We start from the raw sequence: 54,612 nt of genomic DNA, 5'->3' as shown, positions 1-54,612 counted from the left end.
CGCTGCGGGCCCGCAAGCTGGTGCTGGGGGTCGGCTCCAAGCCGCATTTCCCGCGCTGCTGCGCCGGCGACGGCCACCGCTACCTGCACAGCGCCGACTATGTGGCGCACAAGGCGCAGCTGCAGGAGCGGCGCTCGATCACCATCGTCGGCAGCGGCCAGAGCGCCGCCGAGGTCTACCACGACCTGCTCGAGGGGGCCGAGCGCCATGGCTACCGGCTCTCCTGGATCACACGCTCGCCGCGCTTCTTCCAGATGGAGACCACCAAGCTGACCCTGGAGATGTTCTCGCCCGACTACATCGACTACTTCTACCACCTCGACGAGGCGCGCAAGGAGCACATCGTGCGCCAGCAGGACAGCCTCTACAAGGGCGTCAACGCCGGTCTGATCAACCGCATCTACGACCTGCTGGACGAGCGTCGCAAGCGCGGCCCGCTGAACACCCACCTGATCACCAACTGCGAGATCGAGGCCTGCCGCCACGACCCGCGCGCCGACCGCTACGAGATCGAGTTCCGCCAGCTCGACAGCGGCAGCCGCTACGCCCACCAGACCGAGGCGCTGGTGTTCGCCACCGGCTACCGAGAGAACATCCCGGCCTTCCTGGACGGCATCCGCGCGCGCCTGCGCTGGGACGAGCAGGGCCGCTACCGGCTGGCGCGCAACTACGCGGCCGACCTGAACGGCAACGAGGTCTTCATCCAGAACGCCGGCCAGCACACCCATGGCATGACCAACCAGGACCTCGGCATGAGCTGCTACCGCAACTCCTACATCCTGCGCGAGCTGTCCGGCGTCGAGCATTACAAGATCGAGCACCGCATCGCGATCCAGGATTTCGCGATCCCCAGCAGCGCCGACTTCGTCCGCATCGGCGACGGCGCGCCCGCCTGAACCGGCGTCCCCGCCCCGCCACCCCTGCGCCGCGCGCGAAGGAAGGAGCCCCTTTGAGCCTGAAATCCCTGGTCATCCTGATGACGACCCTGGCCGTCATCAGCGACGCCATCCTGATTCCCTTCTATCCGCAGTTCTTCGCCGCACGCTACGGCCTGGACAGCGCGGTGCATGTGGGCCTGTACGTGGCGGCGATCTCGCTGGCGGTGATGTGCACCCTGCCGCTGTGGGCGCGGGTGGCGCGCCGCGTCGAGCCGCTGCGCCTGCTGGTCTACACCCAGTTCGCGGCCGGCTGCTTCAGCCTGGCCTGCGACTGGGCGCCACGCGTCGAGCTGTTCTGGCTGCTGTCGATGCTGATGTTCATGTGCAAGAGCAGCTACCTGCTGATGTACCCCTACCTGATGCGGCTGACGCCCAAGGAGCAGCATGCGGCCACCATCGGCACCCTGTCGGTCGTCGTGCACTTCGGCGCGATCTTCGGCGCGGTGGCCGGCGGCTGGGTGCTGCAGCTCTGGGGCCCGCGCGCCAGCATCTATGCGATGGCGGCCGGCGACTTCTTCCAGATGGCCGTCTGCATCTACCTGATCCGCAGCGGCCGCATCGTGCCGGTCAACAGCGGCCCGCTGGCCGTCGTCGACCAGGCCGCGCCGCGGCGCGACTGGCGCCACAGCCTGGCGATCCTGCGGCTGGCGATGGTGATGCTGGTGTTCGACTTCAGCGCCTACCTGATCCGGCCCTTCTTCGCGCTGCACTGGCAGCGCGCCAGCGGCAGCGACAGCGAGCTGCTGTCCGGCCTGGCCTATGCGATCCCGGGCGGCGTCGCGCTGCTGGCGCTGTGGCTGCAGGCCCGCATCCGCGCCCGCGGCGGCCGCCAGCCGGACCACACCTTGGGCAATCTGCTGCTGGGCGGCGTCGGGCTGCTGCTGCAGGCCGCGGGCGAGCCCTGGGCGATCGCGCTGGGCCGGGTGCTGTACGGCTGGGCGCTGTTCCAGATCATCGTCAAGCTGGAGGTCAACCTGTTCCGCCTGTCGACGCCGCAGCGCTACGCGCAGGACTACAGCATCACCAACTTCTTCCAGAACCTGGGCGTGCTGCTGTCCTCCTTCGCGGCCGGCGCGCTGGTGCAGCGCTACGGGCTGCAGCTGCCCTTCCTGCTGGCGGCCGGCGGCTTCCTGCTGACCGCGCTGCTGGACCGTCTGATCCTGAAGGTGCCGAGCGCGGAGCAGGCCGCGCCGGCGCAGACGATGGAGCCCGCCGCCCATGCCGGCTGATCTGCCGCACCGCCGCGCCGACGCCACAGCGCGGCCCTACCGCGACGCCGAGACCGGCTTCGCCTTCCTGCCGCTGCGCCTGCCGCAGGAGGGGGCGCTGCTGCACCGCTGGTTCATCGAGCCGCGCGCACGCTTCTGGCTGATGCAGGACAAGAGCGAGGCCGAGGTGCGCGCGGCCTACCAGGCCATGCTGGACAGCGGCCAGGCCACGCCCTATCTGGGCTGGCGCGACGGCCGCGCGCAGTTCCTGGCCGAATGCTACGACCCGGCGTTCGACCGCATCCGCGAGTTCTACCCGGTGCAGCCCGGCGACCTGGGCATGCACATCTTCATCGGCCCCGCCGCGCGGCCACAGCCCGGCTTCTCGCGCGGCGTGTTCTTCGCGCTGATGCGCTTCATGTTCCGCCATCTGGCGGCGCGGCGCATCGTCGTCGAGCCGGACGCCGACAACCACAAGATCCACGCGCTCAACCGCTCGGCCGGTTTCGTCTACGAGCGTCAGGTGCAGTTCCCCGAAAAGATCGCGGCCCTCGCCTTCTGCACGCGGCGCGATTTCGATCAGGCCACGGCCGCCACCCAGGAGCATTTCCACCCATGAACGTCCAACTCGCCCATCAATTCGCCGCCGATCCCGCCGCGGCCGCCAGCCATCTGACGCCCGAGGTCTGGGCCCAGGCGAACCGCCTGCTGCTGCGCAAGGCGATCGCCGAGTACGCCCATGAGCTGATCGTCGAACCGCAGGCGCTCGGCCCGGCCGCCGACGGCTTCGAGCGCTACCGGCTCGCCTCCGACGACGGCCGCAGCGTCTACGAGTTCGAGGCGCGCCGCCTGGCGCTGCGCCATTGGTTCATCCGCGCCGAGTCGCTGCAGCGCCGCGTCGACGGCGCCGAGCAGGCGCTCGACGCGCTGCAGTTCATCATCGAATGCCGCCAGCGCCTGGGCATCCGCGAGGAGCTGTTGCCGATCTACCTCGACGAGATCAGCAGCACCCTCTTCGGCAGCGCCTACAAGCGCAACCGCCCCGATGCCCCGAGCAGCGAGCAACTGGTCGACGAGCCGGACTTCCAGCGCATCGAGGCCGCGATGATCGAGGGCCATCCCGGCTTCGTCGCCAACAACGGCCGCCTGGGCTTCACCGCGATCGACTACCGCGCCTATGCGCCCGAGACCGGCAGCGAGCTGCGCGTGCTGTGGCTGGCGGTGCACAAGGAGCATGCCAGCTTCGCCAGCATCTCCTCGCTGAGCCAGCAGCAACTGCTGGAGGAAGAGCTGGGCCGCGAGACCCTGCAGCGCTTCACCGCGCTGGTGGCGGCCCAGGGCGTCGATCCGGCGGATTACCACTTCATGCCGGCCCATCCCTGGCAGTGGTTCAACAAGCTGTCGATCGCCTTCGCCGGCTATGTCGCGCAGCGCAAGATCATCTGCCTGGACTACAGCGAGGACCGCTACACCGCGCAGCAGTCGATCCGCACCTACTTCAACCAGAGCGACCGCCGCAAGCGCTATGTGAAGACCTCGCTGTCCATCCTCAACATGGGCTTCATGCGCGGCCTCTCGCCCTACTACATGTCGGGCACGCCCGCGATCAACGAGTACATCAAGGGCCTGGTCGACGCCGATCCGGTGCTGCGCGCCTACGGCTTCACGATGCTGCAGGAGGTCGCCTCGATCGGCTTTCGCAACTTCTACTACGAGGCCGCGATCCCGGTCGACACGCCCTACAAGAAGATGTTCTCGGCCCTGTGGCGCGAGAGCCCGCTGCCGCTGCTGAAGCCCGGCGAGCGGCTGATGACGATGGCCGCGCTGCTGCATGTGGACAAGGACGGCCGCGCGCTGCTGCCGGCCCTGATCCGCCGCTCGGGCCTCGCGCCCGAGGTCTGGCTGCGGCGCTATCTGGACGTCTACCTGACGCCGCTGCTGCACTGCTTCTACCGCTACGAGCTGACCTTCATGCCGCACGGCGAGAACCTGATCCTGGTGCTGGACGAGTGCCATGCGCCGGTACGCGCGATCATGAAGGACATCGCCGAGGAATGCGCGATCCTGAACCTCGAGGCGCGCCAGGGTCTGCCCGAGAAGGTCGAGCGCCTGGCGGTCGACGTGCCGGAGCATTTCAAGATCCTGGGCATCTTCATCGACGTGTTCGACGGCGTGCTGCGCCACATCAACCAGGTGCTGGTCGAGCATGGCGTCTGCGACGAGGACGCGTTCTGGTCCACCGTCGCCGACAGCGTGTCCGACTACCAGCAGACCCATCCCGAGCTGGCTGCGCAGTTCGCGCGCTACGACATCTTCGCGCCCGAGTTCCTGCATTCCTGCCTGAACCGGCTGCAGCTCGGCAACAACGTGCAGATGGTCAACCTGGCCGATCCGGCCTCCAGCCTGAAGATGGCCGGCAACTTGCCCAACCCCATCGCCCGCTTCCGGCGCGCTCCGGCCGATGCGCGCCGCCCCGCCCCGGACCGGGTGCCCGATCCGGCATGAGCGCGCTGGCGGCACCGCAGCGCCCTGCGCCCGACGCGGACCTGGCACGGCTGTTCGGCCTGACCGAACGGCTGCTGCCCGCGCTGCGCGGCGAGCAGGGTGTCGGCGCGAACGGCGCGGCCCTGCCCGAGCCGGCCGCGCTGGATGCGCTGTGCCGCCATTGGCGCGAGTCCTATCCCGAGGCCGGCGCGCATTACTGGGCGCTGCGCTGCTGGGGCCTGCTGATCTGGCAGCCGATCTACCTGTGCGTGATCGCGGCCCAGCTGGATGAACGGGTGCCGCGGCTGGCCGGCCTGCGCCAGCCGCTGCAAGGCGGCTTCCCGCGCGGCCTGAGCCTGCCGGCGCACCGGCCGCCGCGCGGCCGCACGCTGGACGAACGCATCGCGCTGGCCGGCGACGAGCTGCGCCCGCTGTGCGCCGAGGGCCGCACGCTGCTGGCGCCGCGGGTCGCGCTGCATCGCGCGGCGGCCGAGCGGCTGCAGGCCGAATGCGTGCTGGGCGCGCTGCTGCTGGTGCATGAGCAGCGGCCGCAAGACCTGACCCTCGAGGCGCTGCCGGTGCTCGCGCAGCGCTGGCTGGCGCGGCTGGACATCGCCGGCGGCTGCGGCCTGCTGGCCTACCGGGCGCGCGACGGCACGCCGCGCGTCGCGCTGGACCGCAAGGTCTGCTGCCACCACTACCGCCGCCATGACGGCGAGAAATGCAGCACCTGCCCGCTGCTGCCGCGGCCGGCGCGCCTGGAGCGCCTGCTGGCCGAGACGGACTAGCGCGCCCCGCCCTTCTTCACGCCAGCGACCGGCCAGGCCGGGCCAGCCTCGTCCATTCCGCAGAGGACTCTTCCATGAACGACGTCGTCCGCCTGGCCCATTTGCGACCCGCGCTGACCCAGCTGCCGGTCCGGGCCTATTTCGATGCCGAGCTGTTCGAACGCGAGCAGGAGCTGATCTTCGGCCAGTCGGCCCGCTACATCGGCCATGAGAAGGCCGTGCCCCAGCAGGGCGACTGGCGCCGCCTGGCCCAGGAGGACGGCGGCCGCGTGCTGCTGCGCAATGCGCAGGGCGTGGAGCTGCTGTCCAATGTCTGCCGGCACCGGCAGGCGCTGATCCTGGGCGGCGAGGCCGGCAATGTGGCCGGCGGCGCGCCCGCCAGCGGTTCGCTGGGCGGCAGCGGCGGCCAGATCGTCTGCCCGCTGCACCGCTGGACCTACAACGATCGCGGCGAGCTGATCGGCGCGCCGCAGTTCGAGACCAAGCCCTGCCTGAACCTGCAGCGCTTCCCGCTGCGCCAATGCCATGGCTGGCTGTTCGAGGGCATGCGCGACCCGGCCGCCGACCTCGGCCCGCTGTTCGCACGCCCCGAGTTCGATTTCTCCGGCCATGTGCTGGACCATGTCGAGGTCCACCATTGCCGCTACAACTGGAAGACCTTCATCGAGGTCTATCTGGAGGACTACCATGTGGCGCCATTCCACCCGGGCCTCGGGCGCTTCGTCAGCTGCGACGACCTGAGCTGGGAGTTCGGTGCCTGGCACAACCTGCAGCGGGTCGGCGTGCGCCAGGGCCTGGCCGCGGCCGGCTCCGAGATCTACCGCGATTGGCACGAACGCCTGCTGGACTACCGCGGCGGCCAGGCGCCGGACTACGGCGCGATCTGGGTGACCTATTTCCCCACCCACATGATCGAGCTCTACCCGCATGTGCTGGTGCTCTCCACGCTCTATCCGCGCGGGCCGCAGGACACGCTCAATGTGGTGGAGTTCTACTACCCCGAGGAGATCGCCGCCTTCGAGCCGGAGTTCACCCGCGCCCAGCGCGCGGCCTACATGGAGACCGCGCGCGAGGACGACGAGATCGGCGAGCGCATGGACGCCGGCCGGCTGGCGCTGCTGCGGCGCGGCGTCAGCGAGACCGGCCCCTACCAGTCACCGCTGGAGGACGGCATGGCGCATTTCCATGCCTGGTACCGCGGGCTGATGGACCTGTCGCCGGATTGAGCCGACCGCGGCCCGCTCAGCCCAGCAGCAGCGCGTCGTCCGACAGCTTCTCGCCGCGCACGCGCTCGAACATCGCCAGCAGGTCGGGCACGTCCATGCGGCTGCGCTCCTCGCCGGAAACGTCGAGCACGACCTGCCCCTGGTGCAGCATCACGGTGCGCTCGCCGACGTCCAGCGCCTGGCGCATGCTGTGCGTCACCATCATCGTGGTCAGCTTGGCCTCGGCGACGATGCGCGCGGTCAGCTGCAGCACGAAATCGGCGGTACGCGGGTCCAGCGCCGCGGTGTGCTCGTCCAGCAGCAGGATGCGCGAGGGGCGCAGCGCCGCCATCAGGAGGCTGACCGCCTGGCGCTGGCCGCCGGAGAGCAGGCCGATGCGGTCGCCCAGACGGTTCTCCAGCCCCAGGCCCAGGGTGGCCAGGCGCTCGCGGAACTGCTCTCGCATCGAGCTCTTGACCGCGCGGCCGAGAAAGCGCGTGGCGCCGCGGCGTTCCGCCAGGGCCATGTTCTCCTCGATCGTCAGGTCCTCGCAGGTGCCGGCCATCGGGTCCTGGAACACGCGGGCGACGCGCACGGCGCGGTCCCAGACCGGCAGCCGCGTGACCTCGTCGCCGTCGATCAGGATGCGGCCGCGGTCGACCGACTGGTCGCCCGAGATCGCGTTCAGGAAGGTCGACTTGCCGGCCCCGTTGGAGCCGATCACGGTGACGAACTGGCCGCTCGGGATCTCCAGCGACAGGCCGCGCAGCGCGCGGGTCTCGATCGGCGTGCCGGGGTTGAAGGTGATTTCGAGTTGTTGTGCGCTCAGCATGGGATGAACCTCGTCGTCCTAGGCATCAGTTCGGGCGGCGCGCGATGCGGCGGCGCAGCTGCGGGATGACCAGCGCGACCGTGACCAGCAGCGCGGTGACCAGGTTCAGGTCCTGGGCCTTCAGGCCGATGAACTCGCTGTTCAGCGCCAGCGCGATGAAGAAGCGGTAGACGATCGCGCCGATCACGACGGCCAGGGTCGCCAGCACCAGGCGGCGCGAAGGCAGGATGCTCTCGCCGACGATCACCGCGGCCAGGCCGATCACGATGGTGCCGATGCCCATCGAGATATCGGCGCCGCCCTGGGTCTGCGCGAACAGCGCGCCGGCCAGCGCGACCAGCGCGTTCGAGACCGCCATGCCCAGCAGCACCATCGCGCCGGTGTTGACGCCCTGGGCGCGCGCCATGCGCGCGTTCGAGCCGGTGGCGCGGATCGCCAGGCCGCGTTCGGTGGCGAAGAACCAGTCCATCGCCAGCTTCAGCGCCACCACGATCACCAGCAGCAGCAGCGGGCGCGCCACATAGTCTTCCATGTTGGCGGGCTGCAGCAGGGTGAACAGGGTCGGCTCGGTGATCAGCGGCACATTGGGGCCGCCCATGATGCGCAGGTTGATCGAGTACAGCGCGATCATCATCAGGATGCTGGCCAGCAGGTCCATGATGCGCAGCCGCACGTTCAGCCAGCCGGTCAAGAGGCCCGCGGCCGCGCCGGCCGCGGTGGCGGCCAGGGTCGCGGTGTAGGGGCTGGCGCCGGAGGCGATCAGGGTCGCGCAGACGGCGCCGCCAAGCGGGAAGCTGCCGTCCACCGTGAGATCGGGAAAGCGCAGCAGGCGAAACGAGATGTACACGCCGAGCGCCACCAGGCTGAAGATCAGGCCGATCTCCAGCGCACCGAGCAGGGAGAATAAAGACATGGGAGTGAGGAGGCTGCGGCGGTGAGACGCCGTGGCTGCTAATTTTGGGTCTGCAGAAACGACAAGGGCCCCGAAGGGCCCTGTCGCCGCGAAAGCGGCTGCGCGACGGCTGATATAGCCGCCGCCGGCCGGCTGCGATTATCGGACGACTTCGGTCGCCGACTTGACCAGGGCCTCCGGCAGGGTGATGCCCTGCTTCTGCGCCGCGCCCGGGTTCACATAGAGCTCCAGCTTGGTGCTCAGCTCGGGCTTGATGTCGCCGGGCTTCTCGCCCTTCAGGATGCGCACCGCCATGCGGCCGGTCTGCTCGCCCAGGTCGCGGTAGTTGATGCCCAGCGCCGCGACGGCGCCGCGCTTGACGCTGTCGGTGTCGGAGGCGACCAGCGGGATCTTCGCGTCGGTGCCGACCTTGACCAGGGACTCGTAGGCCGAGACCACGTTGTTGTCGGTGTTGGTGTAGATCACGTCGACCTTGCCGATCAGGCTGCGCGCGGCGCTGCTGACGTCCACCGAGCGCGGCGCGGCCGCCTCGACCAGGCTCAGGCCCAGCTTGGGCAGCAGGACCTGCAGCTGCTTGACCACCACCACCGAGTTGGCCTCGCCGGGGTTGTAGACCATGCCGACGCGCTTGGCCGCGGGCACGACCTTCTGCAGCAGCTCCATCTGCTTGTCCAGCGCCAGCAGGTCGGAGACGCCGCTGACATTGGTCTTCGAGGCCTCCCAGTTCGGCACCAGCTTGGCCGCCACCGGATCGGTCACCGCCGAGAACAGCACCGGCACGTTCTTGGTCGCGGCCACCGAGGCCTGCGCGGTCGGGGTCGCGATCGCGACGATCACGTCCGGCTTGTCGCCGACGAACTTGCGCACGATCTGCGCGGCGGTGCCGGGATTGCCCTGGGCGCTCTGGTACTGCCACTTCAGGGTCTTGCCGTTCTCGTAGCCGGCCTCCTTCAGCGCGGCCTGGATGCCGTCGCGCACCGCGTCCAGCGCCGGGTGCTCGACGATGGTCGCCACCGCCACCGATTTCTGTTGTGCCAGGGCCGGCATCGCGGCGCACAGGGCCAGGGTCAGCGCGCCCAGCGGCGCCCAGATCTTTTGACTCTTCGTCATCGTCGTCATCGCACTCATCTCCGCTATGTTTTTTGGCAGGACCGGCCGCGAGAGCCGGTGCTTCAAACCAGTCTACTTGAGCGACCACAAGCCTTGCCTTGTCATGGTCGCCAGTCGCCCAGCGCTGCGCGGGGCCTTTGCCGCGCGGCTAGAGTGGCGGCGACCGATTGATGTAGAGAGAGAGAGAAGGAACGACGATGGATTTCGCAAGCTGGCTGGCCTTTGTCGGCGTGGCCCTGGTGGTGGCGTTCTCGCCCGGGCCGGCGGTGCTGCTGGCGATCTCCAACTCGCTGGCTCATGGCGCGGGCCGCGCGATGATCGGCGCGCTGGGCAATGCGCTGGGCCTGCTGATCGTCGCCGCCGCCGCGACCCTGGGCCTGGGCGCGCTGCTGCAGACCTCGGCCACCGCCTTCCTGCTGCTGAAGCTGGTCGGCGCGGCCTACCTGATCTATCTGGGCGTGCGCCAATGGCGCCAGCGTGCCAGCGCCTTCGACGGCATCGACGAGGCCGCCGCGGCGCGCGAGCGGCCCTCGGCGCGGCGCCTGTTCGCCAACGGCCTGACGGTGGCGCTGACCAACCCCAAGGCCATCCTGTTCTTCACCGCGCTGTTCCCGCAGTTCCTGCGCGAGGCCTCGCCGGCCTCCGAGCAGTTCCTGGTGCTGGTGCTGAGCTTCTCCGGCTGCGTCGTGCTGGCCCATGGCTTCTATGTGCTGCTGGCCCGCGCGCTGCGCCGCCGCCTGAGCAGCGCGCGCCGCGTGCAGGCGCTGAACCGGCTGTTCGGCGCCGGCTTCGTCGCGATCGGCGTCAGCCTGCTGGGCCTGCGCGCGAAGGCGGTCGCCTAAACGTCCCCCAGTTCCAGCAGGGCGCGCCGCAGCTCGTTGACCGGCGCGGTCAGGCGCTTGTCGCGCCGCATCACCAGCGCCAGCCGGCGGCTCAGGCGCGGCGACAGCGGCCGCAGCTGCAGCCCGGCGCGCGCCGCGGGCTCGCGCAGCGCCATGCCCGGCACCAGCGCGCAACCCAGCCCGGCGGCCACCAGGGCCTTGATCGCCTCGACGCTGCCCAGGGCCATCGCCGGCTTCAGCCGCGCCGCGCCGCCTCGCGCCAGCCAGGCATCGGCCAGCCGGCGCGTGTTGCCGCCCGGCTCGAACAGCAGCAAGGGCCGCTGCGCCAGCGCCCGCGCGGTGACGTGGGCCGGCAGCGCCATCGCGGCCGGCGCGATCGCGACGAACTCGTCCTCCAGCAGCGGCGTGATCTCGAAGGCCCGACCCGCCAGCGGCAGGGTCACCAGGCCCAGGTCCAGCTGGTTGTCCTCGACCGCGCGCGCGATCTGCGCGGTGTTGCCGGTGCTGACCGTGATCTCCAGCTCGGGGCAGCGCCGGCGCAGGCCCTGCAGCAGCGGCGGCAGCAGATGGATGCAGGCGGTGGCGCCGCTGCCCAGGCGCACCAGGCCGCGCACGCCCTCGGCCCGCCCGGCCACCGCCGCCAGCGCCGCGGCCACGCTGACCTCGATGCCGCCGGCATGGGCCAGCAGCTCGGCGCCCGCGGCGGTGGGCCGCAGGCTGCGCCCGACCCGCTCGATCAGCGGCACGCCCAGGCGCCGCTCCAGGCTGCGGATCTGCTGGCTGACGGCCGGCTGCGTGATCTCCAGCCGCTCGGCCGCGGCCGAGAAGCTGCCGCAGTCCAGCACGGTGACGAAGGTCCGCAGCTGGTCGAGGTTGAGGCTCATCGAAGCTCCAAGTTTTTCTTATGCAGCGCATAAGTAGCCAAAGCTTCATTTATACGCCGGGCGCCGCGATGATGACCCGCATGCCGAAGATCGACGCCACCCCATCTCAACCCCTGCTGCGCGACGCGCAGGAGGCCGACATGCCGGCCATCCAGGCGATCTACGCCCACCATGTGCTGCAGGGCATCGCCAGCTTCGAGGAGGCCGCGCCGAGCCCGGCCGAGATGCTGGCGCGCCGCGCCGCGGTGCTGCGCGCCGGCCTGCCCTACCTGGCCGCCGAGCTGGATGGACGGCTGCTGGGCTATGCCTATGCCACAACCTACCGCCCACGCAGCGCCTACCGCCACACGATCGAGAGCTCGGTCTATGTCGCCGCCGGCCAGCAGGGCCGCGGCCTGGGCCTGGCGCTGATGACGGCGCTGATCGAGCGCTGTGAGGCAGGCCCCTGGCGCCAGCTGCTGGCGATGGTCGGCGACAGCGGCAACACCGGCTCGCTGGCCCTGCACCGGCGCCTGGGCTTCAGCACCGTCGGCACCCTGGTCGGGGTGGGTTTCAAGAAAGGCCGCTGGGTCGACACGGTGCTGATGCAGCGACCGCTCGGGCCGGGGGCGTTGAGCCTGCCGAAATAGGCGGCTCAGGGTTGCAGGCCGCCGAGATCGGTGTGATAGGTGCCTTCCTCGGACCATTCCTCCAGATCGCCCGGCACCGGGAACTCGAGCGACAGCGCGCGCGCCGCGGCCTCGGGGGTCGGGAAGGAATCGCCCCAGGGCATCTGCTCATGCTTGACGCGCCAGCGCCCCGACAGGCGGCTCTTGATCGTGAAGCGCCCCAGCGGGCTGTCGTACAGGTAGGAAACCGAATCGATGTCCATAAACGCATGCACCGCCGCGAAACCGCACCGCCGGGTCGGCGACCGGTCCCGCGCGCGGCGGTCTGATCTCTACTGACGGCTCTTGTACCGCCGAAGACCCGATGTAGCGGTTTCATTTTGTATTGTTCGCATTGCGTTCGCCGGCGACACAATCGAGGCCGATGCGCACCCCGCTCCCGATCTGCCTGCTGCTGCTCGCCATCGCGCTGCCGACTCCGGCGCAGGAGGACGCGTCGGCGCTGCGCAACTGGTTCGACGACCCCTTCTTCCGGCTGACACGGGACGAGGCGGACTGCCCGGAGCCGGCGGGTCCCTTCGTCGACGAGCGCGGCCGGCGCGAGCAGGCGCACCGGCGCGCCGAGAAGGGCACGACCTGCTGGCTGGCCGGCGAATGCGATCGCCCCAAGGCCTTCGACTACGACGCTGACATCGCCGCAGCGATCCGCGCGGACTTCGCGCGGCGCGAGGCGGAGTTCCGGCCCAGCAGCCTGTGGGTCACGGTGCAGGGCCGGGTGGTCTATCTCGAGGGCTGCGCCGCGGACGCCGGCATGGCGGCGCGGTTGGAGACCTGGGCGCGCGCCCTGCCCCATGTGCAGCAGGCGATCGCGCTGCTGCGCGTTGCACGGGGCGCGCCGCCCTACCGCTTGCGCTAGGCCCGCGCCAGCGCCCGCTGCACGCGTTCCGCGGCGTGCCGCAGGCGCTCGACCAGGGCCGGCGGCGACTCCACCTCGAACTCCAGATCCAGCGCCAGCAGCCAATAGACCACGCCGTCCAGCGAGGAGGCGCCGCAGGTGAGTCGGCAGCGCCTCTCGTCCAGCGCCTCCAGCAGGCCGGCCGAGGCCGGGATGCGCTGCGCCAGCTCCTCGCTCGGCGCGTGGAACACGATGCGCGCCTGCTCGGCATAGGGCGCCAGCGACAGCGAGCGCGCCACATAGGCCCGCAGATCGCCGCCCTCCGGGCCGGGGCGCGGGCGGAAATGCGCGCCAACCCGGACCTCGCCCTCGATGCGGTCGAGGCGGAAGGTGCGCCAATCCTCGCGCGCCGGATCCCAGGCCACCAGGTACCAGCGGCTGCCGGTATGCACGACGCCCTGCGGCTCGACCGCGCGCTCGCTGGTCTGGCCGCGTGCATCGGCATAGCGGTAGGCCACGCCGAGCTGCTCGCGGCAGGCCGCCGCCAGGGTCGCGAGCTGCCCCGCATCGACCTGCGGCCCCGGCCGGTCCATCGGCAGCACGGCCGTGCGCAGCGCATCGGCGCGCCGGCGCAGCCGCAGCGGCATCACCTGCTCCAGCTTGACCATGGCCTGCAGCGCCGGTTCCTCGATGCCGCCGATCTGGCCGGCCGCGGCGGTGCGCAGCGCCAGCGCAACGGCCAGCGCCTCCTCGTCGTCCAGCAGCAGCGGCGGCAGCGCCTGCCCCGGCTTGAAGGCATAGCCGCCGGCCACGCCGCTGCTGGCCTGCACCGGATAGCCCAGCTGGCGCAGCCGGTCGATGTCGCGCCGCAGGGTGCGCGGGTGCACCGCCAGCCGCTCGGCCAGCTCCTGGCCGGCCCAATGGCGGCGGGTCTGCAACAGCGAGAGCAGGCGCAGCAGGCGGGAGGAGGCGCTCAACATGGCCTCGACTGTAGCCGCCATTGAGGGCCGAATCTGTCCGCAATGGCGCCTACATTGGCTGGGCGTCGCGACACCGTTCCCCAAACACCACCGATCACTTCCCAAGGAGCTACCCCATGTCCAAGATCGTCCTGTACTGGCACCCGATGTCCAGCGCTACCCCGATCGCCTGCGCCCTGACCGAGCTGGGCCTGCCGCATGAGCGGGTCAAGATCGACATCCGCAGCGGCGAGCAGCACCGCCCCGACTACCTGGCGCTGAATCCCAACGGCAAGGTGCCGACCCTGACGGTCGACGGTGCGCCGATGTTCGAGGCGCTGGCAATCCAGCTGTGGCTGGGCGAGACCTATGGCATCGAGCGCGGCCTCTGGCCCGAGGCCGGCACGCCCGAGCGGCTGCAGGCCATGTCCTGGTGCACCTGGGCCTATGTCACCTATGGCACGGTGCTGGTACGCCTGCAGCTCGCGACCCAGGGCGAGGAGGCGCTGCGCAGCGAGGCCCTTGCCCAGGCCGCGCATGCCGGGCTGGACCGACTGCTGGGCCTGCTGGACGAGCGGCTGGCGCGCCAGCCCTGGATGCTGGGCGCGGACTACTCGCTGGCAGACCTGCTGGTCGGCTCGGTGCTCGGCTACAGCGCCTACCTGGGCGCGCCGGTCGCCGCCCATGCCCATGTCTCGGACTGGCTGGGCCGCGTGCAGGCCCGCCCGGCGATGCAGATCGACGCCTGAGCGCTCTTCAGCGCCCGGCCGGCCGGGCGCAGCGCGGCGCGACCAGCTGGTAGCGGGCGACGATGGCCTGCCAGTCCGGGTCGCAGGGCATCTCGGCGACGAGGCGCTGCAGCGCCTCGAACAGCGCCCGGTTGCGGCGCCCGACCCCGATGCGCCGCTCGAACACCGCGCTCTCCGCCAGCGGCAGATGGCGCAGCCGCGTCGCGCAGCCGGAGGACTCGGCCAGCGCATCGAAGACCGAGCGGCTCAGCTGGGTGAAGTCGATGCGGCCGGCGCAGAGTTTGCGCAGCGAGGAGACCGGACCGTTGGCATCGTCGCGCCGGATCAGGCCCTGCTCGGCCAGGCGCTCGATGCCGGCGTAGCGGTTGCCAAGCACGCCACCGAAGCGCAGGCCCTTCAGGTCGTCCAGCCGGCGCGGCTCGCGACCCAGGTCGTCGCGCACCACCACGCCGTTCTGGTCGAACAGCAGGGTCTCGGTCCAGAGGTACTGGCTGCGCGACGGGTCGTCGACAAAGGCCGGCGCCAGCAGCAGCAAGACGGCATCGAAGTCCTGCGGCCGCGCCAGATGGCGCCGCATCAGCCGCTCGCGCGGCACATCCTCCTGGCGCAGGCGCTGGCCCGCCGGCAGGCGCTCGTTCAGGTAGCGCAGCAGCTCCGCGACGAAGCCGCGGCCGGTCTCCTGCACGAAGGGTGGATGCTCGTAGGTGTTGAAGGCCGCGACCTCGACGGCGCTCGCGGCGGCGCAGGCGGCGAACAGGGCCACGCCGACGGCGGCGCGCCGCATGGACCAGGCCACAAGATCCCCCCACATGGCGCGGATCATCCCACGCGCCGGCCTCAGGGTGGGGCGGCCGTCGAGGCCCGCTCGATGATGCGGAAGCCCACATCGATGCAGCGCTGCTCCACCGCCTCACCGCGGCAGCGCGCGATGATCAGCTGAGCCGCATGCAGGCCGATGGCGGCGCCGTCGATATGCACGGTGCTCAGCGAGGGATTCAGATGGGCCGAGAACTCGGCGCCGCCGAAGCCGAACACGGCCAGGTCCTCCGGCACGCGGATGCCGCGCGCCTGCGCCTCGGTCAGCACGCCCTCGGCCAGGCCGTCCGAGCTGCAGAACACCGCGCGCAGGCCCGGGTCGCGCTGCAGCAGCTCCGCCAGCGCACGCCGGCCATGCGGGACGCCGGTCGGCGGCTTGACGAAGGCGGTCGGCACCTCGCGCCCCATCGTCGAGAGAAAGCCCTCGCGGCGCTGGCTCGCACGCTGGTCGTCGGCGGTCGCGATGCCGACGCGCTGCCAGCCCTTGGTCAGGAAGTAGCCGGCCACCGCGCTGCCGACCTTCAGGTGCGAGAAGCCCACCACCGAGTCCAGCGGCCGCTCGGTCATGTCCCAGGTCTCGACCACCGGAATGCCCAGCTTCGCCAGACGCTTCGCGGCCTCGCCATGCTGCAACAGGCCCGCGACGACGATGCCGTCGACCCGCCGGCCCACCATGGTGTTCAGCAGCGCCGCCTCGCGGCCATGGTCGTAGCCGGTCTGGCCCAGGATCAGCTGGTAGCCGGCCTTGTCCAGCTCCTCGGTCAGGGTCTGGATGGTCGGCAGGAACTGCGGCACCGAGATCACCGGCACCAGGGCCGCCACCGTCATGCTGCGCTTGGACTTGAGCCCGCCGGCCAGCAGATTGGGGATGTAGCCGGTGGCCTCCACTGCCGCCCGCACCTTCTCTATCGTGCCCTGTGACACCAGCTCCGGGCTGCTGAGCGCGCGCGAGGCGGTCATCGGCGAGACCCCGGCGCTGCGGGCGACATCGTGCAGGGTGACGGACTTGGGTCGGGGGCGGGTGGCATGCGGGCGGGTTCGGGGCGGTGGGCGGGATTGTCCGAGCTTTGCACGAGGGTGTTTGACGAAGCGACAATGTTATCGATAACATCAACGCCAGCGAGACCGAACGACCATAGAAACCGGCAGTTGTTGTTTTCACCCATGCCAACCTCACCAATTTGATAACGTTCACATGACCAACAACAGCGCCCTGCCCCAGTCGGCCGCCGACCGGATCGCCTGGATCCGCCTCTCCTCCTGCTATCTGCCGCTGGCCACGCCCATCAGCGATGCAAAAGTGCTGACCGGCCGCCAGAAGCCGATGACCGAGATCGCGATGCTGTTCGCCGAGATCGTCACCGCCAATGGCCAGCAGGGCCTGGGCCTGAGCTACGCCAAGCGCGCTGGCGGCCCGGGTCAGTTTGCCCACGCCAAGGAGATCGCGCCGGCCCTGCTGGGCGAGGACCCGAGCGACATCGCCAGGCTCTGGAACAAGCTCTGCTGGGCCGGCGCCTCGGTGGGCCGCAGCGGCCTGTCGACCCAGGCCATCGGCGCCTTCGACGTCGCGCTCTACGACCTGAAGGCGCGCCGGGCCGGGCTGCCGCTGTCCAAGCTGCTGGGGGCCTACCGCGACTCGGTGGCCTGCTACAACACCTCGGGCGGCTTCCTGCACACGCCGCTGGAGCAACTGCTGGTGAACGCCGAGGCCTCGATCGCGCACGGCATCGGCGGCATCAAGCTGAAGGTGGGCCAGCCGGACCGCGCGCTGGACATCCGGCGCGTCGAGGCGGTGCGCAAGCACCTCGGTGATGGCGTCGCGCTGATGGTGGACGCCAACCAGCAATGGGACCGCCCGACCGCGCAGCGCATGTGCCGCCAGTTCGAGCCCTATGGCCTGGTCTGGATCGAGGAGCCGCTGGACGCCTACGACCACGAGGGCCATGCCGCGCTGGCCGCCGCCTTCGACACGCCGATCGCCACCGGCGAGATGCTGACCAGCGCGATGGAGCATGGCGAGCTGATACGCCACCGCGCGGCCGACTACCTGATGCCCGACGCGCCGCGCGTCGGCGGCATCACGCCCTTCCTGAAGATCGCCGCGCAGGCCGAGCAGGCCGGCGTGATGCTGGCGCCGCATTTCGCGATGGAGCTGCATGTGCACCTCGCGGCGGCCTATCCGACCGAGCCCTGGGTCGAGCATTTCGACTGGCTGGAGCCGCTGTTCAACGAGCGGCTGGAGATCAAGGACGGCCGCATGCGGGTGCCGACGCGGCCGGGCCTGGGCCTCTCACTGAGCGAGCAGGCGCGCATCTGGACGCGGGAGCAATGCGAGCTGGGCCAGCGACCCTGAAGAACCTATTTCCCCCTAGACAACAACGGAGACAAGCCATGAAGAACACATCGAGCAAGAAGAAGGTCCTGGCCGCCATGGCGCTGGGCCTGCTGGCCGTCGGCGGCGCCATCGCCCAGGCCTGGCCCGCCAAGCAGCAGGTCACGCTGCTGGTGCCCTTCCCGCCGGGCGGTTCCACCGACATGATCGCCCGCACGCTGGGCCCGAAGCTGCAGGAAAAGCTCGGCGGCAGCTTCATCGTCGACAACAAGGCCGGCGCCGGCGGCACGGTCGGCGCCACGCAGGCCAAGCGCGCCGCGCCGGACGGCTACACCGTCTTCGTCTCCTCGCTGGGGCCCTTCGTGATCGGTCCTCACCTGCTGAAGAACGTCGGCTACGACCCGCTGAAGGACTTTGACTACCTGACCATCGCGGTGCAGGCGCCGAACGTGCTGGCCGTGCCGGCCGCCTCGCCGCACAAGAGCTTCGCCGAGCTGCTGGCCTTCATCAAGGCCAATCCGGGCAAGATGAGCTTCGCCTCGGCCGGCAACGGCACCTCGGACCACCTGACCGCCGAGCTGTTCTGGCAGGAGACCGGCACCCAAGCCAGCCACATCCCTTACAAGGGCGGCGCGCCGGCGATGGCCGACCTGCTGGGCGGCCAGGTCGATGCCAGCTTCATGAACATCAACACCGGCCTCTCCAATATCAAGGCCGGCAAGCTGCGCGCGCTGGCGATCACCAGCGCCAAGCGCTCGCCGCTGCTGCCGGACGTGCCGACGATGGAGGAGCTGGGCCACAAGGGCGTGACCGTCTACTCCTGGCAAGCCTTTGCCGCGCCCAAGGGCATCCCCGCGGACATCAAGGGCAAGCTGCACGACGCGCTGGTGGCCGGCCTGAACGACCCGGCCGTCAAGCCCAAGCTGCTGGAGCTGGGTTTCGAGATCGTCGGCAACACGCCCGAGCAGTTCACCGCCTTCCAGGCCGCGGAGTTCGCGCGCTGGAAGAAGGTGATCGAGACCGGCAAGATCACCGCAGATTGAACAGACCCCCCCTACGGCCTTCGGCCGCCCCCTCAAGAGGGCACGCCCGTAGGACCGGCAAAGCCGGATCCTCGGGCGTCGCTTGGGAATACAACCAAAAGTACATCGTCATGGCAGCAAGCACGCCGCTCTACATCAAGATGCACGAGGCCGACAACGTCGCCATCGTGGCCAACGAGGGCGGGCTCGATGCCGGCGCGCGTTTCGCCGACGGGCTGATCCTGGTGGACCGGGTGCCGCAGGGCCACAAGCTGGCGCTGACGGACCTGGCCGCCGGCGCGGCGGTGCGGCGCTACAACGTCGTGATCGGCCGCATGCTCAAGGCCGTGTCGGCCGGCAGCTGGATCCATGAGCGCCTGCTGGAGATGCCCGAGGCCCGCTCGCTGGAGGGGCTGCCTATCGCCAATGCGGCCACCGCGCAGCGCGAGGCGCTGCCGCCGCTGCAGGGCCATACCTTCGAGGGCTATCGCAATGCCGACGGCTCGGTCGGCACGCGCAACATCCTGGCGATCACGCAGACCGTGCAATGCGTGTCCGGCGTGGTGGACTTCGCGGTCGAGCGCATCAAGCGCGAGCTGCTGCCGAAGTACCCGAACGTCGACGACGTGGTGGCGCTGGAGCATGGCTACGGCTGCGGCGTCGCGATCGACGCGCCGGATGCGGTGGTGCCGATCCGCACGCTGCGCAATATCACCTTGAACCCGAATTTCGGCAACGAGGTGATGGTGGTCAGCCTGGGCTGCGAGAAGCTGCAGCCGGAGCGCCTGTTGCCGCCCGGCACCTTTGCCATCGCGCCGGAGCAAGCGAAGGGCGAGGGTGTTGGCGCCGATGTCGTCTGCTTGCAGGACGGCGCCCATATCGGCTTCATGAGCATGATCGACTCCATCCTGCGCACCGCCGAGCAGCATCTGAAGCGCCTGGACGCGCGTCGGCGCGAGACGGTGCCGGCCAGCGCCCTGGTGGTGGGCGTGCAGTGCGGCGGCAGCGATGCCTTCAGCGGCGTCACCGCCAACCCGGCGGTGGGTTTCTGCACCGACCTGCTGGTGCGCGCCGGTGCCACCGTGATGTTCTCTGAGACCACCGAGGTGCGCGACGGCATCGACCAGCTGACCTCGCGCGCCGCCAGTCCCGAGATCGCCGACGCGATGATCCGCGAGATGGCCTGGTACGACGCCTACCTGAAGCGCGGCAGCGCCGACCGCAGCGCCAACACCACGCCCGGCAACAAGAAGGGCGGCCTGTCCAATATCGTCGAGAAGGCGATGGGCTCCATCGTCAAGAGCGGCAGCGCACCGATCAGCGGCGTGCTCTCGCCCGGCGAGAAGCTCAGCGACCGCGGCATCCGCGCCGGCCTCGTCTACGCCGCCACACCCGCCAGCGACTTCATCTGCGGCACCCTGCAGCTGGCCGCCGGCATGAACCTGCATGTCTTCACCACCGGCCGCGGCACCCCCTACGGCCTGGCCGAATGCCCGGTCATCAAGGTGGCGACACGCAGCGAGCTGGCGCGGCGCTGGCACGATCTGATGGACATCAATGCCGGTCGCATCGCCGACGGCGAAGCCACGATAGCGGAGGTCGGCTGGGAAATGTTCCGCCTGATGCTGGACGTGGCCAGCGGCCGCAAGAAGACCTGGGCCGAGCAGTGGCGGCTGCACAACCAGCTGGTGCTGTTCAATCCGGCGCCGGTGACCTGAACGACGGCATTGGAAAAGGCACTGACGTTTGTGCCGGCAGCTTGACCATGCAGGCCTGGAACAGCGGCGCTGCCAGCCAGCCGCTCAGCCAGGCCCGTAGCGCCGGCCAGGGCTGGGCCTCGAACCAGGCCGGATCGATCGCGGCGAACTGGCGCACGAAGGGGAACAGCGCCAGGTCGGTCGCGCAGGGCGTGTCGCCGCCCAGCCAGGGCCGCGCCTCCAGGCGATGCTGCAGCGGCAGCAACAGGGCCTGCACGGCCGCGGCGCGCGCGGCCTCGCGGTCTAACGCTTCCGCCGCGTAGCGCTCCGGGTATTTGTAGCGATCGAGCCAGCGCTTGAACTCGCCGTCATTGCAGGCCAGCAGCGCGAGATTCGCCTCGGTCTGCGCGCGGCGCCACCAGCCGTCCGTGTCCGCGGGTTCCAGCGCCCAGCGCATGATGTCCCAGCTCTGCTCCAGCACCCGGCCATCCGCCAGCTGCAGCACCGGCACCGTGCCCTTGGGCGACAGGCGCAGCAGCTCCGCCGGCTTGTCGCGCAACACCACCTCGAACACCCGAAAGGCCCGCCCGGCCTGCAGCAGGGTCATGCGCGCCCGCATCGCATAGGGGCAGCGGCGGTAGCTGTAGAGCAGCGGCGGGAGGGTGTCGGGAGCGGGCATCGGCGGCATTGTGACAAGCGCATGGATCAGCGTGCGAGGGTAGCGCAAGCCCCGGGGCGCCCGGCCCGCGTTAAATCGGCCACGGATCGGCCACAAGGTGTTGCAAACCCATGCGCGACGGCGCCGCGCGCGGGCGTCGATAATGGCGGCCCGGCGGGACCTCCCTTCCGCCTGCTGTTGCATTAACTGGATAACCCGATGAACAAAACCGAACTGATCGAAAACATCGCCACCAAGAGTGGTGTCAGCCGCGCCGTCGCCACCTCGATGCTGGACGCCACGCTGGGTTCGATCACCGAAGCCCTGGCCGCCGGCGACACCGTTGCCATCCTCGGCTTCGGCACCTTCAAGGTCAGCGAGCGCGCTGCCCGCACCGGCAAGAACCCCTCCACCGGCGCCGCGCTGGAAATCCCGGCCTCGACCGTGCCGAAGTTCACCGCCGGCAAGGGTCTGAAGGACGCCGTCAACACCAAGAAGTAAAGCAGCAGCGAGGGCCGGCAACGGCTCTGCTCGCTCGCGCAAGGGCGCCGTCGTCACGACGTGCGCCCTTTTTCTTTGGCTCTTTGCTCTTTGACTTCTGATGCTCCCTGCGTGGTCTTGATGGACCCTACGCAGAGCCGGGTTGCGCCGGGACGCGGGCATGCGCAATTGCGCGCACCCGCATCCCGGCTTCTCCACCGCAAGTGGTTCGCGGGAAAGCCGAACGCAACGTTAAGCAGGAGGGTGGGCAGGCCTGATGCGGAGGTCAAGGAGGAGGCCGCGAAGCGGCCGGGGGACACGTAGCAGCAGGCCTGCCAGGCCTGCCCGCCCTCCTGCGCCCAGACCTTCGCCATCGCGGCACCATCAATCAACGCGCGAAGCGCGTTTTTTCTAGCCCCGCCCGCCGCGATACCGCCCGGCCCGGTGGTTCCATGCCAGCACGCCATTCAGCACCACGGTGGCCAGCACCGACCAGGCGACGCGCGCCGGGTCCAGCAGCAGGCAGGAGCCGGCCAGGATCAGCAGATCGATCGCCAGCTGCACCCAGCCGACCGACCAGCCCAGGCGGCGCTGCAGGTACAGCGCCAGGATGTTGACGCCGCCCAGGCTGGCGTCATGGCGGAACATCACCAGCAGCCCGGTGCCGATCAGCACCCCGCCGGCCAGCGCGGCGAAGGCCGGCGCGGCCTGCACCGTGATCAGCCCACGCACCAGCTCGATGCCCGCCGCCAGCGCCACCACCGCCAGCAGGCTGCGCAGCGTGAAACGCCCGCCCAGGGTGACCCAGCCGAGCAGGTAGAAGGGCAGGTTGACGAGCAGCAGCGTCGGCCCAAGCGGCCAGCCGCTCGCATAGCCGAGCAGGAAGGCGAGGCCCGGCGTGCCGCCGGTCGCCAGGCCCGCGCTGCCCAGCAGGGTCAGGCCCAGCGACAGCAGCAACAGCGCGGTGCCGGCCGCCTGCAGGTCGTCCCACAGGCTGTGCGGCACGAGCAGGGACGCAGCGGAGGTGGTAGAAGAAGAGGACGAGGGCATAGCCATGATCGGTGGCCGCGAGTCTCCCCTGCCATCGGCCGCACGGCCTTGATCCAGGCCAAGCTCCGCTAAACGTTCACCGTTGCCGGCTGCGCGCGCAGCGGCCATTGCCGGACCAGGTCGGCCATGGCCTCGGCCGGCACCACCTTGCCGAAGTAATAGCCCTGCAGCTCGTCGCAGCGCTGCTCGCGCAGGAAGTTCACCTGGGTCCGGGTCTCGACACCTTCCGCGACCACATGCAGGCCGAGGGTGCGCGCCGGCGTGATGATGGCCTGGGCGATGGCGCGGTCGATCTTCAGCGTGTCGACCGGGAAGCGCTTCAGGCTGGTGAGCGAGGAATAGCCGGTGCCGAAGTCGTCCACCGCCAGCCGCACGCCCAGCGCCTTGCAGGCGCTCAGCAGCTTGAGGGCCCGCTCCAGGTCGCGCATCAGCGTGCTCTCGGTGACCTCCAGCTCCAGCCGCGCCGGGTCGATGCCGGTGTCGCGCAGGATTGCGCCGATGTCGGCGAACTGCCGCGCCGACAGGTTGACGGCCATCGTCAGCGGCGCCAGGCCCTGCGCCAGCCAGGCCACCTGCTGGCGGCAGGCCTGCTCCGGCACCCAACGGCCCAGCGGCACGATCAACCCGGTCTCCTCGGCGATCGGGATGAAGCGCGCCGGCGAGATCGCGCCCAGCAGCGGGTGGTTCCAGCGCAGCAGCGCCTCCACGCCCCTGCGCTCGCCACTGGCCGCATCGACCTTGGGCTGGCAATGCAGCTCCAGCAGCCGCGCCTCGAAGGCGCGCTGCAGCTCGGCCTCGAAGGCCAGGCGCTCGAACGAATGGTGGTTCAGCCCGGCCGAGTAGAAGGCATAGGCGTTGCGGCCCTTGTCCTGGTACATCGCGATGTCCGCATGGCGCATCAGGGTCTGCTCGTCCGTGCCATCGTCGGGAAAGACGCCGATGCCGATGCTGGCCGTGATGCGCAGCTCATGCCCGTCAAGACAGAGCGGCTGCGCGATCACCGCGAGCCGCCGACGCGCCAGGCCATTCAGGCGCGCCGGCGTCGCGACGCTGGGCAGCAGGATCACGAACTCGTCGCCACCCAGCCGCGCGGCCTGCTCGTCGGCCTGCAGGCAATGGCGCAGCCGGTCGCCGAACTTGTGGCCCAGGATATCGTTGATCAGCCTGAAGCGGTCGATGTCGATATAGACCAGCGCCAGATGCCGCTTTGCCTGGGCGATCGCCAGGTTCGCCAGGCGCGAGAACTGGGTGCGGTTGGCCAGCCCGGTCAGTTGGTCGGCATAGGCCAGGAACTCCACCTGGCGCGCGGCCTCCTTGGCCTGTTCCGCGCGCACGACATCGGCCAGGGTGCGGCACTGCGGGTCCAGGATGAACAGATCGCGCCGGTACAGATCGTCCAGGCCCTCTATAGGGCCTGCAGATTCTGCATGTCCTTGGAGGCGCCACGGGCGATCGCGGTGGCGAGGTTCTGCGCCTCCAGCCGGGCCGATTCCTCCACCGAGCGCAGCAGCAGCTGCGCGATCGCGTCGGCCGCCAGCAGCAAGACGCTGCAACAGGCCGCCACCACCGCCGCGAGCAGCCGGGCTCGCACGCTCTGCGGCTTCAGCCCCTTGCCGGCGCGGCGCCGGGCGCCGGCGGTTGGTTCTCTTCTTCCTCGCTCCCGGCCCCCGTTGCACCAAACAAGGGCGGCAATGCAGCGGCTACGTCGCTATCTGATCTGGTACCGGACAGGCAGTGTTCCCCCTGAGATCTGCCCAGCGATAGGCCTGCGGTAGGGCATGCCAGCGCACAGGAGGCGCGTCAACGCCAGGATGTCCCGTCCTAGGGAGCGGCAACGCTTGCCTGGGCCAACGCCCCGGGCTAAGGTAGGGCCAGCCACGCCCAGGCCCCCGATCACGACGAACAAGAGAAAAAAGGCCGGGCGCCACACTCGGACGGAGCCCTTTGCATATGCAGGATGAGGACACGGAAGAACGCTACCGACAGCACCTGGCCTTCCTGATCGGCCGCACCAAGTCCAGCGGAACCGGTCAAAGCTTCAACCAGTTCGTGCACCGATGCAAGGCCGAGGCCGCGGCCGCCTATCCGCGCGGCGCCGCGGCGGTGCGCAGAAAGCAGATGGCCGCCGGCGGGCTGCTGGGCGTGCTGGCAGCGTTGCTATCGATCATGTGGGTGGAGGCGGCGGCGGGCGGCTGATCACTGGCGGTCACGCCCATCGGGTCGATGGCCGGCCTCAAGGCTCGGTCCGTCCGGGCTTGCCGCGCCGGGCCGGGCTGGAGACGCGAATGGTGTCCCCTTCCGTCTGCACCTCGAGCCCGAAGCCGAGATTCAGCACCCGCGCGAAGGCCTCGACATTGTCGGCATCGAAGATGCCGCCGATATTGATGCGGGCCGCGGCCTCGTCTTGGATCACCAGCTGCTTGCGTCCATAGCGGTTGAACTGCGCCGCCGCCTCGGCCAGCGTCACCTGGTCGAACTCCAGCTTGCCGCGCAGCCAGCCCAGGCTGGCGCTGACCTGCTGCGGCGCCTGCCGGGCGACCAGCACATTGCTGGCATCGGCCAGCGCCGTGTCGTCGCGGTTCAGCACGGCCGGCCGGCTGCGCGCCGGCTGCACCTGCACGCGCCCTTCCAGCACCGCGACGCGCAGCCGGTCGCCCTCGCGATGCAGGGAGAACTTCGTGCCCAGCACGGTCACGGTCTGCCGGCCGGCATGGACGACGAAGGGCCGCTTGGCGTCGTGCGCGATGTCGAAGAAGGCCTCGCCCCGATCCAGCCAGACCTCGCGCGCGGCCTCGCTGACCGCGGTACGCAGCGTGGTGGCGGTATTCAGCGTCAGCTGGGAGCCATCGGCCAGACGCACCGATTCGCGCTGGCCGCGCGCCGTGGCATGGCGCTGGGCATGGGTGTCGCCATGAAAATCGGCCACCATCACCAGAGCCATCAGCGCCAGGCTGAGACCGGCCACCAGGCGCGATGCCGGCCACCAGGTGAAGCGCGGCATGCGGACCTTCAGCGCCGGCGTCCGCGTCCTGATGATGTCCTGGGCCGGTGGCGCGACATGCAAGGCACGCAGCCGGTCGGCGCGCTGCCAGATTTGCTCCAGCCGCAGGAAGGCCACCCGATGCAGGGTGGAGGCGCGCAGCCAGTCATCCAGCAGCAGCTGTCGCTCGGCCGGCAGCCGGCCGTCATGGCGATCCCGCTCGACGATCCATTCGGCCGCGCGGGCATTGATCGCGCTCAAGGGCTGGTCCTTCATCTCGTCTTCCTATCCCGGCGATGCGGCGTGGCGGTCTTTGCGTCGGAAGAGGCGCCGCCGCCCTGCGTAGCGGCCTGCAGCGCCTCGTCCAGCGCCTGCACGCCCTTCGCCAGCAAGCGCTCCACCCGGTCTTCCGTGATGCCGAGCCGGGCCGCCACCTCGCGCTGCGGCAGGTCCTCGATCTTGCGCAGCTCGAGCACCTCGCGACAAGGCGCCGGCAGCAGGTTCAGCGCTCCCTGCAGGAGCCGCAGCTCGCTGCGCGCGGCCAGATGGCGCTCGGGGCTCAGCTCGTCCAGCCTGGGTGCCAGGGCATCCATGTCGGCAAAGGTCTCGATGGAGACGATCTGCGCCCGGCGCGCGCGGTCCACCAGCAGATTGCGCGCCGTGGACAGGACGAAAGCCTGGGCCGAGTCCGGCCGGCTGCGCGCGCAGCTGTCGTACACGCGCGCATAGACCTCCTGCCGCAGGTCCGGCACATCGTCCCGGTCGCGCCAGTTGCGCCGCAGGTAGCGCTCCAGCACGGCTTCCAGCGGCAGCACTTCCTGCACGAACCACGCATTCAGCTCATCGTTGTCCAAGACCCGTCCTCAAGTCGCAGCGCCTCCCGCCGGGGTGGGGGCGAGGTCGCCGGCACATAGCTAGACGAACGAACGAGACCCATCCTCGGCGTAGTTACAAATAAAACAGCTCCCATCGCGCTCGGCCCGTGGAAACCCGCGATTTTCGCGGCATGGCCAGTCATCGGCACCGCCGCACCGGCCGCGCGTGATCGATCCCTCTTGCGCCGATGCAGCGCTCGGTGAATACCCGCGCAGCGCGAGGAAGTCGCGCGGCCATTCGTCTTGGTCAGCACGGCACTTTTCTCGCCACTGCGATGCGATGACTCCACTCCCCTCGGCCTCCTCTTTCCGCCCTTGTCGGCGCGCCATGCTGGCCTGCGGCGCATGGCTTCTTCTCTGCATCCCCGCCGCCCATGCGCAGGAGCGCAGTTTCAACATCGAGGCGGGCGATCTGAAGGCCGCGCTCGACGCCTATGCCCGGCAGGCCGATGTGCAGCTGATCTACCGCATCGAGGACGTCAGGGGCCTGAGCAGCCCGGGCCTGAAGCGTCGCCTGCCCATCGAGCAGGCACCGGCCCTGCTGCTGCAGGGAACCCCGCTGAAGGCGCGGCGCGATGTCTCCGGCGCCATCGTGATCGCCGGACCGGCCGCGAGCCGGCCGCCGGTCCCCATCAACATGCCCAACCCTTCGAATCCATGAACACTCATGCCCTGCCAGATTCCACGGCCCAGGCGCCACGGCGCGCATCGTTCACCGGCGGGCTGCTGGCCGGCTACGGCTTGCTGGTGCTGGTCATCGCCACCATCTTCAGCGCGCTGGATCGGCAGATCTTCGTGCTGCTGGCCGAACCGCTGGGCCTGAGCCTGGGTCTGTCGGATACCAAGCTGGGCCTGCTGCAGGGCGCGGGCATCACGCTGTTCTCGGGCCTGGCCGCGGTGCCGCTGGGCTGGCTGGCCGATCGTTGGGGTCGTCGCCTGGTGCTGGCGGCCTGCGTGCTGGTATGGGCCGTGGCGACCGCGGCCTGCGGGCTGGCGCGGGACTTCGACGCGCTGTTCATCGCGGCGATCGGCCTGGGCCTGGGCGAGGCGGGCCTGGCGCCCATCGTCTACGGCCTGATCCCGGACATCGTGCCCGAACGACGCCGCGTGCTGGCCAACGGCATCTATGCGCTGGCGGCCATCCTGGGCGCCGGCCTGGGCATCGCCCTCAGCGGGGCCCTGGTCCAGGCGCTCGAGGCAGTCCGGCATGTGCTGCCGGCCGAGCTGCAGCCCATGGAGACCTGGCGTCTGGCCTTCCTGGCCGTCGCCTTGCCGGGCCCCCTCGTGGCGCTGGCGGTGCTGCTGATCCGGCTGCATCCGCAAGGCGGCGCCGTCCTGCTCGATGCGGGGCACGCACGAGCAGCACCCGCGCTGGGCCCGTTCCTGCGCGCGCATCGCCGCACCATGCTCGGGATGTTCGGCGGCTCGGGCCTGGCCGGGCTCGGCGTTGCGGCCAGCGGCAACTGGGTGCCGGTGGTCGCCACGCGCATCTTCGGCGAATCCGCCGCGCAGGTCGGCAACGGCGTGGGGTCGGCCTATCTGCTGGGCACCGGCGCGGGGGCGGCGATCGGCATGGCCTGCGTCAAGCTGCTCGGGCGGCGCGTAGGCCTGGCTCTGCCGGTGCGCGTGGTGGTGATCGGCTCCGCGCTGTCGGTTCTGGCCTCGCTGGCAATGCTGCTGACGCAGAATGCCACCGGCCTGTATCTGCTGTTCGGGCTGCAGGTCGCCACCTTGATCGCCGGTAGCGTCCTGGCGCCGACCATGCTGCAGGACATGAGCCCGGCCGCGCTGCGTTCGCGCGTGATCGCGATCGGCAGCGCCTTGACCGTGGGCCTGAGCGCGCTGAGTCCGGTGCTGGTCGGTGCCTGGTCGGACCGCTTGACGACCCATCCGCATGGCCTGCTGATCGCGATGGCCGGCGTGGGCGCGGCCGCGTTCGCGCTGGCCGCGTTGGCGATGGTCTGGGCCGAACCGCATTTCGCACGCACGGTCGCCGCAATCCATCCCGGGCTGGCCGCGCGCAGGGACTGAAATCCAGGGAACAGACCGCAAGAGCGGCACCCTCATGCCCACCACGGAGACAACGATGAACATGCCATCCAATCGCTTCCGCCCGCGCCGCCGATCTCTTGCCGGCCTCTGCGCCTTGGCCCTGTGCGCGGGCGCCCAGGGCCAGAGTCGCAGCTTCGACATCGCCGGCGGCGATCTCAAGTCCGCGCTCGACGCCTTCGCGCGGCAGTCGAACACCCAGCTGATCTACAAGAGCGACGACCTCAAGGGCTTGTCCAGCAAGGGCCTCAAGCGCAGCCTGCCCGTCGACGAGGCGCTGGCCCAGCTCTTGAGCGGCACGCCCATGAAGGTGCGGCGCGACATCTCCGGCGCGCTGGTGCTGTTCACGGAAACGCCCGCGCCACCGGAAGAGGCGCAGGCCGAGGAGCGCAACACCCTGGGCACGGTCGTCGTCAGCGCCAGCCGGCGCCGCGAGCCCGTGCGCGAGGTGCCGATGCAGGTGAACATCGTCTCCACCGACCATCTGGAGCGCTCCGGCGCCAAGACGCTGCAGGACTATCTCGGCAACCAGGCCGGCGTCGACGCGCAGGGCTCGGGCGGCGCCGGCATCTCCAGCCTCAGCATCCGGGGCGTGAGCACCGGCACGCAGACCATCGCGACGGTCGGCGTGTACATCGACGAGGTCGCGTTCGGCTCCAGCACGGCGGTCGCCAATGGCGCGCAGATGGCGCTGGACATGGGGCTGCTGGACCTGAAGCACATCGAGCTGCTGCGCGGCCCGCAAGGCACCCTGTATGGAGCCAGCGCGATGGGCGGCCTGCTGAAGTACGTGACGAACGAACCCGATACCTACGAGTTCTCGGGCAAGGCGGCGCTGAGCGCATCGACCACGCGCGGCGGCGGCACCGGTCGCACGCTCAGCGCGGTGGTGAATGTGCCGCTGCAGGAGGATGTGGCGGGCTTGCGGATCTCCGCCTTCCGCGATCATGCGGGCGGCTTTGCCGACACCGTCGGTCCCGCCGCCGGCCGCGATGTCGATCGCGGCGACACCACGGGCCTGCGCGCCTCGGTGCTGCTGCAGCCCAACAACCGCTTCAAGGCGCGCCTGACCGGCACGGCGCAGACGATCCGTCGCGACGGCATGAACTTCGTCGACTACGACGCGGCGACGGGCCGGCCGATCGAGGGCGACACGCTGCGCCGCCTCCATGTGCCCGAGCCCTATTCCATCAAGATCAGGCTGGTGGCGGCCGACCTCGAATACGACTTCGGCTGGGCGCGGCTGAACTCCATCAGCTCGCGCCAGCATCTGCGCTCCAACATCCCGACCGACATGAGCCCGGTCTATGTGCCGCTCGCCGCGGGGCTGGGCCTGAACCTGCGCGGCGCCGTCGGCAACGTGGCGGTCTCGCTGGAAAAGACGACCCAGGAGCTGCGGCTGACCTCCAGGCCCGACAAGCAGCTGGAGTGGCTGGCCGGCCTGTACATCAACCGTGAAAGCTCGGTGAACCGCCAGCAGGTCGCCACCACCCTGGCCGATGGCACCCCGGGGCCGGAGCTGCTGGTTGCCGGCATCCCGGGCTCCTACCGCGAAGTGGCGCTCTACGGAGACCTGACCTGGAAGTTCGCCAACGGCCTGTCCCTGACCGGCGGCCTGCGCAGCGCCCGCAACAAGCAGCATTACGTGCAGCAGAGCGACGGCCTGCTGGCCGGGGGCGCGCAGGCGATCGACGCCGAGTCCAGCGACACGAGCCGCACCTGGTTGCTCACGGCCCGCTATGCCCTGACGCCGGCCAGCTCGGTCTATGTGCGCGGCGCCAGCGGCTACCGGCCCGGCGGCCCGAATGCCGTGCTGCGCGATCTCAACACCGGCGAACCCACCGCACCGCCCGCGTTCCGCCCCGACACGCTCGTCAGCTACGAGGCCGGCTACAAGGCGGATCTGCTGGACAAGCGGTTCTCGATCGAGGCCGCCGTGTTCCGGCTCGACTGGAAGGACCTGCAGCAGCTGCAGCCGATCAACGGCCTGTCGGTTGTGACCAACGCCGGCTCGGCCCGGGTGAACGGCGCGGAACTGGTGCTGAACTACCGGCCCGACCGGCATTGGAGCTTCGGCGGTAACGCGGCCCTGATCGACGCCAAGCTCAGCGAGGACGCGCCGGGTCTGAACGCGCCGGCGGGCACCAGGCTTCCCAACAGCGCCCGCTTCTCGGCCAGCCTGCAGGCCAGCTATGCCTTCAGCCTGTCGGGTCATGCCAGCTACCTGAGCCTGGCCCAGCGCTATGTGGGGCGGCGCAATGGCGGCCTGGATGGCAGCGCCGCGGTGCCGCCGTACTGGATGCCTTCCTACACCCTGACCGACCTGCAGGCCGGCATGGATTTCAAGCGCGCCAGCCTGTCGCTCTTCGTCCGCAACCTGTTCGACAAGCGGGCGCAGGTTTCCTCTGGCAACCTCCTGCAGGCGCTGGGCGGTCCGGTGTGGGTGAACCTGGCGCAGCCACGCACCCTGGGCGCCACCGTGACGGTACCTTTCTGACATGGGCGGCACGAACAACACCGCGCTGGACACGCTGTTCCAGCCCTTTGACCGGCATGACGCACCGGGCCTGGTTGTCGGCATCGCCCATCGGGGCCGGCTGCTGTATCGCCGGGGCTTCGGCATGGCCAGTCTCGAACATGCGGTGGCCAACACGCCCGCCACCCGCATGCCGATCGGCTCCTCCAGCAAGCATTTCACCAGCCTGGCGATCCTGCTGCTGGCCGAGGAGGGCCTGCTGGAGATCGATGCCGGCGTGCGCCGCTATCTGCCCGAGCTGCCGGCGCCCCGCGGCGAACCCACGCTGCGCCAGCTGATGTCTCACACCGGCGGCCAGCGCTGCTACCTGGACGCCGGCTTCCTGGCCGACGGCATGGGCATCAAGCCGGCCGGCGCGGCGATGGCCCTGATGCGGCGCCAGACCGACGCCAACTTCGCGCCGGGCGAGAAGATGATCTATAGCAATGGCGGCTATCACCAGCTGTCGCAGATCATCGCGCGCGTCAGCGGCATGAGCTACGAGGCCTTCCTGAAGGCACGCCTGTTCGACCCGCTGGGCATGGCCGACACGGCCTCGGTACGCAGCGACTTCGAGATCCACCCCGGCATGGCCACCCTGCATGTGCCGGTGCCGCCGGAGCTCGGCGGCGGCTGGCGGCGCGGCATCTTCCCAAGCGAGGAGGCCAGCGGCGACGGCGCGACCGTGACCACGGTGGACGACATGCTGCGCTGGCTGGCCCATCTGCGCTCGCCGCACAAGATCGTGGGCAGCGCGCGCAGCTGGGATCAACTGCTGTCCCCCGCAGCGCTCGGCAACCGCCTGCGGCTGCCCTACGCGCTGGGCCTGATGCGGCACGACTACCGCGGGGTGGAGCTGATCCACCATGCCGGTGGTGTCGTGGGCGGCAGCTGCCAGATCCTCACCGCACCAGCCCATGCGCTGGACATCGTCATCATGGCCAACGGGGTGCAGGCCAGCCCCGTGCAGCTGGCCTACCAGGTCGTCGACCTCGTGCTCGGCGACGCGCTGCGGCCGCCACCGCCCAAGGCCGATGCGGCGCGCTTTCGGGCCATGCTCGGGACGCGCTATCACGCCCCGGACTCCGGCCTCGTGATCGGCTTCGCCGAGGGCGGGGACGGAACGCTCGGCCTGAGCTTCCTCAACGGCCCGCCGCTGTCGCTGCGCGACGAGGGCGAGGCCCTGCGGCTGCGCATCCAGGATCTCGCCATCGGTCCGCTGGAGATGCCGTCGCAGGCCCTGGCAGGCGAGCCGCCCGACACGCTGCTCTTCAGCGAAGGCGGCCACGCCGAGCGGGCCCAGCGCTTGCCCAGCCCTCCGCCATCGCTGGCGGAGGCGGGCTCGGCGCTGGTCGGCCGCTACCTGGCGCCGGACCTGGATGCCGAAGCGACGATGGCGTTCGAGGGTGAGCGCCTGCTGCTGCGCGTCGCGGGGCACTATGGCACGACGTCGATGACCCTGGATGCCTACGCCAGCGACGTCTTCGGCTGGCAGATGGAGGATCCCTTCCTGCCCTTGCGCGGCACGCTGAATGTGCAGCGTGAAGCCGGTCGCGTCATCGGGTTCCAGCTCGACACCTGGCGCACGCGCGGTCTTCGATTCGATCGGGCGATCGGCTGAACCTCCAGCGCGATCGACGCTCGGTACTTACCCGAAATTGCCGCGGAATCGCTGCCGCGGTTCGTCTTGAGGGGCAGGGGCGCATGGGCGCCCTTCCTTCGAGCCGAGACCAGCGATGAGCCATACGAAAAGCGAGCAATCCAGCACCACCCGGAACGACGCCGTTCCCGCCGCCGAACCCACCACCAGTGCGGCCGCCCTGGACGCCTTGTTCCAGTCGGTGAACCGCAGTGATGCGCCGGGCCTCGTGGTCGGCATCGCGCATCGGGGCAAGACGATCTACCGCCGGGGCTTCGGCATGGCCAGCCTCGAACATGCGGTGGCCAACACGCCCTGGACGCGCATGCGCATCGGCTCCACCAGCAAGCATTTCGCCTGCTTCGCCGCGCTGCTGTTGGCCGAAGACGGCAAGCTGGACATCGACGCCGGCGTGCGCAGCTACCTGCCGGAGCTCCCGGCCTTCGCGCAGGGCGAGCCCACCCTGCGCCAGTTGATGAACCACACCAGCGGCTACCGCTGCCACCTGGACCTGGCCTTCATCGCGTTCAGCACGGCCATCATGCCCAAAGGCAGCGGCCTGACGGCCATGGCCCGGCAGCAAGAGATGAACTTCGCGCCGGGCGAGAACATGGTGTACTGCAACGGCGGCTATCACCTGCTGTCCCTGGTCATCGAACGACAGTCCGGCATGCCGTTCGAACGCTTCCTGCAGGAGCGCATCTTCACGCCGCTGGGCATGGTCGACACGGCATCGGTTCCGAGCGACCTGGAGATCCACGCCGGCATCGCGACCCTGCACGAGGCGCTGCCGCCGGCGCAGGGCGGTGGCTGGCGGCGCGGCATCTTCCCATCGGAGGAAATTCGCGGAGAAGGCGCGATGGTCTCCACCATCGACGACATGCTGCGCTGGCTGGCACATCTGCGCGCGCCGCAGAAGTCCGTGGGCAGCGCCGCGAGCTGGCAGCAGATGACCGCTTGCGCAAGGCTGAACAACGGCCTCGTCAATCCCTACGCGCTCGGCCTGATGCGCCACGACTACCGAGGCCTGGAGGTGATCCATCACGCGGGCGGCGTGGTCGGCGGATCGTGCCAGATGCTGACGGTGCCAGGTCATGCCCTGGACATCATCATCATCGTCAATGGCGCCCCGGTGAATCCGATGGAGCTCGCCAACCAGGTGATCGACACGGTGCTGGGTGATGCCGAACTCGGCCCCGCGCCGCAGAAGGCCGCCGCCGATCGCTTCAAGCCGATGCTGGGCGCGCGCTACGCCGATGCCAGCTGCGTGATCGAGTTTGCGCCGGCCCCGGAGGGCCGGTTGGGCCTGAAGTTCCTGAACGGACCGCCGGTCCCGATGCGCGAGGAAGGCGAGCAGCTGCGCATCGGCTTCGAGGACCTGGCGGTCGGGCCGCTGATCTTGAGCGCCGGCCAGCTCGCCACCGAGGGGGATGCCCCCGCGGCACTCGATCTCCATGAGGCGGGCCGGCATTGCCGACTGGAGCGTCTGCCTGCAAGCACGCCCGACGCTGCCAGCCTCGGCACCGATCTGCTGGGCCGGTATCGCTCGGCCGACCTGGCCGCCATCGCCACGGTGTTCCTGCAGGACGGTGCGCTGCGGCTGCGCATTGCCGGGTCTTACGGTGCCATGTCGGCGGAGCTTCAAACCTTTTCCCCCGCCGTCTACGGCTGGTCCGAGGTCGACTCGATGCAGTTTCCGCCGAGCACGGGTGTGCTGCACGTCGAGAGCATTGAGGAGTCGACCGGACGGGTGGCGGCGTTCCGTCTCAACACCATGCGCTCGCGCCATCTGCACTTTCAGCGTCTGGCCGATTGAGGAGATTCGCGATGAAGTTTTTCATAGCCCAGCTCGCCACCGAGACCAACACCTTCGCCGCCACACCCACGGGATGGCAAGGCTTCGAGGAACAGGGGCTGTATCGCGGCGATGCCAGCCGCCTGGCCCCAACCGGGACGGGCGCCTACCTGCATGCCATCCGTTCGATGATCGAGGCCGATGGTCACGAGGTGGCCGAGGGCCTGTGTGCCCTGGCCGAACCCTCCGGTCGCACCGTGCGTGCCGTGTACGAATCGCTGCGTGATCAGCTGCTTGAAGACCTGCGCACAGCGCTTCCCGTCGATGCGGTCCTGCTGCTTTTGCATGGCGCCATGGTGGCCGAGGGCTACGATGATTGCGAAGGCGATCTGCTGTCCCGCATCCGCGACATCGTCGGCCCCGATGTGCCGGTCGGCGCGGAACTCGACCTGCATTGCCACTTCACCGAGCGCATGCGTGCGTCGGCCGACCTGATCATCGCCTTCAAGGAGTACCCGCACACCGATGGCACGGCGCGGGCCCGGGAGCTGTACCGTCTGCTCGTCGATAGGCACAACGGCCGCATTCGGCCCGTCACCGCCGTGCATGACTGCCGCATGGTCGGCCTGTGGCACACCACCCGCGAGCCGATGGCCGGCTTCGTGCGGCGCATGCAGTCCTTCGAGGGACGCGATGGCGTGCTCTCCGTCTCGCTCGGCCATGGATTCCCCTGGGGGGACGTGCCCGAATCCGGCGCCAAGCTGTGGGTGATCACCGACGGTGACCCAACGCAGGCCCAGGCGCTGGCCGACCGGCTCGGCCATGAGTTCTGGGCGCTGCGCGAGCAGACCGGGGGCAACACGCTGCCGCTGGATGAAGCCCTCGACCAGGCCCTTGCACAGCCGGGACTGGTCGTGTTGGCCGATGTCGCAGACAACCCGGGGGGCGGCGCACCGGGTGACAGCAGCTTCATCCTGCGGCGCGTGCTGGAACGCGGCATCGGCCAGGTCGCGCTCGGCGCGTTCTGGGACCTGGGGGCCATCCACCTCTGCCGCGAGGCCGGCGTCGGCGCGCTGATCGACCTGCGCGTCGGCGGCAAATGCGGGCCGAGCTCCGGGGAGCCGGTGGACCTGCGCGTCACGGTCCGTGCCATCGTCGAGAACCACAGCCAGAGCGCCGTGGTGGTCGGCGATCGGGCGCCGCTGGGCACGGCGGTCTGGGTGGAGGCGCCGAACGGCGTCCACCTCGTGCTCGCCTCCGTCCGGGGTCAGGTCTTCAGCCCGGAGGCCTTCACCGGTCTGGGTCTGCGCCTGGAGGACATGAAGCTGGTGGTGGTCAAGTCGACCCAGCATTTCCACACCGAGTTCGCGCCGATCTCGCAAGCCGTGCTCTATGCCGCCACGCCGGGTGCGATCGCGCCCGACTTCGCCGCCATCCCCTATCGGGTGCGCAACCTGAACTACTGGCCGCGCGTGGCCGACCCTCGGGCCGATCGCGGCTGAATCTTCCAACCTCAACATACTCCGGGAAGCGCGCCATGCTGCTTGACTGCTCAATCACCACCGAAGACTGGCCACTGCAAGAGCCCTTCGAGATTTCCAATGCCGTGATGACCGCGATCGACGTGCTCCTGGTCGAGCTGCGCGATGCCGATGGCCATGTCGGCCGCGGCGAGGCGGCCGGCGTTTCCTACGACGGGGAGACCCCGGCGTCGATGGCGGCCCAGGTCCACGGGCTGCGCCCGCGTCTGCATGCCGACCTGTCCTTCGACGAGCTGATGCAATGGCTGCCGGCCGGCGGCGCGCGCAACGCGCTGGACTGCGCGCTATGGGATCTGCGATCCAAGCAGGCCGGCCGGCGCGCATGGCAACTGGCCGGGCGCGAACAACAGGTGCTGCCGGTCGAGACCGCCTACACGATCGGCCTGGGCCAGGAGGCGGATGTACGCCGCAAGATCCGTGCGGCCCGCCACATGCCCTTGCTCAAGCTGAAGGCGGACAAGACCCGCCATCTCGACATGGTCCGCTTCGCGCGCGAGGAGCATCCCGCAGCGCGCCTGATGATCGATGCCAACCAGGCCTGGGATCGCCGGCTGCTGGAAAAGATCCTGCCGGAGCTGCAAGCTCATGGCGTGGAGCTGATCGAACAGCCGGTGCCGCGCGGCGACGATGCGCAGCTCGATGGCCTGGCCTCGCCCATCCCCCTGGCCGCCGATGAGTCCTGCAATGACCGCGGATCGCTGCATGCGTTGAAGGGCCTCTACCAGTACATCAACATCAAGCTCGACAAGAGCGGAGGCCTGAGCGAAGGCCTGGCCCTGGCCCGGACCGCCCATCAAATGGGATTCGGGCTGATGGTGGGCAATATGGGAGGGACGGCGCTGGCGATGGCACCTGCTTTTATCGTTGCCCAGGAATGCCGTTTTGTCGATCTCGATGGGCCGCTGCTGCTCGCACGCGACCGTGAGCCCGCCATGCGCTACGAGGCGGCGCAGCTCAGCCCGCCGGACGCTGCCTTGTGGGGCTAGGCAGGTCGGCAGGGCCAAGCGCCGCACTCACTTATCGCAACAGCACCGGCCCCTGCAGCGGATGCGCCAGCACCCACTGGCTGCCATCGCTCCGCACGCTGACCGGCAGCACCGCCCCGGCCTGCCAGGCCTGCAGGGAGCCGCCCGCGACAGCATCCACCCGCAGGCTCAAGGGCGTGGCATAGCGCTGGCAGGTCTCACCGCTGTTGTTGAAGCTGAGCAGGAGCCCCGTGGCCACCCGCTCCACCGAGGGCGCGCAGGCTTCGCGCGCCACGCGGTAGCGCAACACCTCGGACACCCCGGCCACCCACAGGCGGCCGCTTTGCGCGGCTTGCTGCACGGCATCCAGGTGGGCCTGGTAGGCCGCCAGGGGCACGGACTCGTAGTAGGCGTCATTCACCGAATGAAAGACGCGCAGGCCCCAGCCGCCCTGGGCCAGGGTGTCGCGCAGGTAGTTGGGCAGGGAGCCCGGGTTGTCCGCCCCCTGGTCGGCATTGACATAGACCAGGAAGCGCAGGCGGAAGGGGTCGCCGAAGTTGGCGGCATTCACCCCGCTGGCCTGCCAGTAGTTGGGCGTGCGCGTGCCCAGGTATTGCGGCATGGACTTCAGGAAGGCCAGTTGCTCATCGGTGGCCGCGTCGAAGGGGAAGCTGAAGAACTGCATCTGGTAGCCCTCCAGCATCTCGGCCACTTTCTGCGTGGACTGGCGGATCTCCAGCTCGTTGCCGCCCCATTTGCGCGAGGCCCAGTCCGCGTCCAGCGGATGGCCATGGTCCCAGGAGTGATTGAAGACCTCATGCCCGCGCGACACAAAGCCCTTCAAGCGCGGCCAATGGGGTGACCAGGCCGGATCCCCGCAGCTGCCAGATATCACGCCGAAGGAGGCCACGAGGCCACGCCGCGCCAGCTCCTGCTCGCCCAGCACCTGGCCCTCGTCATTGGTCCAGCCGCAGTAGTCGTCGAAGAGGATGCTGTAGGCCGCCTGCGCCCCCGCCTTCCAGGTGCTGACACCCAGCTGGGCGCCCTGGGTGCGGGCGTTGGCCAGCAAAGCCCAGGCCTCGCGGTCCTGCCCCGGCTGCGCGCCCCGGGACCAGTAGCGCGCCTCGTAGATGCGGCCGTCCCATTGCACGCGGCTGCCCTTGGCATAGGCCTGGGCCGCCTGCCAGCCGGCCGCGGCCGCCTGCACGGCCACCACCGGCAGGTTCACCCGGCTCACCGGACCGTTGCTGCACTCGCTCCCCTGGCACAGCCGCACTTGCAGGCGGTTTTCGCCTCCACCCAGCGGCGTGGTGCAGCTGCCTTGCTGGGCCTGGCGCCATGCGGTCCAGCTGGCGCTGTCCAGCCGCCCTTCGCAGGCGATGGCGCCATTGCGCAGCAGCTGCCAGCGCTCCGCCGCCGGCCCCCACCATTTGGCCCACTCCACGCGCAGGGGCTGCCCGCTGTCGACCCCCGTGGTATCCAGGGGCAGGACCTGCCCTGCCCCCGGCGCGGCGGCCCCCACGCCCGTGGCCAGCAAGCAGCCGGCCAGGCCCACCACCATCCCCAGCCAACGCCCCGCGCGCAGGCGCTGCACGCCCCGCATCCCAAGCTCTCGACGCACCACCATCATCATCTCTTGTCTCCATGATCGATGCCGGCTTGCGAAGACCGCCCTGGCGGCGCCGTCACCAGCTGTCTGTGAAAGGAAGAAAGGGACTGCTTCGTCGGCATCCGGTTTTCAGACCACCGAGATGCCAGCGCACCCTAACTTCTCTGGATATGAGACACAACCGGTACCAATTTGGCATTTACCCTCGACACCGGCGGCCGAGCGGGCGGGCGTCACCGGAGCAGGCTACAGGAATGTAGGAGCGTGGAAATGGAATGGGGTCAGGTCTTGACCAATCGACCCACCGTCCGCCGACTGCTCTTTCCCCGGAACCGATCCAGTCCCTGGGAATGGCCAGGCCGCGTGGATGCGCAACTCGTCCTCCACGCCGTCGTTGCTGCTCATTGAACCCACAACACCTCGAACTGCTGTCGGATTGCAGCGATCTGCAGCGACAGCTCATCGCCCTCGCATTTACCCAGCATGGCCCTGCCCAACGGGGCCTCGCTACTGATGACCTGCACGAGCTGCTGTGCGCCGCTGAGCAACTTCATGCTGCCGCCACCCGGGCCGAGGAAGAGCTGCTGTTGCGCGCCGTCGGAATCGACCAGGCAGACCAGCGCGCCAAGCTCTATCCCTTTGCTCGCGTCGTAGGGGCGTGGGCGGAACTGGCGCCAGTTGGCTATCGCCTGGCGGACGGCGTCGGCGCGCCGAGCGTGGCCGGTGGCCAGGTAGGCGGCTTCGAGACCCAATGTGTCGTACTTGTTTTCGGCAATGTTCTCTTCGTGAGTCGCCGTTTCGTGGGCCGCCCGCGCGGCCTGTTCGGCCTGCAGCAGGTCTTCTGCGAGCCGTTCCAGCACCTGCTGCTGCAGCAAGAATTTATCGATCATGAAGAAGAAGCCTATCGATCGAACACGCAGGGGCAGGATTGTGACGTTCCATCGGTACCAGCAGCAGATTTCGACGCTGCTTCTGCCGCAGCCCTCGCCATCAATCCTTCATCAATCACCTTGAGCGCGCGGATTCGCGTTGAAGCCTGCAATGTTGGACCACGGGCAGCGCCCCTGCCGCCATCACCCAACTTCCATCGGCTGCATCAGGCTGATTCTGTTGAAAAACTCGCCCGGCCAGCACTGCTGCTTGCGAGAGCACTGCGCGCAGTCGTGTTGGCTGGCCCTGTAGATCACGGTGTCCGCCGTGGTCACTCGGTCACGCCCCACCGTGAAGGTGCGACGTGCGCAGCGAAGCGCATGGCCCTCAGGGCAGAGGTACTCGTTGCTCTGGGCGATCCACTGGAACTCCGAGCTGGAGAGAGTCCCATCCTTGCGACCGGTCTTGTCCCACACGGGCACGTGCGGCTCGATGCCCTTGTCCTTGACCATCCAGCTGAGCATCGGTGCGATGCCATAGGCCATGTCCCCCACCCGTCGCCTTGGCTTGAGGCCGAAGCGGCGTTCGACGCGGTCGACCATGGTCTTCGTCACCTTCAACTCGTGAGATCGAAGCGCGGGCGTGGCCTCGACGTCCACGATGACGCCCGCCGACAGATCGATAAGGTAGTTTTGGTCGAGTACGCGAAGAACGCAGGGCCAACAGGCGCGGCCGTCCATTGCGCGGCTGGGTCCGTCAATGAGACCTTCTTGGGCGGAGGTGGCGGCGATGGCTCATCGTCGGTGGCAGGATTCTCGACCTGCATCGCGCCACTTCATTGCATCGACTCCAGGAACGCCACGAGCACGACTGGCACCGGCCTTGATCACGCTGGCGTCCACGGCAAACCCCTCGCCGCGCACCAGGCCCTCATGCATGCAGCGGCGCAGAACGCTCTCGAAGACCAAGCGGAAGGCATCGCTCTGACGGAAGCGCCCGTGCCGGTTCTTCGAGAAGGTCGAGTGATCGGGGATCTGGTCTTCAAGGTCAAGCCGGCAGAACCAACGATAGGCCAGGTTCAGGTGCACTTCCTCGCAGAGCTTGCGCTCGGATCGAATGCCGAAGCAGTAGCCGATGACCAGCATCCTGATCATCAATTCCGGATCGATCGAGGGGCGGCCGGTGTGGCTGTAGAACGGGGCAAGCTGTTGGCGCAGGTCGCCGAGGTCGAAGTAGCGGTCGATACCCCTGATCAGATGGTCGCGCGGTATGTGGTCGTTGAGGTTAAAGCTGTAGAAGAGTCTGTCCTGCGTGCCGCCGCTCTGACCCATCATCTGCTTGCCCTCCGCCGCTGCGATGCAAGACCTTAGGTCAGCAGACGCTGATTGCCATCGGGTTTTTCAACAGAATCGGCTGAGAGCCGACATTCGAAGAGCGCCGTTGACGGGCCTTACATCGCCATCAGGCGGCGACGTCTCCGGCCGGAAGCGGTGCGACGGTCGATCGCGACTGCGCCCGGTGGTCGCGCCAACGCAGGAAGGGGCGCTCTACCGAGTAGTGAAGAGCCGCACCGAGAACCATCACAGCCAGGGCGTAAACGGCAAACAACACCAGCCCTTGCACCCAAGCAGGCAGCACAGGCACCAACATTTCGTGCACCAGATGCATGGCAATCTTGTGGCTCAGGTGTGCGAGTGCCTCTCACTTCACCCGGGACTACGTGCGGCAGTTCGGCGTTTCACCGGCGAGAGATGCCGCGGTGAAACTCCAAGCCATCCGGGCCATCGGCTCACCGCAGAGTGCCCCCACCACGGCCGCTGCCACTCAGGCGCCTGCATGAGTGGCAGCGTGGACGGACGACTGGCTTACGGCATCAGGACCAGCGAGCCGGTCTTGGCACGCGAGGCGATGTCTTGGTGGGCTTTGTTGGCATCGCGCAGCGGGTACTTCGTGATGGCGACCTCCCCAAGAACGCCAGCCTTCAAGGCAGCAAAGACGTCATTGGTCGCCTGCTGGACATGGCCTGCCAGGTAGGTGGCCATCGGGCCGCCGACCATCTTGAGCCCGCGCTCGGCCACCACGTCCTTGTCAACATTCGGCGCACCGGAGGCGGCACCAATGGAGACGATGGTTCCACCGTCCTTCACAGCCGCCAAGCTGGCATCGAACGTCGCTTTGCCCACGAGCTCGTAGACCACGTCGACGCCGCCAGGCACCAGCTTGCGAAGCTGTGCGCCCAGGTCAGCTGCATCAGACGGCAGCACATGGTCGATGGCACCCGCGAGCGCAGCGCGCTTCGCGTCGCTGCCCGCGGTACCAATAACCGTGGCACCTCGCGCCTTGGCCCAGCGTGCCAGCAGGCTGCCAACCCCACTTGAGGCGCCTTGCACCAGAACCGTCTGGCCAGCCTGGAGCTGGTGATAGCCGTTGAGGCCCGCCCATGCCGTCAGCCCCTTGGTAAGGACCGCGGCGATTTGCTCGGCGCTGAGGTCTTCGGGTACGGCGACCAGCGCCGATGCGTCCACATGCCGAGTCTGGGTGTAGCTGCCAGGCGCCAGGTAGTACGCCGCTCGCTGGCCGACCTGGAAGTTGCTCACGCCCTTGCCGACCGCCTCAATAACGCCAACGCCTTCGACGCCGGGAATGGAGGGCACGGGCACAGGGAAGACGCCCTGACGGAACATCGTGTCGATGAAGTTCACGCCGATGGCCAAGTGGCGCAGGCGGACCTGACCCGCGCCCGGCAGGCCGATATCGGAGTTGTCCTGGACCTCGAGCACTTCGGGGCCGCCATAGGAGTGGAAACGAATGGTGGTGTTCACGTTGAGTTCCTTGATGATTTTTGGATGCAGGGCCAGCTCAGATGACGGCGAGCAGGCCTCCGTCGACCAGCAGTGCGGTGCCAGTGACGTAGCTCGACAGGTCCGAGCCCAGGAATGCGACGGCATCGCCGATTTCGGAGGGCTGGCCAAGGCGGCGCAGCGGCGTTCGCTGGCGGAAGCCTTCGGCCGCCTCGGCAATGCCGGGCGCGGTGCGCAGCAGGTGCGTGTCGATGGTTCCCGGAGCCACCGCGTTCACGCGGATTCCGTCCGGCCCCAGTGCGTCGGCAAGAGACTTGGCCATCAGCACGACACCGCCCTTGCTGGTTGAGTACGCCACCGTGATGCCCGCACCAGACAGACCGCCCATGCTGGCCATCAGCACGATGCTGCCCTTCTTGCCGTTGGCCTTCATCTGACGAGCAGCGGCCTGAGCACTGAAGAGCGTACCGTCCAGGTTCACGGCGAGCAGCTTGCGGAAGTCGTCAGCAGACACGTCCGGACCGTCGGCCTTCAGGCTGATGCCGGCGTTGGCCACCATCACGTCAACACCGCCGAACTCAGCAGCCGCCTCGACGAGCGCGTCGACCTCTTCCTTCTTGCTCACGTCGGCCTTGACGAAAGTCGTCGCGACGCCAAGCAGCTTGATTTCATCAGTGGTGGGCGAGCCTCCTTCGCGAGGGTCGGGGCTGATGTCGGAGACGACGACGGCTCGGGCGCCGTGCTTGGCCGCATTGATGGCGATGGCCCGGCCAATGCCGCTGGAGGCACCGGTGACGACAACGACCTTGTTTTGCAGAATGTTGGTGTTCATGTCGTTCTCTTTTGCCTTATTGCGGCAGCGCGTTGAGTTGCTTCAAGACCGAGTACAGGTTGGCAACGCCCCAGTGCTCAGTAATCTTTCCGCCCTGCACGCGCATGGCGTCGACCGTCTCGAACTGAATCGGCTTGCCGCTGGCGGGGATGCCCAGGAAGTCGCCCTTGTGGGTGCCGTGATAGGTCTTGTAGGTCGTCACGACGTCTCCATCGGCGCGCTGCCAGTGGATGACAGCGTGAAAGTCCGGGAAGGCCTCGCGCAGCTTCTTGTAGAGGCCCAGGGCGCCCGCTTTGTCGGGCGTGCAGTTGGGCTGCGGCGTGTGGTCCAGAAAGTCGTCGGAGAAGAGCTCGTCGAACAGAGCCCAGTTGCCGCCGCCTTGCACTTCGGCGGTGTTGCGACGGATGACGGCCTTGGCGGCCTCGCTGATGTTGGTGATGTCAGTCATGATGGTTCTTTCCTTGGATGGGTTCAGATTTCAAAGCCGCCGATGGTCATGCCGCCGTCAACGACGAGCATCTGACCCATGACGTAGGAGGAAGCCTCAGAGGCGAGCCACACAGCAGCAGCAGCAATCTCGGAGGGACGGGCGCCGCGCTTGGCCGGGATGGCCGAGGTGGCGAGTTCTGCGAAGCCAGGGTTTTGTGCGCTGGCCTCCTTGACCATGGGCGTTTCGGTCCAGCCAGGCGCCAGTGCATTGATGCGCAAGCCGTGAGCCGCGTTCTCCATGGCGGCGACGCGCGTCAGGCCGTGCACGCCATGCTTGGACGCCGCGTAGGCGCTCATCCCGCCCGGGCCGGTCAGTGCCACCACCGAGGCGGTGTTGACGATGGCCCCCCCGCCGGTGCGCCGCAGCAGCGGAATCTGGTGCTTCATTCCCAGGAAGACACTCTTGAGGTTGACCGCAATGACTCGGTCAAAGTCTTCCGTGGGGTAGTCCTCGATGCGGTGAGCCTGACCGGTGATGCCGGCGTTGTTGAACGCCACATCCAGTCGGCCCAGTTCCTTGTCGATACGAGCAATGAGCTCGCGAACCTGCGCCTCGTTCGAGACGTCGACCGGCGCGGTCAACACGCGGCCGCCGAGCTCGGAAATCAGGTCCCGGGTGGCGGCCAGGCCGCCCTCGTTCAGGTCAGCCGCAACGACGATTGCGCCGCGGCTTGCGAAGGCTCGAGCGGCCTCGCGACCAATCCCGGAACCTGCGCCGGTGACCAGCGTCACCTTGTTCTCAAAGTCCTTGAGTGCCATCTGCTACTCCTTGAAGTGGTGCAGCTCGTTGCTGCATGGTTCGAAGAGTAGGGACGGCAGACCTATCGCGGTAGCCTCTTTGTTTCGATGGAATTCATCTATTAAGACGATGGATTCATTCAGCCACCCTTGAGGCGGGCGATGAACCAGCGGCCGGCCGGGCCGGGAGGAGCATCGCCGCGGTAGACGGCATACATGGCGATGCTGGGCGTGGCTGGCTGATGCACTTCGAGGTTGATTTGCACCAACTCGCCGCTGTCCAGGTCCCGTTGCACCATCTCCCGCGGCATGTGGCCCCAGCCAAAGCCGGCTTTCAGAAAGGCGTGTTTCGCCCCCAGGTCCGCCAGGCGCCAAATCTGCGCAGCCAGAACCCCGTAACTGCGCCCCGCGCTCAGGGTCGTCCGGTCGGTCAACACCAGTTGAACGTGTCGCTCCAGCTCGCTGGAGCTGAGCGGGCCTTGCATCGACGCCAGGGGGTGTGACGGCGAGACCACGGTCACCATGGGTACCTGCGCGAGGGCCTCCGACCTTGTGCCCTCTGGCACGACCGGAAGTGAGCCGACGACACCGAGTTGGCAGGTGCCGTCGAGCACCGGCTGCACCACGGCGCCGAGCGCTTCCACATACATCCGCAAGGGTGTCGTTGGGAATTGTTCCTTGAAGGCACCGACTGCGGCCGTCAGTGCGCTCATGGGGAACATGACATCCACCGCCACCGAGAGCTCGGGCTCCAGCCCCTCGGAGAGCGTGCGGGCCCGTGCCTTGAAGCTGTCCATGCCGTAGATGACCGTCTTGGCCTCGCCCAGCAAAGCCTTGCCCTCCTCGGTCAGCACCGGGTAGCGAGCGGAGCGGTCGAACAGCGTCACCCGGAGCTGTCCCTCGAGATTGGCTAGCGTCTGGCTCACAACGGACTGGGCGCGCCGGAGCTTGCGGCCGGCGGCAGAAAAGCTGCCCTCCTCGGCCGCGGCTATGAAGGTACGAAGTTGGTCTAGAGAGACGCCGTCGAGCATTTATCGCTCCTGCAGATGGATTCCATCTAAACATATAGGCTTCTCAGCTAGCTGTCCAGTTTCTAAGCTTCGTTCCATCGCATTAGACGGAGCACAGACATGACAGCCATCTACCAAACGCCGCAGCAAACCAGTACCTCTGAACGGGCTTTTCGCCGGTCCAGCGATGCGCAAACTTCTCACCGCGGCATCGCCGCTCGCACCAGCGGTCGAATCCACGGGCCAGTGAATCGCCTCGTGAGTCCGCACATGGCGGGCAGCTACCTCAAGCCGTTCGTCTTCCTGGACTACTTCGACTTCCAGTCGGCCGGCGAGACGATGTTCCCGATGCATCCGCACTCGGGCATCGCAACGACGACGGTCCTGCTGGAGGGCGGCATGCGCTATGAAGACACCACCGGCGCCAGTGGCGTGCTGGAGGCCGGTTCCGTTGAATGGATGCGCGCCGGCAAAGGCGTGTGGCACGACGGTGTGCCGCTTCCTGGCCAGCGACTGCGCGGCTACCAGCTGTGGGTGGCTTTGCCCCAAGCCCTGGAGCTGGGGCCTGCTCAAAGCCAGTACCTCCGGCCGGCCGAGGTCGCGCAGGTCAACAACGTGCGCGTCATCCTCGGCCAGTACCAGGGCGTCAACAGCAAGGTCAACTCGCCCGAGGGCATCCAGTACCTGCACGTGTCCCTCAAGGCCGGCGAAAGCATTGAGCTGGAACCGCCGGCCGGCCACGACGTCGCGTGGTTGCATGTCGGCAAGGGTGCCCTGGCCAGCGGCGATGAGCGAATTGCCAAGGAGCTGGTGGTCTTCGAAGAAGGCACCCAAGCGATTCACCTGACCGCTGAGCACGCCGCCGACTTCATCTTCGGCACCGCGCGCAAACATCCTCACGACCTGGTGCTGGGCTCCTACTCGGTGCACACGTCTCATGCCGCGCTTCGACACGGCGAACAAGAAATTGCTCGGCTTGGCGAGCAACTCCGCGCAAGCGGGCGGGCCGTCTAAGACCCACCTCCCAAGTCACCTCAGTTCTTTACCCACCGCTTTTCTATTCAACCTTTCATTCAGGAGTTTCATCATGCAATCGACCAACACCATTTCCGCTCCCGTCAACGTGTCTGTGCTGCCGCTGATTGGCCGCCTGCTCCTCGCCACCATCTTCCTGGTGAGTGGCTTCGGCAAGCTGATGGCACCGAGCGGCACCATTGGATACATCGCCTCGGTCGGCCTGCCCCTGCCGGAACTGGCCTATGCCGGCGCCCTGGCGGCCGAGCTGGGCGGTGGCCTGTTGCTGGTGCTGGGCTACCGCACCCGCTGGGTAGCCGCAGCGCTGGCCGTGTTCTCGGTCGTCTCCGCTGTGCTGTTCCACAACGCCCTGGGCGACCAGAACCAGTTGTTCCACTTCCTGAAGAACCTGGCCATGGCCGGCGGTCTGCTGCAGTTCATCGCCTTCGGCGGTGGCACCTTCAGTCTGGACGAGCGCAAGTCTGAACTGACGGGTGCCCTGAGCGCCGCTCGCTAAGGCACTGAGGCGTGCCTCCTGCACCGGAGGCACGCCTCTTCTCGACCTCAACGCACGAATCCAACTCACGCCATGAAGTTCCTTTCCACGCTCGCCATCGCTGTCCTTGGCGCAACCGCCATGGTGGCAGGCGCAGCTGCTGACGCGCCCGCAGCGCACCAGCTGCCCGCCAATTCCATCAAGAACGTCGTCCTGGTCCACGGCGCGACGGTCGACGGCTCCTACTGGGAACAGGTCTACCGCCAGCTGTCGAAGAAGGGCTAGCCTCACCGTTCACCTGGTGCGCTCATATGCGAGCGAAGAACAAGCACTCCTTCAAGAAGAGCACCGGCTTCTCACCGTCCCAGTACCTCACAAGGCTCCGCATGGAGCGAGCACGCCGCTTGTTGAGAGAGACGGAGAGGCCCATCGTCGAGGTCGGTCTGGAGGTAAGGGACGCCAGTTCGCGCAGGTTTTCCGCAAGGAGGTTGGCGTGCTTCCGAGTGACTATCGAAGCGTGCGCTGAGCCCGCTGAAAACCGGCAGCAAAACTTCGATATCGAGAGCAAATCCACGAGCGACCAAGCAAACACCTCTCGGCACCGTGGGAACCGTGGCAGCTACGAAACAACAACCCCACATTCGGTGCTGCCGGCTGATGAGGCTGAACAGCGTTTCACCAGGGAGCCATTCCAGCAGCTCCCAGTTCCGGCGCTCACAGCCTGCAGCGGGACGTGGGTGTTCCCGCAAACCGGTTTTCGGTCGCCAGGCCGCATAAATGCTCAACCTGTGTTTACGACTTTAATTGCCTGTTTGCGACTTTAATTACCAAGAACACAAGTCACAAGGGCCAGGTCTTGCCCTACTCCACCGTCACCGACTTCGCCAAATTGCGCGGCTTGTCGACATCGGTACCGCGCGCGCAGGCGGTGTGATAGGCCAGCAACTGCAGCGGCACGACGTGCAGGATCGGGCTCAGGGGGCCGTAATGCTCGGGCATGCGGATCACATGCAGGCCCGTCTCGCTTTCGATCTTGGTGTCGCTGTCGGCGAACACGAAGAGCTGACCGCCGCGGGCGCGCACTTCCTGCATATTGCTCTTGAGCTTCTCCAGCAGCGCGTCGTTCGGCGCCACGGTGACCACCGGCATCTCGGCGGTGACCAGGGCCAGCGGGCCATGCTTCAGCTCGCCAGCGGGATAGGCCTCGGCGTGGATGTAGCTGATCTCCTTGAGCTTGAGCGCGCCTTCCAGCGCGATCGGGTAATGCAGGCCGCGGCCGAGGAACAACGCGTTTTCCTTGCGCGCGAACTCCTCGCTCCAGGCGATCACCTGCGGCTCCAGCGCCAGCACCGCCTGCACGGCCACCGGCAGGTGGCGCAGCGCCTTCAGGTGCTCGGCCTCCTTGGCCTCGTCCAGTTGGCCGCGGGTCTGCGCCAGCGCCAGGGTCAGCAGGAACAGGCCGACCAGCTGGGTGGTGAAGGCCTTGGTCGAGGCCACGCCGATCTCGGCGCCGGCGCGGGTGATGTAGGCCAGCTTGCACTCGCGCACCATCGCGCTGGTGGAGACGTTGCAGACCGTCAGCGTGTGCTCCATGCCCTGGGCGCGCGCATGCTTGAGCGCGGCCAGGGTGTCGGCGGTCTCTCCGCTCTGGCTGATCGTCACGACCAGGGTGCGCGGGTTCGGCACGCTGTCGCGGTAGCGGTACTCGCTGGCGATCTCGACGCTGGTCGGGATCTTGGCGATGCTTTCCAGCCAGTACTTGGCGGTGGAGCCGGCGTAGTAGCTGGTGCCGCAGGCCAGGATCAGCACCGAGTCGACCTCCTTGAAGATCCGGTAGGCGCCGTCGCCGAACAGCTCGGGGCTGATGCCGGTGACGGCGTCCAGCGTGTTGGCGATCGCCACCGGCTGCTCGAAGATCTCCTTCTGCATGTAGTGGCGATACGGACCCAGCTCGGCCGCGCCGCTGTGCGCATGCACGGTCTTGACCTCGCGCTGCTGCGCATCGAAGCGGCCGGTCTCGGCATTGCGGCGGCTGATCCAGTAGCGGCCCAGCTGCAGGTCCACCACGTCGCCCTCTTCCAGGTAGACGATCTGGTCGGTCACGCCGGCCAGGGCCATCGCGTCGGAGGCCAGGAAGTTCTCCTGCTCGCCCACGCCCAGCACCAGCGGCGAGCCCTCGCGGGCGCCGATCACGCGCTGCGGCTCGTCGCGGCAGAACACCGCGATCGCATAGGCGCCGCGCAGCCGCGCCAGCGCCTGCTGCACGGCCTCCAGCAGGTCGCCGTTGTAGAAATGGTCGACCAGGTGCGCGATCACCTCGGTATCGGTCTGGCTGCTGAAGACATAGCCCTTGGCCTTCAGCTCGGCGCGCAGCTCCTCATGGTTCTCGATGATGCCGTTGTGCACCAGCGCGATGCGCCCCACCGCGGCCTCGGCGCCCGGGCCGGGCGAGAAATGCGGATGGGCGTTGTGCACCGCCGGCGCGCCATGGGTCGCCCAGCGGGTATGGGCGATGCCGGTGCCGGAGGCGATCGCGTCCTCGGCCACCGCGCCATCGAGCTCGGCCACGCGCGAGGTGCTGCGCGCGCGCTTCAGCTCGCCGCCCTGGTGCACCGCGACGCCGCAGGAGTCGTAGCCGCGGTACTCGAGCCGCTTCAAGCCTTCGATCAGGATCGGGACGATATTGCGCTGACTGACCGCGCCGACGATGCCGCACATGGGGTTGCTCCTTGCTTGTAGGGTCGCTTTTTGGATGGGCGCATCGTAGGCAGAGCAACAAGAAACATGCTTTCAATACATTGATGAATTTGAAATATTCAGCCTCACAACATATTGTGAGATTGAAAATTTCATAAACTCTTCATTAATGACCAAATTAAACACAGCCCTGGACCTGGACGCCACCGACCTGCGGCTGCTGGACCTGCTGCAGCAGGACGCCGCCCTGTCGAACCAGGATCTGGCGGCGCGCGCCCATGTCTCGCCGGCCACCTGCCTGCGCCGGGTCAAGCGCCTGGTCGAGGGCGGTGTGATCGAGCGCCGGGTCGCGCTGCTCTCGCCCGACAAGCTGGGCGCGGGCCTGAGCGCGATCGTCGAGATCACGCTGGACCGCCAGGGCGCCGAGCATCTGGCCGCCTTCGAACAGAAGGTGCTGGCCGAGGCCGCGGTGCAGCAGTGCTACCGCGTCTCGCCGGGACCGGACTTCGTGCTGATCCTGCAGGTGGCCGACATGCCGGCCTACCAGGCCCTGGTGCTGCGTCTATTCACGCAGGACGCCAATGTGCGCAACGTCAAGGCCTTCTTCAGCGTGCTGCGCAGCAAGTTCGAGCCGCGCATCGCCTTGCCTCAACCGGGACGCCTGTAGCCCCCGGGCACGCCGCGCGGCGACAGCACCCATTGCCACAGCTGGATGTCGCGCACCCGGAAGGCCGCGGCGCTGCACAGCAGGTAGTAGCGCCACATGCGGTGGAAGCGCTCGCCCAGCTGGTCGGCAAAGCGCGGCCAGGCGGCCTCGAAGCGCTCATGCCAGGCCATCAGGGTCAGGTCGTAATCGGCGCCGAAGTTGTGCAGATCCTCGACGACGAAATGCGCCTCGCAGGCGCGGCCGATGCGCGCGATGCTGGGCAGCTCGCCGTTCGGGAAGATGTAGCGGTGGATCCAGGGGTCGGTGCCATGGGCGCTGTCGTTGCGGCCGATCGTGTGCAGCAGGAACAGGCCGTCGTCGGCCAGACAGCGTCGCACCACCGCCATGTAGTCGCCCATATTCTTGTGGCCCACATGCTCGAACATGCCCAGGCTGGCGATGCGGTCGAAGCGCTCGTCCAGCCGCCGGTAGTCCTGCAGCCGGAACTCCACCGGCAGACCCGCGCAGAGCTCGCCGCCCAGCGCCGCCTGCTCGGCCGAGATCGTCACGCCGACGCAGGAGACGCCGTAGCGCTCCGCCGCGAAGCGCATCAGGCTGCCCCAGCCGCAACCAATGTCCAGCAGCCGCATGCCCGGCCGCAGCCCCAGCTTGCGGCAGACCAGATCGAGCTTGCGCTCCTGCGCGGCCGCCAGGCTCGGCGCGGGCGCCTCGCCCGGCCCGCCCTGCCAGTAGGCGCAAGTGTAGGTCATGCGCTCGTCCAGCATCGCGCGGTAGAACTCGTTGCCCAGGTCGTAATGCTGCTCGCCGACCTGCCAGGCGCGCCGGCGCGTCTGCAGATTGAACAGCCGCGCCTTCAGCACATGGAACCGCTCCAGCGGCGAGCGCAGCCGCTCGCCCAGGCGCGCCGTGATCAGGCGCTCAAACAGCAGGTCCAGCCGCTCGCAGCTCCACAGCCCGTCCATATAGGACTCGCCCAGCGCCAGCGAACCGCCGCCCAGCAGCCGCCGGGCCAGGGTCGGCTCATGCAGCAGCATGTCCCAGGGCCGGTCGCCGCCGAGCCGCACATCCGCCAGCGCCAGCCAGCGCGACAGCAGCGCCCAGTCCGCATCGCGCCCGTCGGGCAGATCACTGCCGCCCATCTTGCCCTTGACCAGTTCTCCGTCCATGCCTGCCCCGATGCATGAATGAATCATCAATGCCGATATCGACCCTGCGGGTTCTAGCACCGACTGTGCCAAGCCGCGGGCGCCGCGGTCAATTCATTGCATCGCAGCGGGGCATAGCGGACCGCTATCGGCGGGCTCAGCCGCGCTTCAGCACCAGCAGGCCCTTCAGGTAATCGCCCTCGGGGAAGCAGATGGTCTGCGGATGATCGGGCGCCGCGGCCACGCGCTCCAGGATGTAGCCGTCGGCCGGCGCATCCAGGCCGGCGCCGGCGACGATCTTGTGAAACAGCTCCAGCCCCACCCCGCCCGAGCAGGAGAAGGTGAACAGCAGCCCGCCCGGTGCCAGCAGCTTCAGGCCCAGGCGGTTGATGTCCTTGTAGGCGCGCGCGGCGCGCTCGGCATGGGCCGCGGTGGGCGCGAACTTGGGTGGGTCCAGCACGATCGCATCGAAGGTCTCGCCGGCCTCCAGCAGCGCGCGCAGGGTCTGGTTGACGTCGGCATCGCGCGCCTCGTGGCGCGCCGCGTCGAAGCCGTTCAGCGCCACATGCTGCACCGCGCGCTGCAGCGCCGGCGCCGAGGAATCGACGCTGATCACCCGCTCGGCCCCGCCGGCCAGCGCCGCGACCGAGAAGCCGCCGGTATAGCTGTAGCAGTTCAGGACTTTCTTGCAGTCGAAATGGCGCACCACCTCGGCGAAGCGGCGCCGGTTGTCGCGCTGGTCCAGGTAGTAGCCGGTCTTGTGGCCGGTCGCGATGTCCAGGCTCAGGCGCCAGTCGTGCTCGCGGATCGTCAGCTCGGTCGCGCCATCGCCGGCCAGCCAGCCGGTCTGCTCGGGCAGGCCCTCGAGGCCGCGCACGCTGGCGTCGGAGCGCTCGTAGAAGCGGCTCAGGCCGGTCTGCTTCAGCAGCGTCTCGACCAGCACCGCCTTCCAGCGCTCGACGCCGGCGCTGCCGAACTGCGCCACCAGGGTGTCGCCGTAGCGGTCGACGATCAGGCCAGGCAGGCCATCGGCCTCGCCATGCACCAGGCGCACCGCATCGGAGTCCACCGCCAGGCGCGCGCGCATCGCCAGCGCCGCGGCCACGCGCCGCTCGAAGAAGGCGGCGTCGATGCGCTCGGCCGGATCGAAGCTCCAGGCGCGCAGCCGGATCTGCGAGCTGGGGCTGAAGGCGGCCCAGGCCAGGAACTGGCCCTCGGACGAATCCACCCGCACCGTCTCGCCAGGATCGGCGCGCCCCTTCTCGATCGAGCTCTCGAACACCCAGGGATGGCGGCGCTGCAGCGAGCGCTCACGGCCCGCACGAAGACGAATGACTTTCATGCCGGCATTGTCTCAGCCGGCAAACGCCCTCAGCGGGTCACCGCGCCGAAGGCATAGCCCAGCGAGACGTTGACCAGCGGTGTGCTCTGCGTCTGGCCGCGCAGCGAGCGCCATTGGCCGACGCCGGTGCGCAGCCGGATGCGGTCCTGCGCGCCGAACTCCCATTGCGCCCAGGCCTCGGCCTGCGCCGCCGCGCCGCCGCTGATCGCGACGCCGCCGCCGCCGGCCGCGCCGACCATCATCTCGGCGCCGATCTTCGGGCCGCGCGCCCAGGGCTTGCCCTGCACGCCCAGACCGAACAGGCCGAAGGAATAGGCCCCGGCGCTGCCGAAGGCGGCGCTGCCGGCCTGCGCCACGCCGTAGAGATTCGAGCCCAGGTCGCGCGTCAGCACCATCGCCAGATGGCCGACGTTCTCCTGGCGGCCGTCCTTGAAGCGCACCTTGGACAGACGCTGCAGGCTGGCGTAGACGGTCTGGGTGCGCACCACGCCGGGCGCGTCGTTGGGCTGGCCGAATACGCCGCTGCCCTGGTCCAGCGGCAGGCCCAGGCTGACGCGCGCATAGGTGGACTTGAAGCTGCCGGTCAGCGAGCCCATCACGCCCGCATCCAGATGCAGGCTGGGGCCCCAGGGCGTCTTCCAGCGCAGGGTCGGGCCGCCCTTGACCAGCCAGCCGTTGCCGGTGTCGATGTCGCCGCCGCCGCCCAGGCCGGTCGCCACATGCCAGCCGGCGCGCAGCTTCTGGTTGCCGCCCAGGCCATAGTCCTGGCCCAGGCCCAGCAGCACCTCCATATAGCCGTCGGCGCCGCCCTGCGCCGCGCCGGCGGCCTCCAGGCCCCACCAGGCGCCCTCGGTCACATACTGGCGCAGCATGCCGCCGGCCTTGCCGACGCGCCGCGCCGGCGAGCCGCCGCGGTTCTTCGCGCCGCTGCGCGGGCTGTAGCTGCCCACGCTCAGGCTCACCTCGTCGAAGCCCAAGCCGCTGCGGCGCAGGGTCTCGACGCGGCGGCCGGACTCGGTCGGCGCATAGCTGACGAAGCCGTCCGAATAACCGAGCACGAAGCCCAAGGTCGTGTCCTTGACGTTGCCGCGGCCGTTCGGGAAGGTGGTATGGGCCAGCGAGACGCCGCTGTACCAGTTGCCGAACTCGCGCCGCAGCGACAGCTCGGGACGCAGCATCAGGCCGCCGCCGAAGCGCACCTTGTCCGAGCTCAGGCCGCCGCCGGCGCCGGCGTAGACGCCGGCCGCCGCATGCAGATCATTGCCCAGGCGCCAGCGCCGCTGCGCGGTGAAACCGACCGTGAAGATGCCGCCGAAGTTGCCCTTGGCCGCGCCGTAGAAGCTCGGGCCGATGCCCCAGTCCTCGTTCATCGCCACCAGATAGCTGGCGCCCAGCAGCGCGATGCGCTCGTTGGTGGGCAGCTTCAGCGGCGTCCAGTTGACCTCGATCGCGGCCGGCTGGGCCTGCAGGAAGCCCGGGCGCGGCAGGACCGACTCGGTCGGAGCCTCGGTCTGCGCCTGGGCAGCACCGGCCAGCGCCAGCAGGGAGGAGACCAGGCAGTAGCGATCTTTCGGTTTCATGATCTGGGTTGCTTGCTTATTTCTTCTTGGCGCGCGGATGCGCGGCATCGTAGACCTTGGCCAGATGCTGGAAGTCCAGCTTGGTATAGACCTGGGTGGTGGCGATATGGGCATGACCCAGCAGCTCCTGCACCGCGCGCAGGTCGCCGCTGGACTGCAGCAGGTGCGAGGCGAAGGAATGGCGCAGCATGTGCGGATGCACATGGGCCGGCATGCCGGCCGCCAGCGCGCGCGCCTTCAGCATCAGACGCACCTGCGATTCGCCCAGGCGACCACCGCGCGCGCCGACCAGCAGGGCCGGCTCGTCCGCGCGCGCCAGCCGCGGCCGCTGCGCCAGCCAGGCCTGCAGCGCCCTCAGCGCCGCGCCGCCCAGCGGCACGCTGCGACGCTTCTCGCCCTTGCCCAGCACCTGGGCCTCGCCGGCCTGGGCATCGATCCAGCCGCGCGCCGCGCGTCCGGCCTGCACATCCAGGCCCACCAGCTCGCCGACGCG

At 68.7% G+C, this 54,612-nt stretch carries 54 protein-coding genes and 1 pseudogene (2 of these 55 cut by a window edge); 27 read left to right on the top strand and 28 right to left on the bottom strand.

Going from position 1 to position 54,612, the window contains the following annotated elements:
• The 6 genes from G8A07_RS05230 to G8A07_RS05205 all read left to right on the top strand — a co-directional run.
• A protein-coding gene (locus G8A07_RS05230) for a lysine N(6)-hydroxylase/L-ornithine N(5)-oxygenase family protein (protein ID WP_195796035.1) crosses the window boundary here: on the top strand, positions 1-896 show its 3' portion. Its footprint begins 436 nt before the window's first position; 896 of the gene's 1,332 nt are visible here — the last part of the coding sequence; its start codon lies beyond the left edge, outside the window; its stop codon occupies positions 894-896.
• A gap of 53 nt (positions 897-949) precedes the next feature.
• Positions 950-2,167 carry an MFS transporter gene (locus G8A07_RS05225; protein WP_195796034.1) on the top strand — a complete coding sequence of 406 codons (1,218 nt, stop codon included), beginning with the start codon at positions 950-952 and terminating at the stop codon, positions 2,165-2,167.
• Positions 2,157-2,765 carry a GNAT family N-acetyltransferase gene (locus G8A07_RS05220; protein WP_195796033.1) on the top strand — a complete coding sequence of 203 codons (609 nt, stop codon included), beginning with the start codon at positions 2,157-2,159 and terminating at the stop codon, positions 2,763-2,765. The genes G8A07_RS05225 and G8A07_RS05220 overlap by 11 nt, the downstream gene beginning before the upstream one ends.
• The gene (locus G8A07_RS05215; RefSeq protein ID WP_195796032.1) at positions 2,762-4,651 is read left to right on the top strand and encodes an IucA/IucC family siderophore biosynthesis protein; all 1,890 of its coding nucleotides are present in this window, start codon (positions 2,762-2,764) and stop codon (positions 4,649-4,651) included. Before G8A07_RS05220 ends, G8A07_RS05215 begins: the two co-directional genes overlap by 4 nt.
• Positions 4,648-5,418: a siderophore ferric iron reductase gene (locus G8A07_RS05210; protein WP_195796031.1), complete on the top strand. Its 771-nt coding sequence runs from the start codon at positions 4,648-4,650 to the stop codon at positions 5,416-5,418. The genes G8A07_RS05215 and G8A07_RS05210 overlap by 4 nt, the downstream gene beginning before the upstream one ends.
• A gap of 74 nt (positions 5,419-5,492) precedes the next feature.
• Positions 5,493-6,644, top strand: a complete 1,152-nt coding sequence (locus G8A07_RS05205) for an aromatic ring-hydroxylating dioxygenase subunit alpha (protein WP_195796030.1) — start codon at positions 5,493-5,495, stop codon at positions 6,642-6,644.
• Between the two features lie 16 nt (positions 6,645-6,660).
• Here the strand turns inward: G8A07_RS05205 and G8A07_RS05200 are convergent, their stop codons facing one another.
• From G8A07_RS05200 to G8A07_RS05190, 3 genes are all read right to left on the bottom strand, one after another.
• Positions 6,661-7,455 carry an ABC transporter ATP-binding protein gene (locus G8A07_RS05200; RefSeq protein WP_195796029.1) on the bottom strand — a complete coding sequence of 265 codons (795 nt, stop codon included), beginning with the start codon at positions 7,453-7,455 and terminating at the stop codon, positions 6,661-6,663.
• A 25-nt stretch (positions 7,456-7,480) separates the two neighbouring features.
• A complete protein-coding gene (locus G8A07_RS05195; RefSeq protein WP_195796028.1) occupies positions 7,481-8,368 on the bottom strand; it encodes an ABC transporter permease in 888 nt (295 codons plus the stop codon).
• Between the two features lie 138 nt (positions 8,369-8,506).
• Positions 8,507-9,478 (bottom strand): ABC transporter substrate-binding protein, encoded by a 972-nt coding sequence (locus tag G8A07_RS05190; RefSeq protein ID WP_195796027.1) that lies wholly within the window; start codon positions 9,476-9,478, stop codon positions 8,507-8,509.
• Between the two features lie 197 nt (positions 9,479-9,675).
• On the opposite strand from G8A07_RS05190, the gene G8A07_RS05185 reads away from it, so the two are divergent.
• A complete protein-coding gene (locus G8A07_RS05185; protein ID WP_195796026.1) occupies positions 9,676-10,320 on the top strand; it encodes a LysE family translocator in 645 nt (214 codons plus the stop codon).
• Here G8A07_RS05185 and G8A07_RS05180 read toward each other — a convergent pair.
• Positions 10,317-11,204 carry a LysR family transcriptional regulator gene (locus G8A07_RS05180; protein WP_195796025.1) on the bottom strand — a complete coding sequence of 296 codons (888 nt, stop codon included), beginning with the start codon at positions 11,202-11,204 and terminating at the stop codon, positions 10,317-10,319. The two genes, G8A07_RS05185 and G8A07_RS05180, sit on opposite strands and share 4 nt — an antisense overlap.
• An 80-nt stretch (positions 11,205-11,284) precedes the next feature.
• Here G8A07_RS05180 and G8A07_RS05175 point away from each other — a divergent pair, with 80 nt between their 5' ends.
• Positions 11,285-11,833 carry a GNAT family N-acetyltransferase gene (locus G8A07_RS05175; protein ID WP_195796024.1) on the top strand — a complete coding sequence of 183 codons (549 nt, stop codon included), beginning with the start codon at positions 11,285-11,287 and terminating at the stop codon, positions 11,831-11,833.
• A 5-nt stretch (positions 11,834-11,838) separates the two neighbouring features.
• Here the strand turns inward: G8A07_RS05175 and G8A07_RS05170 are convergent, their stop codons facing one another.
• Entirely contained in the window at positions 11,839-12,075 is a 237-nt protein-coding gene (locus G8A07_RS05170; RefSeq protein ID WP_195796023.1) for a hypothetical protein, read from the bottom strand.
• 161 nt (positions 12,076-12,236) lie between these two features.
• Here G8A07_RS05170 and G8A07_RS05165 point away from each other — a divergent pair, with 161 nt between their 5' ends.
• Positions 12,237-12,728, top strand: coding sequence for a BON domain-containing protein (locus tag G8A07_RS05165; protein WP_195796022.1), 492 nt, complete (start codon positions 12,237-12,239; stop codon positions 12,726-12,728).
• Here G8A07_RS05165 and G8A07_RS05160 read toward each other — a convergent pair.
• On the bottom strand, positions 12,725-13,687 hold the full coding sequence (locus G8A07_RS05160; RefSeq protein ID WP_195796021.1) for a YafY family protein: 963 nt from the start codon (positions 13,685-13,687) through the stop codon (positions 12,725-12,727). The two genes, G8A07_RS05165 and G8A07_RS05160, sit on opposite strands and share 4 nt — an antisense overlap.
• A gap of 116 nt (positions 13,688-13,803) precedes the next feature.
• Between G8A07_RS05160 and G8A07_RS05155 the strand changes: the two genes are divergently transcribed.
• On the top strand, positions 13,804-14,415 hold the full coding sequence (locus G8A07_RS05155) for a glutathione S-transferase family protein (RefSeq protein WP_195796020.1): 612 nt from the start codon (positions 13,804-13,806) through the stop codon (positions 14,413-14,415).
• A gap of 7 nt (positions 14,416-14,422) precedes the next feature.
• Here the strand turns inward: G8A07_RS05155 and G8A07_RS05150 are convergent, their stop codons facing one another.
• Positions 14,423-15,226: an ABC transporter substrate-binding protein gene (locus G8A07_RS05150; RefSeq protein WP_195796019.1), complete on the bottom strand. Its 804-nt coding sequence runs from the start codon at positions 15,224-15,226 to the stop codon at positions 14,423-14,425.
• A gap of 26 nt (positions 15,227-15,252) precedes the next feature.
• Positions 15,253-16,227: a LacI family DNA-binding transcriptional regulator gene (locus G8A07_RS05145; RefSeq protein WP_256441112.1), complete on the bottom strand. Its 975-nt coding sequence runs from the start codon at positions 16,225-16,227 to the stop codon at positions 15,253-15,255.
• A gap of 199 nt (positions 16,228-16,426) precedes the next feature.
• Here G8A07_RS05145 and G8A07_RS05140 point away from each other — a divergent pair, with 199 nt between their 5' ends.
• The 3 genes from G8A07_RS05140 to garD all read left to right on the top strand — a co-directional run bounded on the left by G8A07_RS05140 (position 16,427) and on the right by garD (position 20,303).
• Positions 16,427-17,584: a mandelate racemase/muconate lactonizing enzyme family protein gene (locus tag G8A07_RS05140; protein WP_195796017.1), complete on the top strand. Its 1,158-nt coding sequence runs from the start codon at positions 16,427-16,429 to the stop codon at positions 17,582-17,584.
• 77 nt (positions 17,585-17,661) lie between these two features.
• Positions 17,662-18,606, top strand: coding sequence for a tripartite tricarboxylate transporter substrate binding protein (locus tag G8A07_RS05135; protein ID WP_195797598.1), 945 nt, complete (start codon positions 17,662-17,664; stop codon positions 18,604-18,606).
• 110 nt (positions 18,607-18,716) lie between these two features.
• Positions 18,717-20,303, top strand: a complete 1,587-nt coding sequence (gene garD / locus G8A07_RS05130) for a galactarate dehydratase (RefSeq protein WP_195796016.1) — start codon at positions 18,717-18,719, stop codon at positions 20,301-20,303.
• Here the strand turns inward: garD and G8A07_RS05125 are convergent.
• Positions 20,281-20,961: a glutathione S-transferase N-terminal domain-containing protein gene (locus tag G8A07_RS05125; protein WP_195796015.1), complete on the bottom strand. Its 681-nt coding sequence runs from the start codon at positions 20,959-20,961 to the stop codon at positions 20,281-20,283. The two genes, garD and G8A07_RS05125, sit on opposite strands and share 23 nt — an antisense overlap.
• 198 nt (positions 20,962-21,159) lie before the next feature.
• Here G8A07_RS05125 and G8A07_RS05120 point away from each other — a divergent pair, with 198 nt between their 5' ends.
• Positions 21,160-21,441 carry an HU family DNA-binding protein gene (locus G8A07_RS05120; RefSeq protein ID WP_195796014.1) on the top strand — a complete coding sequence of 94 codons (282 nt, stop codon included), beginning with the start codon at positions 21,160-21,162 and terminating at the stop codon, positions 21,439-21,441.
• A gap of 390 nt (positions 21,442-21,831) precedes the next feature.
• Here G8A07_RS05120 and G8A07_RS05115 read toward each other — a convergent pair whose 3' ends face one another.
• The 3 genes from G8A07_RS05115 to G8A07_RS05105 form a co-directional block, all read right to left on the bottom strand.
• Positions 21,832-22,476: a YitT family protein gene (locus G8A07_RS05115; RefSeq protein ID WP_249937226.1), complete on the bottom strand. Its 645-nt coding sequence runs from the start codon at positions 22,474-22,476 to the stop codon at positions 21,832-21,834.
• Between the two features lie 62 nt (positions 22,477-22,538).
• Positions 22,539-23,804 (bottom strand): bifunctional diguanylate cyclase/phosphodiesterase, encoded by a 1,266-nt coding sequence (locus G8A07_RS05110; protein WP_195796013.1) that lies wholly within the window; start codon positions 23,802-23,804, stop codon positions 22,539-22,541.
• 71 nt (positions 23,805-23,875) lie between these two features.
• A complete protein-coding gene (locus tag G8A07_RS05105; RefSeq protein ID WP_195796012.1) occupies positions 23,876-24,061 on the bottom strand; it encodes a hypothetical protein in 186 nt (61 codons plus the stop codon).
• Between the two features lie 359 nt (positions 24,062-24,420).
• Here G8A07_RS05105 and G8A07_RS05100 point away from each other — a divergent pair, with 359 nt between their 5' ends.
• The gene (locus tag G8A07_RS05100) at positions 24,421-24,666 is read left to right on the top strand and encodes a hypothetical protein (RefSeq protein ID WP_195796011.1); all 246 of its coding nucleotides are present in this window, start codon (positions 24,421-24,423) and stop codon (positions 24,664-24,666) included.
• 37 nt (positions 24,667-24,703) lie between these two features.
• On the opposite strand, the gene G8A07_RS05095 is transcribed toward G8A07_RS05100, so the two are convergent.
• Positions 24,704-25,726: a FecR family protein gene (locus G8A07_RS05095; protein WP_195796010.1), complete on the bottom strand. Its 1,023-nt coding sequence runs from the start codon at positions 25,724-25,726 to the stop codon at positions 24,704-24,706.
• A complete protein-coding gene (locus G8A07_RS05090; protein WP_195796009.1) occupies positions 25,723-26,304 on the bottom strand; it encodes an RNA polymerase sigma factor in 582 nt (193 codons plus the stop codon). Before G8A07_RS05090 ends, G8A07_RS05095 begins: the two co-directional genes overlap by 4 nt.
• A gap of 349 nt (positions 26,305-26,653) precedes the next feature.
• Here G8A07_RS05090 and G8A07_RS05085 point away from each other — a divergent pair, with 349 nt between their 5' ends.
• From G8A07_RS05085 to dgcA, 7 genes are all read left to right on the top strand, one after another.
• Complete coding sequence (locus G8A07_RS05085; RefSeq protein ID WP_195796008.1) at positions 26,654-26,986, top strand: STN domain-containing protein; 333 nt, start codon at positions 26,654-26,656, stop codon at positions 26,984-26,986.
• A complete protein-coding gene (locus G8A07_RS05080; protein ID WP_195796007.1) occupies positions 26,983-28,356 on the top strand; it encodes an MFS transporter in 1,374 nt (457 codons plus the stop codon). The genes G8A07_RS05085 and G8A07_RS05080 overlap by 4 nt, the downstream gene beginning before the upstream one ends.
• 55 nt (positions 28,357-28,411) lie before the next feature.
• A complete protein-coding gene (locus tag G8A07_RS05075; RefSeq protein WP_249937225.1) occupies positions 28,412-30,871 on the top strand; it encodes a TonB-dependent receptor in 2,460 nt (819 codons plus the stop codon).
• 1 nt (position 30,872) lies between these two features.
• A complete protein-coding gene (locus G8A07_RS05070; protein ID WP_195796006.1) occupies positions 30,873-32,510 on the top strand; it encodes a serine hydrolase in 1,638 nt (545 codons plus the stop codon).
• Positions 32,511-32,625: 115 nt separating this feature from the next.
• Positions 32,626-34,344 carry a serine hydrolase gene (locus G8A07_RS05065; RefSeq protein ID WP_195796005.1) on the top strand — a complete coding sequence of 573 codons (1,719 nt, stop codon included), beginning with the start codon at positions 32,626-32,628 and terminating at the stop codon, positions 34,342-34,344.
• 11 nt (positions 34,345-34,355) lie between these two features.
• A complete protein-coding gene (locus tag G8A07_RS05060; protein ID WP_195796004.1) occupies positions 34,356-35,825 on the top strand; it encodes a M81 family metallopeptidase in 1,470 nt (489 codons plus the stop codon).
• A 35-nt stretch (positions 35,826-35,860) separates the two neighbouring features.
• Positions 35,861-36,850: an N-acetyl-D-Glu racemase DgcA gene (gene dgcA / locus G8A07_RS05055; protein ID WP_195796003.1), complete on the top strand. Its 990-nt coding sequence runs from the start codon at positions 35,861-35,863 to the stop codon at positions 36,848-36,850.
• Between the two features lie 31 nt (positions 36,851-36,881).
• On the opposite strand, the gene G8A07_RS05050 is transcribed toward dgcA, so the two are convergent.
• The 9 genes and pseudogenes from G8A07_RS05050 to G8A07_RS05005 form a co-directional block, all read right to left on the bottom strand.
• Complete coding sequence (locus G8A07_RS05050; RefSeq protein ID WP_195796002.1) at positions 36,882-38,462, bottom strand: polysaccharide deacetylase family protein; 1,581 nt, start codon at positions 38,460-38,462, stop codon at positions 36,882-36,884.
• A gap of 377 nt (positions 38,463-38,839) precedes the next feature.
• The gene (locus G8A07_RS05045) at positions 38,840-39,325 is read right to left on the bottom strand and encodes a GreA/GreB family elongation factor (RefSeq protein ID WP_195797595.1); all 486 of its coding nucleotides are present in this window, start codon (positions 39,323-39,325) and stop codon (positions 38,840-38,842) included.
• A gap of 237 nt (positions 39,326-39,562) precedes the next feature.
• A pseudogene (locus G8A07_RS27790) lies at positions 39,563-40,642 on the bottom strand (transposase); the annotation flags it as partial.
• Positions 40,643-40,769: 127 nt separating this feature from the next.
• The gene (locus G8A07_RS05030) at positions 40,770-40,976 is read right to left on the bottom strand and encodes a hypothetical protein (protein ID WP_195795999.1); all 207 of its coding nucleotides are present in this window, start codon (positions 40,974-40,976) and stop codon (positions 40,770-40,772) included.
• A gap of 197 nt (positions 40,977-41,173) precedes the next feature.
• Positions 41,174-42,130, bottom strand: a complete 957-nt coding sequence (locus tag G8A07_RS05025) for a quinone oxidoreductase (protein WP_195795998.1) — start codon at positions 42,128-42,130, stop codon at positions 41,174-41,176.
• Between the two features lie 37 nt (positions 42,131-42,167).
• Positions 42,168-42,941 carry an SDR family NAD(P)-dependent oxidoreductase gene (locus G8A07_RS05020; protein WP_195795997.1) on the bottom strand — a complete coding sequence of 258 codons (774 nt, stop codon included), beginning with the start codon at positions 42,939-42,941 and terminating at the stop codon, positions 42,168-42,170.
• Between the two features lie 16 nt (positions 42,942-42,957).
• Entirely contained in the window at positions 42,958-43,389 is a 432-nt protein-coding gene (locus tag G8A07_RS05015) for an ester cyclase (RefSeq protein WP_195795996.1), read from the bottom strand.
• A gap of 23 nt (positions 43,390-43,412) precedes the next feature.
• Positions 43,413-44,189 (bottom strand): SDR family NAD(P)-dependent oxidoreductase, encoded by a 777-nt coding sequence (locus G8A07_RS05010; protein ID WP_195795995.1) that lies wholly within the window; start codon positions 44,187-44,189, stop codon positions 43,413-43,415.
• Between the two features lie 119 nt (positions 44,190-44,308).
• Positions 44,309-45,199 (bottom strand): LysR family transcriptional regulator, encoded by an 891-nt coding sequence (locus G8A07_RS05005; RefSeq protein ID WP_195795994.1) that lies wholly within the window; start codon positions 45,197-45,199, stop codon positions 44,309-44,311.
• Between the two features lie 99 nt (positions 45,200-45,298).
• On the opposite strand from G8A07_RS05005, the gene G8A07_RS05000 reads away from it, so the two are divergent.
• The 4 genes from G8A07_RS05000 to G8A07_RS28250 all read left to right on the top strand — a co-directional run bounded on the left by G8A07_RS05000 (position 45,299) and on the right by G8A07_RS28250 (position 47,512).
• Complete coding sequence (locus G8A07_RS05000) at positions 45,299-46,192, top strand: pirin family protein (RefSeq protein ID WP_195795993.1); 894 nt, start codon at positions 45,299-45,301, stop codon at positions 46,190-46,192.
• A gap of 73 nt (positions 46,193-46,265) precedes the next feature.
• Positions 46,266-46,709 carry a DoxX family protein gene (locus G8A07_RS04995; protein WP_195795992.1) on the top strand — a complete coding sequence of 148 codons (444 nt, stop codon included), beginning with the start codon at positions 46,266-46,268 and terminating at the stop codon, positions 46,707-46,709.
• A gap of 72 nt (positions 46,710-46,781) precedes the next feature.
• Entirely contained in the window at positions 46,782-46,973 is a 192-nt protein-coding gene (locus tag G8A07_RS04990) for a hypothetical protein (protein WP_195795991.1), read from the top strand.
• 26 nt (positions 46,974-46,999) lie between these two features.
• The gene (locus G8A07_RS28250; RefSeq protein WP_213086239.1) at positions 47,000-47,512 is read left to right on the top strand and encodes a helix-turn-helix domain-containing protein; all 513 of its coding nucleotides are present in this window, start codon (positions 47,000-47,002) and stop codon (positions 47,510-47,512) included.
• A gap of 37 nt (positions 47,513-47,549) precedes the next feature.
• On the opposite strand, the gene glmS is transcribed toward G8A07_RS28250, so the two are convergent.
• Complete coding sequence (gene glmS / locus G8A07_RS04980) at positions 47,550-49,406, bottom strand: glutamine--fructose-6-phosphate transaminase (isomerizing) (RefSeq protein WP_195795990.1); 1,857 nt, start codon at positions 49,404-49,406, stop codon at positions 47,550-47,552.
• Between the two features lie 148 nt (positions 49,407-49,554).
• On the opposite strand from glmS, the gene G8A07_RS04975 reads away from it, so the two are divergent.
• Positions 49,555-50,052: an Lrp/AsnC family transcriptional regulator gene (locus G8A07_RS04975; protein ID WP_195795989.1), complete on the top strand. Its 498-nt coding sequence runs from the start codon at positions 49,555-49,557 to the stop codon at positions 50,050-50,052.
• Here G8A07_RS04975 and cfa read toward each other — a convergent pair.
• From cfa to G8A07_RS04955, 4 genes are all read right to left on the bottom strand, one after another.
• On the bottom strand, positions 50,034-51,191 hold the full coding sequence (cfa, locus tag G8A07_RS04970) for a cyclopropane fatty acyl phospholipid synthase (protein WP_195797594.1): 1,158 nt from the start codon (positions 51,189-51,191) through the stop codon (positions 50,034-50,036). The genes G8A07_RS04975 and cfa overlap by 19 nt on opposite strands.
• Positions 51,192-51,354: 163 nt before the next feature.
• Entirely contained in the window at positions 51,355-52,539 is a 1,185-nt protein-coding gene (locus tag G8A07_RS04965; RefSeq protein ID WP_195795988.1) for a class I SAM-dependent rRNA methyltransferase, read from the bottom strand.
• Positions 52,540-52,568: 29 nt separating this feature from the next.
• Complete coding sequence (locus G8A07_RS04960) at positions 52,569-54,119, bottom strand: hypothetical protein (RefSeq protein ID WP_195795987.1); 1,551 nt, start codon at positions 54,117-54,119, stop codon at positions 52,569-52,571.
• Positions 54,120-54,135: 16 nt separating this feature from the next.
• Positions 54,136-54,612 carry the 3' portion of a tyrosine recombinase XerC gene (locus G8A07_RS04955; protein ID WP_195795986.1) on the bottom strand. The gene runs 450 nt beyond the window's last position, so the window shows 477 of its 927 coding nt (coding positions 451-927); the start codon falls outside the window, past its right edge; its stop codon occupies positions 54,136-54,138.

The organism is Roseateles sp. DAIF2 (assembly GCF_015624425.1).
In the GTDB taxonomy this organism is placed as follows: Bacteria; Pseudomonadota; Gammaproteobacteria; order Burkholderiales; family Burkholderiaceae_C; genus Kinneretia.
The sequence above is the reverse complement of the archived record's forward strand: the minus strand, read 5'-3'. Positions and strand labels throughout refer to the sequence as shown.

What these genes read in the sequence shown, in the direction of transcription:
- G8A07_RS05220 (WP_195796033.1), top strand. Translation starts at nt 2,157, where the DNA reads ATGCCGGCTGATCTGCCGCACCGCCGCGCCGACGCCACAGCGCGGCCC.
- G8A07_RS05215 (WP_195796032.1), top strand. Translation starts at nt 2,762, where the DNA reads ATGAACGTCCAACTCGCCCATCAATTCGCCGCCGATCCCGCCGCGGCC.
- G8A07_RS05210 (WP_195796031.1), top strand. Translation starts at nt 4,648, where the DNA reads ATGAGCGCGCTGGCGGCACCGCAGCGCCCTGCGCCCGACGCGGACCTG.
- G8A07_RS05205 (WP_195796030.1), top strand. Translation starts at nt 5,493, where the DNA reads ATGAACGACGTCGTCCGCCTGGCCCATTTGCGACCCGCGCTGACCCAG.
- G8A07_RS05200 (WP_195796029.1), bottom strand. Translation starts at nt 7,455, where the DNA reads ATGCTGAGCGCACAACAACTCGAAATCACCTTCAACCCCGGCACGCCG.
- G8A07_RS05195 (WP_195796028.1), bottom strand. Translation starts at nt 8,368, where the DNA reads ATGTCTTTATTCTCCCTGCTCGGTGCGCTGGAGATCGGCCTGATCTTC.
- G8A07_RS05190 (WP_195796027.1), bottom strand. Translation starts at nt 9,478, where the DNA reads ATGACGAAGAGTCAAAAGATCTGGGCGCCGCTGGGCGCGCTGACCCTG.
- G8A07_RS05185 (WP_195796026.1), top strand. Translation starts at nt 9,676, where the DNA reads ATGGATTTCGCAAGCTGGCTGGCCTTTGTCGGCGTGGCCCTGGTGGTG.
- G8A07_RS05180 (WP_195796025.1), bottom strand. Translation starts at nt 11,204, where the DNA reads ATGAGCCTCAACCTCGACCAGCTGCGGACCTTCGTCACCGTGCTGGAC.
- G8A07_RS05175 (WP_195796024.1), top strand. Translation starts at nt 11,285, where the DNA reads ATGCCGAAGATCGACGCCACCCCATCTCAACCCCTGCTGCGCGACGCG.
- G8A07_RS05170 (WP_195796023.1), bottom strand. Translation starts at nt 12,075, where the DNA reads ATGGACATCGATTCGGTTTCCTACCTGTACGACAGCCCGCTGGGGCGC.
- G8A07_RS05165 (WP_195796022.1), top strand. Translation starts at nt 12,237, where the DNA reads ATGCGCACCCCGCTCCCGATCTGCCTGCTGCTGCTCGCCATCGCGCTG.
- G8A07_RS05160 (WP_195796021.1), bottom strand. Translation starts at nt 13,687, where the DNA reads ATGTTGAGCGCCTCCTCCCGCCTGCTGCGCCTGCTCTCGCTGTTGCAG.
- G8A07_RS05155 (WP_195796020.1), top strand. Translation starts at nt 13,804, where the DNA reads ATGTCCAAGATCGTCCTGTACTGGCACCCGATGTCCAGCGCTACCCCG.
- G8A07_RS05150 (WP_195796019.1), bottom strand. Translation starts at nt 15,226, where the DNA reads ATGTGGGGGGATCTTGTGGCCTGGTCCATGCGGCGCGCCGCCGTCGGC.
- G8A07_RS05140 (WP_195796017.1), top strand. Translation starts at nt 16,427, where the DNA reads ATGACCAACAACAGCGCCCTGCCCCAGTCGGCCGCCGACCGGATCGCC.
- G8A07_RS05135 (WP_195797598.1), top strand. Translation starts at nt 17,662, where the DNA reads ATGGCGCTGGGCCTGCTGGCCGTCGGCGGCGCCATCGCCCAGGCCTGG.
- garD (WP_195796016.1), top strand. Translation starts at nt 18,717, where the DNA reads ATGGCAGCAAGCACGCCGCTCTACATCAAGATGCACGAGGCCGACAAC.
- G8A07_RS05125 (WP_195796015.1), bottom strand. Translation starts at nt 20,961, where the DNA reads ATGCCCGCTCCCGACACCCTCCCGCCGCTGCTCTACAGCTACCGCCGC.
- G8A07_RS05120 (WP_195796014.1), top strand. Translation starts at nt 21,160, where the DNA reads ATGAACAAAACCGAACTGATCGAAAACATCGCCACCAAGAGTGGTGTC.
- G8A07_RS05115 (WP_249937226.1), bottom strand. Translation starts at nt 22,476, where the DNA reads ATGGCTATGCCCTCGTCCTCTTCTTCTACCACCTCCGCTGCGTCCCTG.
- G8A07_RS05100 (WP_195796011.1), top strand. Translation starts at nt 24,421, where the DNA reads ATGCAGGATGAGGACACGGAAGAACGCTACCGACAGCACCTGGCCTTC.
- G8A07_RS05095 (WP_195796010.1), bottom strand. Translation starts at nt 25,726, where the DNA reads ATGAAGGACCAGCCCTTGAGCGCGATCAATGCCCGCGCGGCCGAATGG.
- G8A07_RS05085 (WP_195796008.1), top strand. Translation starts at nt 26,654, where the DNA reads ATGCTGGCCTGCGGCGCATGGCTTCTTCTCTGCATCCCCGCCGCCCAT.
- G8A07_RS05080 (WP_195796007.1), top strand. Translation starts at nt 26,983, where the DNA reads ATGAACACTCATGCCCTGCCAGATTCCACGGCCCAGGCGCCACGGCGC.
- G8A07_RS05075 (WP_249937225.1), top strand. Translation starts at nt 28,412, where the DNA reads ATGAACATGCCATCCAATCGCTTCCGCCCGCGCCGCCGATCTCTTGCC.
- G8A07_RS05070 (WP_195796006.1), top strand. Translation starts at nt 30,873, where the DNA reads ATGGGCGGCACGAACAACACCGCGCTGGACACGCTGTTCCAGCCCTTT.
- G8A07_RS05065 (WP_195796005.1), top strand. Translation starts at nt 32,626, where the DNA reads ATGAGCCATACGAAAAGCGAGCAATCCAGCACCACCCGGAACGACGCC.
- G8A07_RS05060 (WP_195796004.1), top strand. Translation starts at nt 34,356, where the DNA reads ATGAAGTTTTTCATAGCCCAGCTCGCCACCGAGACCAACACCTTCGCC.
- dgcA (WP_195796003.1), top strand. Translation starts at nt 35,861, where the DNA reads ATGCTGCTTGACTGCTCAATCACCACCGAAGACTGGCCACTGCAAGAG.
- G8A07_RS05050 (WP_195796002.1), bottom strand. Translation starts at nt 38,462, where the DNA reads ATGATGATGGTGGTGCGTCGAGAGCTTGGGATGCGGGGCGTGCAGCGC.
- G8A07_RS05030 (WP_195795999.1), bottom strand. Translation starts at nt 40,976, where the DNA reads ATGCATCTGGTGCACGAAATGTTGGTGCCTGTGCTGCCTGCTTGGGTG.
- G8A07_RS05020 (WP_195795997.1), bottom strand. Translation starts at nt 42,941, where the DNA reads ATGAACACCAACATTCTGCAAAACAAGGTCGTTGTCGTCACCGGTGCC.
- G8A07_RS05015 (WP_195795996.1), bottom strand. Translation starts at nt 43,389, where the DNA reads ATGACTGACATCACCAACATCAGCGAGGCCGCCAAGGCCGTCATCCGT.
- G8A07_RS05010 (WP_195795995.1), bottom strand. Translation starts at nt 44,189, where the DNA reads ATGGCACTCAAGGACTTTGAGAACAAGGTGACGCTGGTCACCGGCGCA.
- G8A07_RS05005 (WP_195795994.1), bottom strand. Translation starts at nt 45,199, where the DNA reads ATGCTCGACGGCGTCTCTCTAGACCAACTTCGTACCTTCATAGCCGCG.
- G8A07_RS05000 (WP_195795993.1), top strand. Translation starts at nt 45,299, where the DNA reads ATGACAGCCATCTACCAAACGCCGCAGCAAACCAGTACCTCTGAACGG.
- G8A07_RS04995 (WP_195795992.1), top strand. Translation starts at nt 46,266, where the DNA reads ATGCAATCGACCAACACCATTTCCGCTCCCGTCAACGTGTCTGTGCTG.
- G8A07_RS04990 (WP_195795991.1), top strand. Translation starts at nt 46,782, where the DNA reads ATGAAGTTCCTTTCCACGCTCGCCATCGCTGTCCTTGGCGCAACCGCC.
- G8A07_RS28250 (WP_213086239.1), top strand. Translation starts at nt 47,000, where the DNA reads ATGCGAGCGAAGAACAAGCACTCCTTCAAGAAGAGCACCGGCTTCTCA.
- glmS (WP_195795990.1), bottom strand. Translation starts at nt 49,406, where the DNA reads ATGTGCGGCATCGTCGGCGCGGTCAGTCAGCGCAATATCGTCCCGATC.
- G8A07_RS04975 (WP_195795989.1), top strand. Translation starts at nt 49,555, where the DNA reads ATGACCAAATTAAACACAGCCCTGGACCTGGACGCCACCGACCTGCGG.
- cfa (WP_195797594.1), bottom strand. Translation starts at nt 51,191, where the DNA reads ATGGGCGGCAGTGATCTGCCCGACGGGCGCGATGCGGACTGGGCGCTG.
- G8A07_RS04965 (WP_195795988.1), bottom strand. Translation starts at nt 52,539, where the DNA reads ATGAAAGTCATTCGTCTTCGTGCGGGCCGTGAGCGCTCGCTGCAGCGC.
- G8A07_RS04960 (WP_195795987.1), bottom strand. Translation starts at nt 54,119, where the DNA reads ATGAAACCGAAAGATCGCTACTGCCTGGTCTCCTCCCTGCTGGCGCTG.